The organism is Achromobacter sp. JUb104 (genome assembly GCF_024806975.1).
In the GTDB taxonomy this organism is placed as follows: domain Bacteria; phylum Pseudomonadota; class Gammaproteobacteria; order Burkholderiales; family Burkholderiaceae_B; genus Achromobacter; species Achromobacter spanius.
Map to the genome: position 1 here is coordinate 57672 of NZ_JANUEY010000006.1, position 57501 is coordinate 115172.

51 protein-coding genes (2 of these 51 running past the window's edge) are annotated in these 57501 nt (G+C 64.3%); 10 read left to right on the forward strand and 41 right to left on the reverse strand.

Annotation, left to right across the window (positions count from 1 at the left end; translation table 11 throughout):
- From M2361_RS28610 to rpsP, 8 genes are all read right to left on the reverse strand, one after another.
- Nucleotides 1-931, reverse strand: the 5' portion of a protein-coding gene (locus tag M2361_RS28610) for an FAD-binding oxidoreductase (RefSeq protein ID WP_259253154.1). Its footprint begins 359 nt before the window's first position; only the first 931 of its 1290 coding nucleotides appear in the window; it begins with the start codon at nt 929-931; its stop codon lies beyond the left edge, outside the window.
- Nucleotides 932-940: 9 nt separating this feature from the next.
- A complete protein-coding gene (locus M2361_RS28615) occupies nt 941-1672 on the reverse strand; it encodes an amino acid ABC transporter ATP-binding protein (RefSeq protein WP_100855077.1) in 732 nt (243 codons plus the stop codon).
- Nucleotides 1669-2322, reverse strand: coding sequence for an amino acid ABC transporter permease (locus M2361_RS28620; protein ID WP_100855076.1), 654 nt, complete (start codon nt 2320-2322; stop codon nt 1669-1671). The genes M2361_RS28615 and M2361_RS28620 overlap by 4 nt, the downstream gene beginning before the upstream one ends.
- A 122-nt stretch (nt 2323-2444) precedes the next feature.
- On the reverse strand, nt 2445-3200 hold the full coding sequence (locus M2361_RS28625; protein WP_100855075.1) for an ABC transporter substrate-binding protein: 756 nt from the start codon (nt 3198-3200) through the stop codon (nt 2445-2447).
- Between the two features lie 99 nt (nt 3201-3299).
- Nucleotides 3300-4004, reverse strand: coding sequence for a helix-turn-helix domain-containing protein (locus tag M2361_RS28630; protein WP_259253155.1), 705 nt, complete (start codon nt 4002-4004; stop codon nt 3300-3302).
- 106 nt (nt 4005-4110) lie between these two features.
- Nucleotides 4111-4974, reverse strand: coding sequence for a tRNA (guanosine(37)-N1)-methyltransferase TrmD (gene trmD / locus M2361_RS28635; RefSeq protein WP_259253156.1), 864 nt, complete (start codon nt 4972-4974; stop codon nt 4111-4113).
- Nucleotides 4974-5591: a ribosome maturation factor RimM gene (rimM, locus tag M2361_RS28640; protein ID WP_259253157.1), complete on the reverse strand. Its 618-nt coding sequence runs from the start codon at nt 5589-5591 to the stop codon at nt 4974-4976. Before rimM ends, trmD begins: the two co-directional genes overlap by 1 nt.
- Before the next feature lie 84 nt (nt 5592-5675).
- Complete coding sequence (rpsP, locus tag M2361_RS28645; RefSeq protein WP_006224007.1) at nt 5676-5936, reverse strand: 30S ribosomal protein S16; 261 nt, start codon at nt 5934-5936, stop codon at nt 5676-5678.
- 428 nt (nt 5937-6364) lie between these two features.
- Here rpsP and M2361_RS28650 point away from each other — a divergent pair, with 428 nt between their 5' ends.
- Nucleotides 6365-6946: a hypothetical protein gene (locus M2361_RS28650; RefSeq protein ID WP_259253158.1), complete on the forward strand. Its 582-nt coding sequence runs from the start codon at nt 6365-6367 to the stop codon at nt 6944-6946.
- Nucleotides 6947-7052: 106 nt separating this feature from the next.
- On the opposite strand, the gene M2361_RS28655 is transcribed toward M2361_RS28650, so the two are convergent.
- From M2361_RS28655 to panD, 14 genes are all read right to left on the reverse strand, one after another.
- The gene (locus M2361_RS28655) at nt 7053-7322 is read right to left on the reverse strand and encodes a sulfurtransferase TusA family protein (protein ID WP_259253159.1); all 270 of its coding nucleotides are present in this window, start codon (nt 7320-7322) and stop codon (nt 7053-7055) included.
- Entirely contained in the window at nt 7322-9946 is a 2625-nt protein-coding gene (gene alaS, locus M2361_RS28660) for an alanine--tRNA ligase (protein ID WP_259253160.1), read from the reverse strand. Before alaS ends, M2361_RS28655 begins: the two co-directional genes overlap by 1 nt.
- Nucleotides 9947-10023: 77 nt before the next feature.
- The gene (locus tag M2361_RS28665; protein WP_259253161.1) at nt 10024-11112 is read right to left on the reverse strand and encodes a prepilin; all 1089 of its coding nucleotides are present in this window, start codon (nt 11110-11112) and stop codon (nt 10024-10026) included.
- Entirely contained in the window at nt 11112-11729 is a 618-nt protein-coding gene (locus M2361_RS28670) for a type 4 pilus major pilin (protein WP_259253162.1), read from the reverse strand. Before M2361_RS28670 ends, M2361_RS28665 begins: the two co-directional genes overlap by 1 nt.
- 70 nt (nt 11730-11799) lie before the next feature.
- Nucleotides 11800-12936, reverse strand: coding sequence for a general secretion pathway protein (locus M2361_RS28675; protein ID WP_259253163.1), 1137 nt, complete (start codon nt 12934-12936; stop codon nt 11800-11802).
- Nucleotides 12933-14657, reverse strand: a complete 1725-nt coding sequence (locus M2361_RS28680; RefSeq protein ID WP_404976470.1) for an ATPase, T2SS/T4P/T4SS family — start codon at nt 14655-14657, stop codon at nt 12933-12935. The genes M2361_RS28675 and M2361_RS28680 overlap by 4 nt, the downstream gene beginning before the upstream one ends.
- A gap of 11 nt (nt 14658-14668) precedes the next feature.
- Nucleotides 14669-15154, reverse strand: coding sequence for a hypothetical protein (locus M2361_RS28685; RefSeq protein ID WP_259253165.1), 486 nt, complete (start codon nt 15152-15154; stop codon nt 14669-14671).
- A complete protein-coding gene (locus M2361_RS28690; RefSeq protein ID WP_259253166.1) occupies nt 15141-16493 on the reverse strand; it encodes a hypothetical protein in 1353 nt (450 codons plus the stop codon). The genes M2361_RS28685 and M2361_RS28690 overlap by 14 nt, the downstream gene beginning before the upstream one ends.
- A 6-nt stretch (nt 16494-16499) precedes the next feature.
- Nucleotides 16500-18089, reverse strand: coding sequence for a hypothetical protein (locus M2361_RS28695; RefSeq protein WP_259253167.1), 1590 nt, complete (start codon nt 18087-18089; stop codon nt 16500-16502).
- Nucleotides 18086-19054, reverse strand: a complete 969-nt coding sequence (locus M2361_RS28700) for a TcpQ domain-containing protein (RefSeq protein WP_259253168.1) — start codon at nt 19052-19054, stop codon at nt 18086-18088. The genes M2361_RS28695 and M2361_RS28700 overlap by 4 nt, the downstream gene beginning before the upstream one ends.
- Before the next feature lie 214 nt (nt 19055-19268).
- On the reverse strand, nt 19269-20609 hold the full coding sequence (locus M2361_RS28705) for an extracellular solute-binding protein (RefSeq protein ID WP_259253169.1): 1341 nt from the start codon (nt 20607-20609) through the stop codon (nt 19269-19271).
- 4 nt (nt 20610-20613) lie between these two features.
- A complete protein-coding gene (locus M2361_RS28710) occupies nt 20614-21870 on the reverse strand; it encodes a D-amino acid dehydrogenase (RefSeq protein ID WP_259253170.1) in 1257 nt (418 codons plus the stop codon).
- A 177-nt stretch (nt 21871-22047) separates the two neighbouring features.
- Nucleotides 22048-23094: a CDP-6-deoxy-delta-3,4-glucoseen reductase gene (locus M2361_RS28715; protein ID WP_259253171.1), complete on the reverse strand. Its 1047-nt coding sequence runs from the start codon at nt 23092-23094 to the stop codon at nt 22048-22050.
- Between the two features lie 70 nt (nt 23095-23164).
- Nucleotides 23165-23533, reverse strand: a complete 369-nt coding sequence (gene panD / locus M2361_RS28720) for an aspartate 1-decarboxylase (protein ID WP_050446262.1) — start codon at nt 23531-23533, stop codon at nt 23165-23167.
- A 212-nt stretch (nt 23534-23745) separates the two neighbouring features.
- On the opposite strand from panD, the gene sugE reads away from it, so the two are divergent.
- Nucleotides 23746-24063 (forward strand): quaternary ammonium compound efflux SMR transporter SugE, encoded by a 318-nt coding sequence (gene sugE / locus M2361_RS28725; RefSeq protein WP_046803706.1) that lies wholly within the window; start codon nt 23746-23748, stop codon nt 24061-24063.
- Between the two features lie 34 nt (nt 24064-24097).
- On the opposite strand, the gene M2361_RS28730 is transcribed toward sugE, so the two are convergent.
- From M2361_RS28730 to M2361_RS28755, 6 genes are all read right to left on the reverse strand, one after another.
- On the reverse strand, nt 24098-24970 hold the full coding sequence (locus tag M2361_RS28730) for an MOSC domain-containing protein (RefSeq protein WP_259253172.1): 873 nt from the start codon (nt 24968-24970) through the stop codon (nt 24098-24100).
- 175 nt (nt 24971-25145) lie between these two features.
- Nucleotides 25146-26072, reverse strand: a complete 927-nt coding sequence (gene thpD, locus M2361_RS28735) for an ectoine hydroxylase (protein WP_259253173.1) — start codon at nt 26070-26072, stop codon at nt 25146-25148.
- 15 nt (nt 26073-26087) lie between these two features.
- Nucleotides 26088-26492: an ectoine synthase gene (locus M2361_RS28740; protein ID WP_054427419.1), complete on the reverse strand. Its 405-nt coding sequence runs from the start codon at nt 26490-26492 to the stop codon at nt 26088-26090.
- Nucleotides 26489-27796 (reverse strand): diaminobutyrate--2-oxoglutarate transaminase, encoded by a 1308-nt coding sequence (ectB, locus tag M2361_RS28745; protein ID WP_050449091.1) that lies wholly within the window; start codon nt 27794-27796, stop codon nt 26489-26491. Before ectB ends, M2361_RS28740 begins: the two co-directional genes overlap by 4 nt.
- A 123-nt stretch (nt 27797-27919) precedes the next feature.
- Nucleotides 27920-28480, reverse strand: a complete 561-nt coding sequence (gene ectA / locus M2361_RS28750; protein WP_100855056.1) for a diaminobutyrate acetyltransferase — start codon at nt 28478-28480, stop codon at nt 27920-27922.
- The gene (locus M2361_RS28755) at nt 28477-29016 is read right to left on the reverse strand and encodes a MarR family winged helix-turn-helix transcriptional regulator (protein ID WP_404976465.1); all 540 of its coding nucleotides are present in this window, start codon (nt 29014-29016) and stop codon (nt 28477-28479) included. The genes ectA and M2361_RS28755 overlap by 4 nt, the downstream gene beginning before the upstream one ends.
- Nucleotides 29017-29287: 271 nt before the next feature.
- Between M2361_RS28755 and M2361_RS28760 the strand changes: the two genes are divergently transcribed.
- The 4 genes from M2361_RS28760 to M2361_RS28775 all read left to right on the forward strand — a co-directional run bounded on the left by M2361_RS28760 (nt 29288) and on the right by M2361_RS28775 (nt 35403).
- Nucleotides 29288-30223, forward strand: coding sequence for a MurR/RpiR family transcriptional regulator (locus tag M2361_RS28760; protein WP_259253174.1), 936 nt, complete (start codon nt 29288-29290; stop codon nt 30221-30223).
- A gap of 45 nt (nt 30224-30268) precedes the next feature.
- Nucleotides 30269-31615 (forward strand): aspartate aminotransferase family protein, encoded by a 1347-nt coding sequence (locus tag M2361_RS28765; RefSeq protein ID WP_259253175.1) that lies wholly within the window; start codon nt 30269-30271, stop codon nt 31613-31615.
- Between the two features lie 51 nt (nt 31616-31666).
- Nucleotides 31667-32671, forward strand: a complete 1005-nt coding sequence (locus M2361_RS28770) for a TAXI family TRAP transporter solute-binding subunit (RefSeq protein ID WP_100855053.1) — start codon at nt 31667-31669, stop codon at nt 32669-32671.
- Between the two features lie 101 nt (nt 32672-32772).
- Entirely contained in the window at nt 32773-35403 is a 2631-nt protein-coding gene (locus M2361_RS28775) for a TRAP transporter fused permease subunit (RefSeq protein ID WP_259253177.1), read from the forward strand.
- On the opposite strand, the gene M2361_RS28780 is transcribed toward M2361_RS28775, so the two are convergent.
- The 4 genes from M2361_RS28780 to parE are packed head-to-tail and all read right to left on the reverse strand — an operon-like array spanning nt 35292 to nt 41549.
- Entirely contained in the window at nt 35292-36545 is a 1254-nt protein-coding gene (locus M2361_RS28780; protein WP_259253178.1) for a DUF418 domain-containing protein, read from the reverse strand. The two genes, M2361_RS28775 and M2361_RS28780, sit on opposite strands and share 112 nt — an antisense overlap.
- A gap of 57 nt (nt 36546-36602) precedes the next feature.
- Nucleotides 36603-38933: a DNA topoisomerase IV subunit A gene (gene parC / locus M2361_RS28785; protein ID WP_259253179.1), complete on the reverse strand. Its 2331-nt coding sequence runs from the start codon at nt 38931-38933 to the stop codon at nt 36603-36605.
- 46 nt (nt 38934-38979) lie between these two features.
- A complete protein-coding gene (locus M2361_RS28790) occupies nt 38980-39588 on the reverse strand; it encodes a YcxB family protein (RefSeq protein WP_259253180.1) in 609 nt (202 codons plus the stop codon).
- Nucleotides 39588-41549, reverse strand: coding sequence for a DNA topoisomerase IV subunit B (gene parE, locus M2361_RS28795; RefSeq protein ID WP_259253181.1), 1962 nt, complete (start codon nt 41547-41549; stop codon nt 39588-39590). Before parE ends, M2361_RS28790 begins: the two co-directional genes overlap by 1 nt.
- A gap of 327 nt (nt 41550-41876) precedes the next feature.
- Between parE and trxA the strand changes: the two genes are divergently transcribed.
- A complete protein-coding gene (gene trxA, locus M2361_RS28800; protein WP_006218534.1) occupies nt 41877-42203 on the forward strand; it encodes a thioredoxin TrxA in 327 nt (108 codons plus the stop codon).
- 113 nt (nt 42204-42316) lie between these two features.
- Nucleotides 42317-43576, forward strand: a complete 1260-nt coding sequence (rho, locus tag M2361_RS28805; RefSeq protein ID WP_006218533.1) for a transcription termination factor Rho — start codon at nt 42317-42319, stop codon at nt 43574-43576.
- An 84-nt stretch (nt 43577-43660) separates the two neighbouring features.
- On the opposite strand, the gene M2361_RS28810 is transcribed toward rho, so the two are convergent.
- A complete protein-coding gene (locus M2361_RS28810) occupies nt 43661-47344 on the reverse strand; it encodes a YhdP family protein (RefSeq protein WP_259253182.1) in 3684 nt (1227 codons plus the stop codon).
- A gap of 126 nt (nt 47345-47470) precedes the next feature.
- Here M2361_RS28810 and glnE point away from each other — a divergent pair, with 126 nt between their 5' ends.
- Both glnE and M2361_RS28820 read left to right on the forward strand, forming a co-directional pair.
- Nucleotides 47471-50263, forward strand: coding sequence for a bifunctional [glutamate--ammonia ligase]-adenylyl-L-tyrosine phosphorylase/[glutamate--ammonia-ligase] adenylyltransferase (gene glnE / locus M2361_RS28815; RefSeq protein ID WP_259253183.1), 2793 nt, complete (start codon nt 47471-47473; stop codon nt 50261-50263).
- An 84-nt stretch (nt 50264-50347) separates the two neighbouring features.
- Nucleotides 50348-51022 (forward strand): epoxyqueuosine reductase QueH, encoded by a 675-nt coding sequence (locus M2361_RS28820; RefSeq protein ID WP_259253184.1) that lies wholly within the window; start codon nt 50348-50350, stop codon nt 51020-51022.
- A gap of 50 nt (nt 51023-51072) precedes the next feature.
- Here the strand turns inward: M2361_RS28820 and M2361_RS28825 are convergent, their stop codons facing one another.
- The 8 genes from M2361_RS28825 to styD form a co-directional block, all read right to left on the reverse strand.
- Nucleotides 51073-52026 carry a helix-turn-helix domain-containing protein gene (locus M2361_RS28825; RefSeq protein WP_259253185.1) on the reverse strand — a complete coding sequence of 318 codons (954 nt, stop codon included), beginning with the start codon at nt 52024-52026 and terminating at the stop codon, nt 51073-51075.
- Nucleotides 52027-52175: 149 nt separating this feature from the next.
- Complete coding sequence (locus M2361_RS28830) at nt 52176-52673, reverse strand: c-type cytochrome (RefSeq protein ID WP_404976466.1); 498 nt, start codon at nt 52671-52673, stop codon at nt 52176-52178.
- Nucleotides 52674-52693: 20 nt separating this feature from the next.
- Nucleotides 52694-53227 (reverse strand): methylamine dehydrogenase light chain, encoded by a 534-nt coding sequence (locus tag M2361_RS28835; RefSeq protein ID WP_259253186.1) that lies wholly within the window; start codon nt 53225-53227, stop codon nt 52694-52696.
- Nucleotides 53211-53849, reverse strand: a complete 639-nt coding sequence (gene mauD / locus M2361_RS28840; RefSeq protein WP_259253187.1) for a methylamine dehydrogenase accessory protein MauD — start codon at nt 53847-53849, stop codon at nt 53211-53213. Before mauD ends, M2361_RS28835 begins: the two co-directional genes overlap by 17 nt.
- Before the next feature lie 11 nt (nt 53850-53860).
- Nucleotides 53861-54412, reverse strand: a complete 552-nt coding sequence (locus M2361_RS28845) for a MauE/DoxX family redox-associated membrane protein (RefSeq protein WP_259253188.1) — start codon at nt 54410-54412, stop codon at nt 53861-53863.
- The gene (locus M2361_RS28850; RefSeq protein ID WP_404976467.1) at nt 54409-55602 is read right to left on the reverse strand and encodes an amine dehydrogenase large subunit; all 1194 of its coding nucleotides are present in this window, start codon (nt 55600-55602) and stop codon (nt 54409-54411) included. The genes M2361_RS28845 and M2361_RS28850 overlap by 4 nt, the downstream gene beginning before the upstream one ends.
- 31 nt (nt 55603-55633) lie before the next feature.
- Complete coding sequence (locus M2361_RS28855; protein ID WP_259253190.1) at nt 55634-56515, reverse strand: transporter; 882 nt, start codon at nt 56513-56515, stop codon at nt 55634-55636.
- A 71-nt stretch (nt 56516-56586) separates the two neighbouring features.
- Nucleotides 56587-57501 carry the 3' portion of a phenylacetaldehyde dehydrogenase StyD gene (gene styD / locus M2361_RS28860; protein ID WP_259253191.1) on the reverse strand. The gene runs 585 nt beyond the window's last position, so only the last 915 of its 1500 coding nucleotides appear in the window; its start codon lies off the right edge, out of view; its stop codon occupies nt 56587-56589.

Genomic DNA, 57501 nt, shown 5'->3' on the forward strand with positions numbered 1-57501 from the left:
CACGGAACGGACCCCGACCGCCCATCAACAGGCGGCCCTGGTGGTCAAGCCGGAAGTACAGCAACAGATTGCGGGTGTCTGACGTGACATGACCTTCGGGAAAGATGCCCGCGCGCACCGACTCCGGCAGCGGCGCCGTGGCCACCTGGAAGGTGTTGGCGTCAATGATGGACGTCTTGAGCCCGGGCAGCAGATCGCCACCATAGGCGTTCGTACACATCACGACGCGGTCCGCGGTAACGGTGGCGCCGCGCGCGGTGGACGCCGTCCACTTGCCGCCGTCACGCTTCAGGCCGGTGACCGGTGTTTCCGTGTGGATCAAGGCACCCGCATTCAAAGCGGCGCGTGCCAGGCCGCGCACGTAGCTCAAGGGCTGCACGGCCCCCGCGCGCTTGTCGACCCAACCGCCCAGATAGCGATCCGTGCCCAACAAGCGCGCGACCTGATCCCGATCCAACGGTTGCGCGTCCACACCATGGCGCGCCCATTGCGCCGCGCGTTTATGCGCAATGCGCAAGGCTTCGGCGGTATGCGCGCCCTGGATCCAGCCTTTGCGCACATGCGGCACATCCATGGCGTGGCGGTCGATCAGGTTGAACACCGAGTCGGCCGTGCTGCCCGCAAACCGCAATAACCGTTCGCCCTTTTCAGGCCCGAACATGGCGATCAAGTCGTCCGGGTCGTATTTCAAGCCTGGGATCACCTGGCCACCATTGCGGCCCGAGCCGCCAAAACCAATTTCGCGCGCCTCCAGCACGACGGTCTTCACGCCCCGCTCGGCCAGATGCAAGGCAGTGCTCAGACCGGCATAGCCGCCACCAATGACCAACACATCGGCGTGCGTGGAAGCGGCCAGCGGCTCGGTCGACGGCGGTGGCGCCGCGGTCGCTGCCCACAATGACGGGGAAAGGGGAAACGGCGCTTGCTGCATGACGGTTCCTTACATGGGATGCAGCACACGGTGCAGGAAATCCTGCGTCCGGGGATGCTGCGGATGATTCAGCACTTCGCGGGCGGCGCCCTGCTCTACCATGACCCCGCCGTCAAAGAACATGACGCGGTCGGCAACCTCGCGGGCAAAGCTCATTTCGTGCGTCACGACGACCATCGTCATGCCGGCTTCCGCCAGCTTGCGCATGACGCCCAGCACATCGCCGACCAGTTCAGGGTCCAGCGCGGACGTGGGCTCGTCGAACAAGATGGCCTTGGGCTGCATGGCCAGCGCTCGCGCAATGGCTACCCGCTGCTGCTGCCCGCCAGACAACTGGTTCGGATGCGCATCGGCCTTGTCCGCCAAGCCCACGCTGGCCAGCAGTTCGCGGCCGCGCTCAAGCACTTGCGCGCGCGGCTCTTTCTTCACGAAGATCGGCCCTTCAATGACGTTCTCCAGCGCGGTGCGATGCGGGAACAAATTGAAGCGCTGAAATACCATGGCCACCTGTGTCCGGATGGACACGATGGACGGCGCGTCGGCATCGACCAGCTCTCCGTCCACGGTGATGCGCCCTGCGTTGTAGCGCTCAAGCCCGTTGATGCAGCGCAGGATCGTGGATTTTCCCGAACCGGAAGGGCCGATCACGCAAACCACCTCGCCCTTGCTGACGTCGGCATCAATGCCTTTCAGCACCTCCAGCGAACCAAAGCTCTTGCGGACTCCGCGAAGTTCGATCATTTCGTGGTGCTCCTTTTTTCCAGATGGCGCACCAGCAGAATCAAGGGCACGCACATCACCAGGTACATCAACGCCACCAGAGAGAACACTGTGGCGTTCTTGAAGGTAGACACCGCGATCAGCTTGCCTTGCAGGGCCAGCTCGGCCACCGTGATGGTGGACGCCTGCGATGAGTCCTTGAGCATCATGATCATGATGTTGCCGTAAGGCGGCAGCACGATCTTGACCGCTTGCGGCAGGACCACGCGCCGCATCGTCATGCTCCAGCTCATGCCCATGGCCATGGCGGCTTCGATCTGGCCACGGTCAATCGCCTGGATGCCGGCGCGGAAGTTCTCGGCCTGATAGGCGGAATACGCGACGCCCAGCCCGATGATGGCGGCCTGCACCGCGGTCAGCGACACCCCCATGTCGGGCATGACGAAATAGATATAGAACAGCAGCACGATGATGGGAATGCCGCGCAGCAGATTGATCACGCCGGCGCTGAACTTGGACAGGAATTTGTTTCCCGAGACGCGCATCAGCGCCCACACCAGACCCAGCACCGTCGACAGCGCGAGCGAACCCAGCGTGACCAGGATCGTCAGCTTCGCGCCTTCCAGCAGTATCGGCATGTACTCTGCCGCGTCGTTGAAGAATTCCGTCATGAACTACCCCACCCCGACAAGACCGCCTGCGGGAACGCGGGATGCGCCCCGCCAGCCGGCGCGCGGATACGCGCCGGCAAGGCTGTTGCAAAAACACTTGCTTGCTTGGAACTAACGCCGCTTTACGAGCCGGACAGGCCCCACTTCTTCAGGATGGCGTCGATGGCGCCGTCCGCCTTGAGCTTGGCCAGCGCTTTATTGATACGGTCCAGCAGCGCCGTGTCTTCCTTGCGCGTGGCCAGCCCCAGGCTGCCCATCACGGTCGGCTGGTAAGACTGCGCCATCTTCAGGTTGGGATAGTTGCCTTGCGTCAGGATGTACGCGGCAATCGGGTAGTCCATGAAACCACCCTGGATGCGGCCCGCATTGGCGTCGCGCATCATGTCGGGCGGGTTGTCATACAGCTTCACTTCCTTGAACACGCCGCTCTTCTGCACGGGTTCGACAAAAGCCGTGCCCACCTGCACACCGACCGTCATGCCTTTCATGTCGGCGAACGACTTGTATTCCTTGTTGTCGCTCTTCAACACCATCAAGCCCTCTCCGTAGCGGTAGACGGGCTCGGAAAAGCTCACGATCTGCTGGCGCTGCGGAGTGATGAACATGGCGGCCGACACGATGTCGATACGCTTTGAGGTCAGCGATCCGATCAGTGCGGAAAACGCCATGGGCTCGATCTGCACTTCGAAACCCGCCTCTTTGCCAACGGCCTTGACGATGTCGACCATCACGCCTTCGATGCTATTGGCTTTAGTGTCCAGGAAAGTGAAGGGACTGCCGGTGGGTGTGGACCCCACTTTCAACACCGTCTGGGCTTGCGCGCCCGCGGCCATGGACAATGCTGCAAATACAGAGACAACCAGAGTCTTGATTTTCATGACATTTCCTCATCGTGGCAAAGAAGTCCGGGCAACGCCTTGCGTGTCCGGTGGCGCGACAATCCCCAGTGTCATCGCGCCGATGTGGATGCTGCGCGCTTATGGCGCTTGTTGCGTGTCGTCCCCCGCGGCTTGAGTGATGTTGGAAATGGCCCAGATGACCTCGGTCGTCTGCGAACCGGGATTTCGCCAGCGCCGCGGAGTGCTGCTGGCATAGCAAAAGCTGTCGCCCTCATTCAGCAGCATCACGCGGTCGCCCACCCATAATTCAAGCGAACCCTTGAGCACCACCCCGATCTGCTCGCCCTGCCCCGTCACGAAAAGCTCGTTGCCGGTGGAACCTCCGGGCTCAATGGTGGCGCGGCACAGGTCCATGCTGCTGCAGGCCGGCGGCGTGTACATCTCTTTGCTGATGCCTTTTTCGCTTAGATCGATGAAGCGGTGCGTGCCCGCGCGAGCAACGCGGCCGCCGTCTTCGCCCTGCGTGTGCTCGGCGTTGCGCAGCAGTGAATTGACCGAAACCTGGAATTCGCGCGCCAGCAGATGCAGCACCTTGACCGAGGCGGAACTCAGGCCGCGCTCGATCTGGCTCAGCAAGCCCAGGGACATCCCGCAGGCGCGCGCCACATCGGCAAGGGATCGGCCTTGCTGTTTGCGTAATTGCCGCAGTTGCTGACCCAACCACAAGTCCACGGCCGATTCCGGCCTGCCCGCAAACGAAGCCGCCCTTGCCGGCGAAGGCGAGGCGTGATGCTCAGGGACGGGACGGGCCACCCGCGAGGCGGCCGAGTCGGATCTGCTCATGTGAAAATTTCATTTATGTGTAATTTTCAATACTAAGGAGCACACGACAAGCTCACAACCTAGGAACATCCCTAGCGGTCATGAAAAGTTTGAAGAGGGGAAAAGCTCAGGACGCGTCGGGCGTCTTGGAGGATTGCGCGGGGGATTGCGCGGAGGTCTTTGACGCAGGCTTGCGACGGCGCTTGGGCGCATCGGAAGCAGGGTCATAGGTGCCGGCCAGTTCTGCCAGATAGCGTTCATCCGCCTTGTTCAACCACCCCTTGGCACGGGCCGATTCAATCAACTCGGGGCGGCGCGCCGCCGTCAGGGCCAGCGAACGTTCACGCCGCCAGCGGGCGATATTGGCATGATGGCCGCTCAGGAGCGGCGCGGGTACGGACTCGCCCTCATAGACTTCCGGGCGCGTGTAGTGCGGGCTGTCCAGCAGGCCGGACAAGGTGTCGTTAAACGAGTCCTGCAAGGCTGAGTCACCGTCGTTCAGCACGCCCGGCAATAGGCGCACGGCGGCATCGATCACCGCAAGCGCGGCGATTTCCCCGCCGGACAAGACAAAGTCGCCCAGCGAGATTTCATGCGTGACGCAACGTTCAATGAACCGTTGGTCCACGCCTTCGTAGCGGCCGCAGATCAGGATGATTCCATCGCCCGCGGCCAGAGTTTCTGCGCCCGCCTGGTCGTAACGTTGACCAACCGGCGCCAGCAAGGCCACGGGGGCAGGCCCCAGACCTTGCGCGGCACGCGCTTGCTGGGCGGCATTGACGGCGGCTTCCAGCGGCGCGGCCATCATCACCATTCCCGGACCACCACCGTAAGGGCGGTCGTCTACCGTGCGATGGACGTCCTGCGTGAAATCACGGGGATTCCACGCATGCAGGGACCACCGGCCCTGGGTATGCGCCCGGCCGGTAACACCCAGATCGCGCACTACCCCGAACATTTCGGGAAAGAGCGTAATGACGTCAAATCGCATCAAAGATCCGCCGGCCAGTCGCTGTCAATGCGGCGAGCGGCCAGATCGACGGCGTGAATATGCGCGCGTACGAACGGAACAAGCAGTTCGGCGGGTCGGCCCTTGGCGTTCAGAATGGGTTCGGGCCCTTCGGCCCCAACTTTCTGGCACAAGACCTTCAAGACGGCATGAGCGCCGTTATCAAGGACTTCGTCCACTACGCCAATAAGCGCGGGTTCACCGTTGGCGCTGGTATATAGCGCGCAACCGATGAGGTCGACCCAGTAGTATTCGTCTTCTTCCGGCGCGGGAAAAGAGCCGCGCGGTGCCTGCACGGAATATCCGCGCATGGCTTCGGCCTGGTCGCGGTCCACAATACCCGCCAGTTGGGCCACCACCGTGGCGCCCTGCGAGCGAGCTTGCAACACCTTGATTGCGACAGGCGCAGACGCGACAGCGCCCCGCGCCAATTCAGGCACAGGGCGAGTCAACCACCATTGAGATGCTGAGAGCAGCACTTCGGCATTGGCCGAATGAGGCTGCACCTTAACCCAGCCTTTCACACCGTAGGCTGCAGTGATGCGGCCCAGCTCGATCAAATCCGTAGGCGCCGCGTTAGAGGTTGCGGCATCAGACATGTATCGCGCTCTTGATAGTTATGAAACAGCTAAGAATGGTAGCTTTACAGCTGAACTAACGGCTTGGCTATACGACGCAGGCAATTAAGCCGCGGCGGAAACCTTGGCCGAGTAGTCCTTGACCAGACGTTCGACGGCGGGCGACAGTTGGGCGCCGGTGCCAGTCCAGTACTGCACGCGATCCAGCGCAATGCGCAGGTTTTCCGTGCCTTCGCTAGCGACGGGGTTGTAGAAACCCACGCGCTCGATAAAGCGGCCGTCGCGACGGTTACGCGAATCGGTGGCCACCAGGTTGTAAAACGGACGCTTCTTGGACCCACCGCGGGCCAGGCGAATCACCACCATAGGTAATCCCTTGAATTAGTTGTGAAAAACGGGAAATTCTAGCACTTAAACAAGCCGGCTGGCAAATGCAGGTGCTGAATCAGTCGGGGCGGCGCAATTTGTATCGTAAAACACCGCATCCGGGTATTCTACAAAACGGGCCGAAGCCCGCCGCAGACCGAAGTGTAGCCGCCTGGCCGCGCTTGCGCCTGCATTTCCTGCGATACCCCCTTAGTGCGTTTGAAGAAATAGCCCGGTTGGAGAGATCGGATATATGTCGTCCTACGCCAGACCCCTTGCTTGCCTGCCTTGCGCTGCGCCTTTTCGGCACGGCGCCTCCCCTGTTTTCCCGCCTTTACCCTGACGACGGATTCCATCCCTCCGGCCCCGCTACGCCTGTTCGTTCGTGTTTTTTCCCCAACACTTCCTCTCTTGGAGGGCGCCACACCATGAAGAACCCGACATCCGTCTTCAAACCCGTCGCACGCCTGGCCTTGACGGGCCTATTGCTGGGCACGCTGGCGATGCCCATCGCAGCCTCCGCCCGCATCATCGGCGCGGCAATGACCACTGCTACCGGCAAGGTCACCGCCGTGGACCCGGCCACGCGCGCCATCACCTTGCAAGGCGACAACGGCAACACGGTCGAAGTCGTGGCCGGCCCCGACGTCCGCAATTTTCAGCAGATCAAGCCGGGCGACATGCTGACCTTGGATTACTACGAATCCGTGGGGGTGGATGTGCGCCCCGCCGGTTCAGGCGCCCCGGAAGTCAAGACAGAAACGGCGGCGACGCGTAGCGCACCGGGGGCCAAGCCAGGCGGCGCGGTGGGCCGCCAAACCACGATTACCGCCGAGATCTGGCACATCAACAAGAGCGCCAACCTGGTCACACTGAAGGGCCCACAGGGCGGCAAGCGAACGATCCAGGTCAAGGACCCGGCCTTGCAGGCGCGCCTGCAGCAACTCAAGGAAGGTGATCTGGTGGATTTCACGATTACCCAGGCAGTGGCCGCGGCCATTCACAAGTAAGCACACCGCCAGGACAAAAAAAGGCCCGCTTGATATCAAGCGGGCCTTTTTGATAATGCGTACCGGATGACAGACCGACTGACGGCTTGCGACCCGGGAACTGATGCTAGCGCCTGCGCAGGTAGTGCACGCCGCGGCCTTCGGCCTCTTCCTGCGCCACCAACACATTCCCGGTTTGACGGGCAAAAGCCTGAAAGTCGCGGATCGCATTGCGGTCGGTGGTGACCACGCGCAAGACTTCGCCGCTTACCATCTGCGCTAACGCCTTCTTCGCGCGCAAGATCGGCAGCGGGCAGGTCAAGCCGCTGGCATCGATCTCATGCTCGAAAGCCGGCGCTTGCGCGCCGACATCGACACCGGTTTCCACGCTGCTCATCAGAGACGCTCGTCGACCCATTTCTGCACGCCGGCAATGGCCGCCGGCAAGGCAGCCAGGTCCGTGCCGCCGCCCATGGCCATGTCCGGACGGCCGCCGCCCTTGCCGCCCACCTGGCTAGCCACAAAGCCGACCAGGTCGCCCGCCTTGATGCGGTCGGTCAGGTCGGCGGTGACGCCGCCCACCACACTGATCTTGCCATCGGCCGAGCCGGTGGCCAGCAGCACGACGGCCGGCTTCAAACGGTCTTTCAGGTTGTCGACCATACCGCGCAGCGCCTTGGGATCCACGTCGCCGATGCTTGCGGCCAGGACCTTGATGCCCTTGACGTCGACAGCGGCACTGGTGGCCAGATCGTTGCCGGCGCTGGCGGCCAGCTTGTTGCGGGACTGTTCCAGCTCTTTCTCAAGCGCCTTGATCTGGTCCTGCGCCTGCGCGATACGCGCCGGCACATCGGCGGGCGTGCTGCGCAGCATGCCGGCAATCTGGGTCAGCAAGGCGTTCTGGTTCTGCACCCAGGCCAGCGCGTTGTCACCGGTGATGGCTTCAATACGACGCACGCCCGCGGCAACGCCGCCTTCGGACACGATCTTGAACAGGCCGATGTCACCCGTGCGGCTCACGTGCGTGCCGCCGCAGAGTTCGCGCGAAAAGCCGATGTCCAGCACCCGCACCGTGTCGCCGTACTTTTCGCCAAACAGCGCCATGGCGCCGCCCTTGACGGCGTCGTCGTAAGCCATGACCTGGGCCACGGTGGGCTGATTGGCCAGCACTTCGGCGTTGACGATCGCCTCGACGCGCGCGATCTGCTCGGCGGTCAGCGGTGAATCCTGAGCGAAGTCGAAGCGAGTCTTGTCGGCATCGACCAGCGAGCCGCGCTGCTGCACGTGCGCGCCCAACACTTGGCGCAAGGCCTTGTGCATCAGGTGGGTAGCCGAGTGGTTGCGCACCGTACGCGCGCGGCGCACCGCATCCACACGCGCCAGCAGCGTGGTGCCGACCGACAGCGAGCCCGATTCCAGCACGCCATGGTGGCCAAAAACGCCGCCCTGGATCTTGAGAGTGTCGGCGACGGCGAATCGCACGCCGTCCGCTTCCAACAGACCGGTGTCACCGACCTGACCGCCCGACTCTGCGTAGAACGGGGTGGCATCCAGCACGACGACGGCGCTTTGGCCGGCTTTCACTTCCTGAACCTGCGTGCCGTCCACGTACAGGGCCGTGACCTTGACGTTGTCGAGCTCCAGCTTTTCGTAGCCTTCAAAGCGCGTATCGGCGCCTTCGTAGCTCAAGCCTTCGGCCATCTTGAACTTGCCGGCGGCGCGGGCTTGATCACGCTGCCGCTCCATCGACACCTCGAAACCCGCCATATCGACTTCCACTTCGCGTTCGCGGCAGATGTCGGCGGTCAGGTCGACCGGGAAACCGTAGGTGTCATACAGGGTGAAGAGGGTCGTGCCGTCCAGCACGCCGCCCTTGGGCACATTGGCCAAGGCCGTGTCCAGGATGCGCATGCCGTGTTCAAGCGTTTCACCGAAACGCTCTTCTTCCTGCTTGAGCACCTGGCCAACGCGGTCGGCCATGGACGCCAATTCCGGATAGGCTTCGCCCATTTCGGCAACCAGGTCCGGCACCAGGCGGTGGAAGAACGGCTTGGTCTGGCCCAGCTTGTAGCCATGGCGCAGCGCGCGACGCACGATGCGACGCAGCACGTAGCCCCGGCCTTCGTTGCTGGGAATGACGCCGTCGACAATCAGGAAGGAGCAGGCGCGGATGTGGTCCGCGATGACCTTGAGCGAATTGTTTTCCAGGTCCTTGACGCCCGTTTCACGCGCGGCGGCATGGATCAGCTTCTGGAACAGATCGATTTCGTAGTTGGAATGCACGCCTTGCAGCACAGCGGCGATACGTTCCAGACCCATGCCGGTATCGACACAGGGGCGCGGCAGGCGCGGCATGTTGCCTTCGGCGTCGCGCTCGAACTGCATGAAGACCAGGTTCCAGATTTCGATGAAGCGGTCGCCGTCTTCTTCGGGCGATCCGGGCGGGCCGCCCCAGATCTCGGGACCGTGATCGAAGAAGATTTCCGAGCAGGGGCCGCAGGGGCCGGTGTCGGCCATCTGCCAGAAGTTGTCGGAAGCGTAGCTCGCGCCCTTGTTGTCGCCGATGCGGATGATGCGCTCGGTGGGCACGCCCACTTCCTTGGCCCAGATGTCGTAGGCTTCGTCGTCTTCCTGGTACACGGTGACCCAGAGCTTCTCGGCCGGCAGCTTGTAGACCTGCGTCAGCAGTTCCCAGGCGTACTGGATGGCGTCGCGCTTGAAGTAGTCGCCAAAGCTGAAGTTACCCAGCATTTCGAAGAACGTATGGTGGCGGGCGGTATAGCCCACGTTCTCCAGGTCGTTGTGCTTGCCACCCGCGCGCACGCTGCGCTGCGACGACGTGGCGCGCGTGTACGACCGCGATTCCTTGCCTGTGAACACGTCCTTGAACTGGACCATGCCCGAATTGGTGAAAAGCAGGGTCGGATCGTTGCCGGGAACGAGCGAGGACGACGGAACAATGGTGTGTCCCTTCGACTTGAAGAATTGCAGAAACTGGCGGCGAATCTCGGAGGATTTCATCGTGGATGACGCAGATTTAGGCGAATCTTTGATTATAGAGGGTTAGCGCGAAAGCGCGGAAAAGGTCCCGGAAGGCACTACCGGACGCAAACGTACCCTGTGGTCCACCCCTCGGTTTCGGACCATTTCCCGCCTGCGGAAACAATCACGCCCGCAAAGCCCGGGGGGCAGGAGCACTGTCCGGTAAGGGGGTTTGCGGTGGAAACGCCGGTGTAATGCCAGCACCCCCGCGGATGGTTGATGCTGTAGGCGCCGCCGAAGCTGCTGCTGGCGCGTTGCCAGACGCCAAATTGGCAGCTCAGCAGTTCGCCGTCGTGCGTAGACGCAATCGTGCCGGTGGCTACGTGGCAAGACTCGCGCGCCACGGCGCGCGCGCCCACGGAAAGGTACGCCCCCGCGTTGATGGAGGAAGCGACCGTCAGCGCTCCGCCCAGCATCGGGTCGCGCACGTCGCCGATTTTGACGTAGGCGCTCAGGTCCGGCATGGCCGGCGGGCGGTCTGCCTCGGCTTGCGCCCCCACCCCAGCCCAAAGCGCCACGGTGCCCGCCGACAGCGCGGGCGCGCCCGCCGCCCAGGGATTCGGAAAGCTGAAGGCGGCGCCTCGCACTTGGCCCGGCGCTTCTGGCCACACCGCTCCGCCATACCCCTGGGCGGCGTCAATGACGGCGGCAATGCTGACCAGGTCGGGAGCATGCGTCCCGGCTTTCAGCACCGGTTTGGCGCTGTAGACCAATGCATCTATCCGGCATCGCTCGCCCGGGCAGGCTTCGCTTTTGGCAATATTGATTCGTGCGGCAAATCCCATGGCCGCACGCTCCGGAAAATCAGCAGGCAGATGCGCGGAGGCGCGCAATTCGGCAACCGTGGGCGCATAGGGGTCTGCAAACAGCGGCACGCCCGCTTCGCCCTGCAAAGATTCGCCCTTGGCCAGCGCGGAAAAATGTTGCTTCAGCACGTCCGCCGCTGCCTGCCTGACCTGCGTCAGCCAAACCCCCGTTGAACGCGCAGCCGCGTCCTCAATGCGCTGGACAAGCTGGCTGGACGCCCAGATGGCAATCATGGAGGTCAGCGCCAGCGTCAACGCCAGGCCCAACAACGAAAAGCCTCGCTGACGCCGACACGCCGCCGCGCACCTTGCCGAATTTCCCGCAACGGTGGGCGACATCATCTTGCCGTGAACGCGAAAGTGTTGACCTCGCCCTGGCTGCATTGCACCTGCGCCGACGCGGCGCGGTAGGGGACAGCGGGCGTCGCCAGCGCGTCTTTCACGACTGTCGCTCCCGCGCCGCCGCCAATGGAAATGACATCCGAGACCCGCTGCAACACAGAGGCCAGCGCCGGACAAGCCGCATGGCTGACGTTCGTCAACGTAACGACGAACGCGGACCCAAGACCTCCGCCACCCGCTGCGGCCGCGGCCACTTCCACGACACCATTGCGCCCCGTGCCGCTGCCCCCCAGGCCGTGCACGACCCGCGCCGACGCGCCGCTGCCCTGAACAGCCAGCACGCTTGAATCGCGCAACGCATTCGCCAACGCGCCCGTGTCCAACCCCAGGTAGGGGGTGACGCCGCCCCCTTGGGCGTTGATCTTCATGCTGGCGACGAACCGCTGGATCTCTTCTCCGACCTTCGGCACCTTGTTTTCAATGACATACGAACCGATTGCCGGAATACCGACGATTGCGATCAACAAGACAATGGCGGTCACGATAGACACCTCCATCAAGGAAAAGCCCTGCTGGCGCCCGGCGCCCGGATGAATATTCTTTACCTGCTGCATCGCTGCCTCCGTGGGTTGATAAGGTATGAGCGCGCGTGCGAGCACAGCCCGCAAGCCCGCGCGTGAAGTGCTACTGACTTGCATAGAAATTGGTCAGCGCGTGACGCAACTCGTCGATGACGCCGTAATGCCAAAGGGTGATGCCCAAGACCGTCGCCAGCGACAGGATCAGAAGCGACCAGCGCAACGCGGCCGCCTGTCGGCGCACGCGCGCGAGCAGACGCAGTTCGACCCGCTCGCGCACCCGCGCCAGGCCGGACTCCAGGCCCAGCACGTCCATCATGTCGGCCATGTACCACCACGTTTCCTGATCCAGCAGGCCGGTGGCGAATATCTCCGGGCCGCGCTCCCCGGCGTCAACGTGCTCCAACATGGCCTGCAGATGGGCATGCATCCACGGCGGAGCCCCTCGGGCCTGCACAGACAGCGCGCGGCGTAGCCGGGTGTCAGCCGCGCCGCGTTGCCGCACCAGCACCGACAGCAGGCACAGAAAGCGTATCGCCTGGAAGTCGCGATACAAGCGCCACAGAAGCCAACGATCCAACACGGACCGCAAGCCCCCCGTGAGGTTCGGCAGCGACCACAGGCTCAAGACGGCTGCGCCCAGGCTAAGCACAAACCACAGCAATAACCATTGATCCAATGCCTGGGCCAGGCGAAAGAGATTGCGCGTCAGGCGCCCATAGTCTTCGGCCGGCACCATCTGAAAGACCGCCTGCAAGCGCGGCACACTGAAGTACGGAATCGCGCATAGCAAGGCGAACGCAACGGCTGCCGCCACCAGTCCCGCCGCGGCGGCGGACGCCACCGCCAGCCACGCCTGCCCCGCCAACCGGGCAGCGCCCGCCAGGTCTCGCAGCGCGGCGGCAAGGTCACCGCCTTCCTCTTGCACGCAACTGAGCAGTTGGCATTCGGCCGGCGGCAGCGTGCCCCACCACGCCACCCCCAAGTCGCCCCCCTCTTCCTGGTACGCCGCCGCCCAATGCCGCGACAGGCGGCCCCGCACCGTTCCCGGCCCGTAGCGTCGCGCGTCGTCCTCGAAGATGTCGCGCAGGCTCTTTCGCCCTTGCGTGCCTTCAATAAGGTCCGCCAGATACGTGAAATAGTCCGCACGCAGCGGGCGAAAGCGCAATGCGTCGAGCCGTGTCGACATGGCCTCGAACGCCATGCTTGGCCACAAGCGCGTCGGTAGCATCGGCCCGTTCATGAGCGCCTCCGGGCGATGTCACTGAGCGAGTCGCGTGCTTCGAGCACACCGGGCGTCAGTAGTAGATCGAAGCGGCGCAACAGCGCACGCGGGTCCACGTCCCCGATGCTGACCTTGTGCAATGCGCAGTCCAGCGCTCGCGTGCCGCGCAGCGCAGATTCGCGCCAGTCGCCGGCGGTTGCTGCCTTGCCAGCCAGTTGGCTCAAGCCCAGGTTGTCGCGCACGCGCACGCGCTCCAGAAAGCCTTCCGTGCGTTCCGGCTCGATCATTTCGGCGGCAACGCAACGGCCTGCCGTGCCATTCAATTCCGGTAGCTGCGCGCGCCGGCACTGCGGGCACCCCGCCGTGTTCCTGGCCCTGAGCGCTGCCCCATCCAGTTGATAGGCGTTCACGATGCCCGTTATCCACGCCCGCCAATCCGGCTCGGCCTCGGACAGGCCAGCCGCTTCACGCCCCCGCCACAGGCTGTCTATCGGCAACGCGCAGCCCGAACACAGGCGTGGCAACAGGGTTTGATAGATCAGCAGCTTAAGAATGCCCGGCGTTGCCAGTACGTCCCGCGAGACGCCGATGGCGTCGGACGCAAGACGTTCGGGAATCATGGCGGCCGTGCCCGCGTGCGTGGTGGCGTACAAGCTGACGCCCGAACTCGCAAGGTCCATGAATGCGCGGCCGGTGTTGACATCGCGGATCTCGCCGATCAGCAGGTCGTTCATTGCGGATCGCTTGATCGTCTTGAGCTTGGCGTCGAACGCGGGCCAGGCGGATTCCGACAGCGCACTGCCCAAGGTGTTCTGCAAGGCATTGGCGATGAGGTATTCCACCGGATCTTCCAGCGTGATGACCTTGCGCGTGGGCGCAATGCCGCGCATCAGGCTTGCGATGGTGGTGGATTTGCCCGACCCCACCACCCCAGCCAGCACGATGGCTCCCCCATCACGGTCTCGGGCGCGCAGCAGGGTTGAAATTTGCTGAGGTGGATATCCCAGCGCTTGCAGATCGCCGTCGGCAGTGGCATCCAGACGCAGGATGCGCAGGCAGACCGAAGGCCCGGCGTCAGTGGCCAAGGACGCCCACCGCAGCACGACGGGAATGCCGTCGACGTTAAAGGCGATACGCCCTTGCTGTTCAACCGTGGGATCAAACACGGCGCCGTTACCGCCGCGCACATCCATCCATGCCACCGCCAGCACCTCCAGCAAGGTGTCGTTGGACAGCCCGGCAAACCGCTGCGTGCCGACGTAGTCGCCGTTGATGGTGTAGCGGATGTCGCAGGCCTCTTGCCGCCGATTCACATTGATGTGCACGTCGCTGGCGCCTTGCGCGACACCCCAGCGGACGATATCCAGAAACAAGGCGGCCAAGCCCGAAGTGCGTTCGGCTTGCGGCCCCGTGCCGCGCCGCCCCATTCCCGCCGCCGTCAGTTGCCCACGGGCGATCATCAGCAGCAAGGGGGCGGGCAGCGTATAGCGCGCCGGCTCAGCCAAGCGGTATCCCGCCGCAATCACCATGCGTTGCAGTTCGTCGACGGCATCGCCCTGGACGTATTCCTTGACGGCGAAAATAGCTGCGTCGCCGTTGTCCAGCATCACCGGACAGAGCCTGCCGGCCAACGAGGCCAAATCGAATTCACGTGCCAGCGCACGCGCAAAGGGTGGGTTCAGACGGGCGATGTCATCAGCGGTTTGCAAGGCGAGCGGCACGCGGGCTTGCAGCGGCATGGTCGACGAATTCATGGGTAGCCCCTGCCAACATCAAGACAAGCGGTACGGTTGAGTTCATCGCGGCGCAGATGCACGCAAGCGCCTTCCACGGCAAGCAAGCGGTACCCGCCAGTCGACACGGCCCCCGCCACGGGTGCGCCATGGCCCGCCCGATAGCGCAGCAAGGCGCCATTGACAAGCACGTCGATGGTGAGCCGCCGGGTGGACCCGAAGATGGCCGCAACGCGAATGTCGTCCTGCTGCGCAGACACGTGCTCGCCAGGGTCCGCGCGTTCCGTCCCGGGCCGGCAGATCCCCGGCACATTGCAATCCGCGAGCGCGGCGGCCGCATCCGCCCGCAGCAAGGTGCGCACGGTTTCCACTTCCGGCCAGGCCTGCGCCTCTTCAACCGGTGATGAAGCCTGCACAGGCGCACCCGCGCACGCGCACAACGCCACGGCCACACGAACCACCATGCGCGGGCCACGGGCAATGGTGTGCCTAATCCTGTTCATACAAATCTCCTTGAAGCTCGGCGACCAGCGTGCTGGCGACCAAGGTGGGCCGGTGTTGAGGCTGCACATCGACCACCAGGCGCGACCAACGCGCGGGCGCGATGGCGGCGGGCAACAACGCAAGCGATCGCAAAGGCCCTTGCAGGCGCAATGCGCGCCGCCGCAATACGGGCAAGGGGTCCGTCAGCGCAACATTGGCGGTGTCCGCGCCAACCGCATCGGGCATGGGTGCGGACATTGGTGCAGGCAACGGCAACACGATGGCGGGCGCCAAGGTCATGGACGAAAAAGCGGGCCGCAAGCGCTGCAAGATGGCGACAAGCTCGGTGTCGACGTGCAATGCGCTGGGCAACATCAAGCGCGCCAAGGGAACAGGAGGTGACGCGATATGCCATGCCAAGGTGGCTTCATCCAAGGGCTTGAATGACACCCGCCATCCTGCCGGCAGCCGGGCGTGAAGCCGACGGTTCGTGGCCTGGGGGTGCGCGCGCACATAGACCGCCGCACAGTTCCAGCCGCTGGCTTGGGCATCGCACTGCGCGCGGCGCAGCGCCCAGCCTTGCACCTGAACCGGCAGCTCTCCCACACTGCGCAGTAGCCGCGACACCTCAAGAGGCCCATGCGCAGCCATTGCGCTGATCATCGACTGATAGGGGTTTTGCTGACCCGCCGACAGGGCCTCTTCGGCACGCGAGGCCCGTGGCTCGGAAAAAACATAGGACGTCACGGCGCGCCATAGCGGTGGCGCAAGCGCAGACACGGCCACGCACGCCAGGAACAGGCGCAGGGCGAACGGCACCCCTGCCCAGCGTGAAGGCAGGCGCGCCATGCGGGCGCCGGGGTTCACGGCTTGCAATAGCGCAGCCCAGACCGCATCGGCATCGTGTTCGACCAGGCCGGGGCGCTGTTCCCGCAAGCGCGCCTGGGCCTGCGCCGCATCGTCGCGCGAATTGAACAGCCGGTCCGCCTGCGACAGCACCACGCCATCTTGCGCGGCGGCCAGCCAATAGCGGCCGCCAGGAAGGTCGATCAGGCAATGCCCGCCCAGCGGATACAACAACGCGTAAAGCTGCGCGGCGGCCTGGACCCGAGGGCTGCCGTCATGCCGCGCGCGCTCGCCCTGCCCCCTGATGCGCCACGACGAGCGCAAGCGGCCAAAGCCGGCCATGGTGGCGGGTGATCCGCCCACGATGAAATGCGTGGCCCGAAGCCTGCGCCCGCGAGCGCGCGCCAACGCTGGAACATCGGAACCAATCAGCGCCAGCCATCGCAGGCCGAACGCCAATTGGTGGCTGGCGCCGGGGCAATCAAGCAGGATGGGAACCGGGGCTCGTTTCATGACGCCTTAATACCCTTCTTCAACCTGCGCCGTGACCAGCATCAGCGTGGTCTCGCGCTCTTGCGCCGCGCTGTCCTGCCCGCCCGCAATCAGGGGCATGCCGGGCGCCAGGCGCTGGCGGTTGTGTTGATCCGTGCTGCGGTCAAAGCCGGACAGGATGACGGGCTGGCCCGGGCGCAATTCAATCTGCTGCACCGTGCCATTGCCGTCGATCGTGATCTGCTGCACCTGGACCTGGTTGCCGCGCTCACCGAAGGTGATGGTCTTCAAGGGTTGCGCGACCGCGTTGTCGTAGGCAACAGACAGCAAGATCTGGCCGTCTTGCTGGATGTCGGGCACGAGCGTCAGGAACGAGCCCACGGTTTCTTCTTTCTGGGTGATGGACACGGCGGGCAGCGATCCGTTGGCGCCGCCCGACGTGGTACCTGGGACGGCGGTGCTTTGCACACGATCGATGTACGAGAACGTGGTGCGGACCGCGTGCGTGACCGGCCGCCGGTTCAGCGTCAGCACAGGGACCTTGCTGTGCCGCACGATCGCGCCCATGGTGCTGAGCGCGGAAACAATGGCTTGCGACCCTTGCAGCGGCCCCCTGCCCACCGAGCCTTCCAGCGTGCTGGCCCCCAAAGCCGCCGCCGCGGGCACGACATAGCGTGCCGATGAACCCGCCGCGGCGTATAGCGCATTCCAGTCCAGCCCGCCCGATGCCGACTGCTTGACGATGACGGTTATTTCTTCGAAGACCAGACGCACGCGGCGGGTCATGGCCTTGTTCTCGCGCTCAAGGTAGTGCGCCACGCGCTCCAGCGCTTCGGGCGTATCGGTGACAACGATGGAAGATGCGCCGTCCACGGCGTCGGCAACCAGGCCCGAGCGGGTCAGGAAGGGCACGATGCTTGCGCGCAGGACCGCCAGGGCGTGGTGTTCCTTGGCCGACAAGGTGGTGCTGGACGTACTTTCAAAGCCCTCGCCGTCGTCGCTGCCCGACCGCCCCAACCGCACATCGACCGCGCTGGCAAGCGATAGCGCGCGCACGTCAAAAACCCGAGTGTCGGTTCGATAGAACTCCAGCGCGTTGCGCACGTACCGCCAATGCACCGAGAAACGCGCGGCCAGCGCATCCAGCAAGTCGGCAAGCGGCAAGGGGCCATCGCGGACTTCCATACGAACAGGCGCGGGCAGGGACACGCCTCCGGTGACGGCCAGGCGCGGCAAGAACTGTTCGATGGGAAGCAAGGCTTCCGGTTGCACGCGAACCGGAATGCCGGTGGCGGCGCCCAAGCGCTGCGCAAGCGCAAACAGGTCGGTCTCGTCGGCGAGCATCAGCGTGGTGGGCACGTTCTCTTGCAAGGCCAGAGGCAACGTGACCTCGCGCGCCAAAGGTTGCGGCGTCCCGGCGACCCAGGGCGCGGCCACGTCCTGCGCGGCGATACGGGCTTGCCGGTCGGACAGCCCCTGGGCAAATGCTTGATGACGGCCCGAGACGGCCGCCAGCCGATCCTTCGCCGCGCGGTTCAGATCCGCAGCGTGTTGAGACGCCGCGCAGCCCGCCAGCGCCCCGGTGGCGACGACGCAGATCATTCGAAAAATGCTCATACCCCAGCTCCTTGCGTGACGGCCGCGCGCGAACACGATTGGGCCAAGGGCACCACGCGCAGCACCTGGTTGCTGTAGAAGCACGGCTGCAAGGGCTTATCGGCCAGTTCAGTGGCGCTGAGCAACTCACGGACAGCGGATTTGAAGTCCCCGGAAAATTCGGCCGAGGCGGACAAGGGAATATCAACGTCCACCGCCCAATGCCGCGGATGAAAGGTCCAGCCGGAATCGCCCGCCCAGCGCGCCAACACGGCACGCAGGGTGGTGTCGGGAGGCGCGGCCCGATAGAACTGGGCCGGTGCGCTGGCATCACCGGATATGGACGGCACGGAAGCGGCCATGGCGGGCGGCGATTCCGTCGGGGCCACGTCAACAGCCGCATCAAGCGCCGTGGTTGCCGCCTTTGCTGGCGCGTCACCAGCGCTGCCCATTGGCCCACGTGCAGCCAATTCACCGACACCCGACGGCGGGATCGCTACCGAAGGCGTGGCATCGGGCAGCGGAGAAGCGGAGGCTGATGTCGATGCGGATGCTGGTGCGGATGCATGTGCGGATGTAGAGGCAGAGGCAGACACAGGTGCCGGCGGCACGGCCGACGCGTCAACATCACGCTCAGCCCGAGCCGACAGCCTGCCCCCGCGAAACCGCAACGCGCTCCACGAACCCGCAACCACTGCGTAGGGCTCGCGCCGCGTATACGGCAACGGATGTTCAAGCGCATCGCGCATGCCGAAGATCGCCGGCAAGGCCTGCCCGGGGGCGAAGTGCAGCCAAACCTCTTTGCCATCGTCAAAGACCTGCATGGGCGCCACCGCCGGGTCGCCCGACAAGCGCCAGTCAAAACGGAAACCGCGCGCGGCGGATCCGGTGGTTTGCCAAGCCGACGCGGCGCCGCCATTGGCGGGCCAGCTAGTGCAAGCCCCCAGGCAGGACAGGCCTGCCGCCAGGAAGAAGATTCGAACCATGCCTCACCGCAAGCGAAAGGCGCACCGGAAGCGGTACGCATGAACGGCATGGTGGACGACGGCTGGGGGTGCCGCCAGACTGGCATGTACGCATGGATGAATTGATCCTCCCCTCGACAAGCCGGGGCACGGACGAAAAAAAACCCGATCCTTCCGGACCGGGTTTCGAGGGGCGCGGCCGGCAGCGTATCCGCTTGCCCGGCACTGCGGTAGATCAGCGCTGCGCGGCGATGCTGCGTGCTTGCGAGGCGGCGTTGTTCAAGGCGGCCACAGGCGGAACCTTGCCTTCGAAAGCGTCGTTCAGTTGTTGATTCAACACCGGCTCAATGCGCGTGTAGTTGGCCATGCGGAAGCCGCGGCTGTTGCTGGCCGGACGGTTGCTCATCGAGGCGATCACGGACTGTGCGCCCGGGATGCTCTTGTAGAACGACACGTCGGACGCGCGGAACGCGGCTTCGGTCAGCGGCAGGAAGCCCGTACGCTGATGCCATTCGGCGGCGACGACCGGCTTGGACAACCACGCGAGGAACTGGGCGGTGGCCTTTTCCTCGGCTTGCGGGCGGCCTTCAAGCGCCCACAGCGCCGAGCCGCTGACAAACGGTTGGCCGGCCGACTTGGTGGCCTGGTCGTAGTAAGGCAGCGGCGCCACGCCGAACGACAGCGACTTGGTGTTGACGAAGGTGCCGAACGCACCGGAATTCGCGGTCAGCACGGCGCACTCGCCCTTGGCGAAGAGCTTGTCGGCCGAGGCGTCGCCGGTGTGCGCCATGAACAGCAGCGAACGCTTCCAGCTGACCATCAACGAAATGTGGCGCATGTAGAGCGTGTCGAACTGCATGGCGGGCGCGGCGCTTTTCTTGCTGACGGCGTCCAGGCCATTGTTGTTGGTGGTGAACTGCTGGCCGTTGATGGGGGCCAGGTTCTCCAGGTGCACGGTGACCTGGTCGCTCGATGCGTAGGGGCAGTCGATGTCTGCCACGTCGCGCAGCTTGAGCAGTTCGGCTTGCAGCTCGTTCCAGGTGCGGGCGGGCTTGTTCGGGTCCAGCCCGGCCTTTTTGTATGAGGCGGTGTTGTAGAACATCACCGGCACTTCGGCCATCCAGGGGAATGCCAAGAGGCGGCCCTTGCCGTCGCGCGTGAAGCTGCTGGTGCCCGGCACGAACCAGTTCAAGTCCTTGATGGGGTACTTGGCCAGCAGCTCGTACATCGGCAGGATGGCCTTGTGCTGCGCCACGACTTCCGGTGAATGGTTGTCGGTCAGTTGCACCAGGTTCGGCGCCTTCTTGGCCTTGACGGCCGAGACGGCTTCTTGTTCCAACGCGTCTTGCGAACTGAAACCACGCAGCTTGACGCTGACTTGGTCCTGCTCTTTGTTGTACTTCTTGGCCAGTTTTTCGAACTCGGCCTTGTTTGCGTCCGACAGCGCGTGCCAGACCTGGATTTCCACCGGAGCGGCATTCGCCACGCCCGCCAGCGCCATGGCGGCGCCGAATACCCATGCACGCCGGCTGGCGAACATCGCGCGGGCAACACCCGCCAATTGCAGATTCTTCATAGGTTCACAGACCAAGAAAAGGGAATTCCGGTTCTGGCTGCCGTCCGCTGAGCAGATCAGCCAAAGCCCGGCCTGAGCCAACACCCATCGTCCAGCCGAGCGTACCGTGCCCCGTATTGACATACAAATTCGGGATACGGCTGCGGCCGATGATGGGCACATTCGAGGGGGTGGACGGGCGCAGGCCCGACCAATAACTGACGCGCTCGAAATCGAGCGCGTCGGGAAAGAGTTCTTGCGCCAGATGGGTCAAGGCTTCACAGCGACCGGTGTTCAGGCTGCGGGAATATCCCGACAACTCTGCGGTACCCGCCATGCGCAGGCGGTCGCCCAAGCGTGAGAACACGATTTTATGGCTGCTGTCCGTCAAGCTGACCGTGGGCGCGGCGTCCGGCCGTACAACCGGGAACGTCGCCGAATAGCCCTTGGCCGGATAAACGTTGCAGGGGATGCCCAAGGGGCGCAGCAGATTGGGGCTGAAGCTGCCCATCGCCACGACATAGGCGTCGGCCGAAACCGTGCCGAAACGCCCATCGGGTTCAATGATTTCAATGCCTTGCACGGCGCCGCCCTGAGTCAGCAAGCGGGTGGCCCGCGTGCTGTAGCGGAACTCAACGCCCGCTTGCGCGCAACGCTCGGCCAGCGCGACCGTGAACAAATGCACGTCTCCGCTTTCGTCCTCGGGCGTGTAGTCGCCACCGACGATGGTCTGCCTGTGCGGCGCCAGCGCCGGTTCAATGGCAATGACTTCGTCCGCGGTGACGACGCGGCGTTCAACGCCGAAATCGCGCATCAGGCCAGCGGCCCGTTGCGAGTTCTCGAATTCATGGGGATCGCGATAGAAGTTCAGGATGCCGCGTTCAAGGTGATCGTATTCGATGCCCATTTCGGCGCGCATGCTGCGCAAGGTAGCGCGGCTGTACTCGGCCATGCGGACCATGGCGCGGATGTTCGGCGCCAGGCGGCCGGGCAGGCATTCGCGCAGGAAGGCAAGGCCCCACATCCATTGGCGCCAATCAAGCTGCGGTCGGAACAAGAGCGGCGCGTTGTCCTGGAACATCCATTTGAGCAGCTTGAGCGGAGCCTGGGGATTGGCCCAGGGTTCGGCATAAGACACCGAGATTTGCGCGCCGTTGGCCAGGCTGGTTTCCTGGGCGGGACCGGTGCAGCGATCAATGACCACGACGTCGTGGCCGGCCTGGTTCAGCCACCAGGCGCTGGAGATTCCGATAATGCCGCTACCCAATACCGCTACTTTCATGCCCGCATTGCTCCTTGCGTACCAAATCGGCCACGGACCCGATGTCCGCCCCCCTTGGCAAGCCGCTGCCAAGGCAGTTTACCCCGCCGATTTGCCTACGCCTACGTATAAAAAAGGGGCGGAAGTCACCAAGCTTTTCAGCCTGTGAATTCCCCCCCAGTGGCTCGTGCCGTCTGGTTACGACGCGGCTTTCGCCAGGTCGGCCTCGGACGTGAACGCATCCGCGTAGAACTCTTCCGGCGGCAGGCCATTCTGGACGCTGAATTCGCGGCGGGCGGCATCCACCATCAACGGCGTGCCGCAGGCATAGACCTGATGGCCGGACAGGTCGGCGATGTCGTGCATGACGGCTTCGTGGACGAATCCGGTGCGACCGGTCCAGCCGTCTTCCGGCACGGCGTTGGACACGACCGGCACATAGCTGAAGTTCGGCAGCAGACCTGACCAGGATTGCGCCAGCGCATCCATGTACAGGTCTTGCGGGCGGCGGCCGCCCCAATACAGCGTGACCGGACGGCTGATGTTCTTGTGGATCATGTGCTCGACGATGGCCTTCACCGGTGCAAAACCCGTGCCGCTGGCCAGCAGGACGATCGGCTTGTCGCTGTCTTCGCGCAGGAAGAAGGACCCGAACGGCCCTTCCAGCCGCAGGATCTCGCGTTCTTTCATCTGCGTGTCGCCCGCGCCGAAGACGTGGTCGGTGAACAGGCCACCCGGCATGTGCCGGATGTGCAGTTCCAACGGGCTACCGGTGTGCGGCGCGCCGGCCATCGAGTAGCTGCGGCGGCGGCCATCCTTGAGGATGACTTCGATGTACTGACCCGCGTAGTAGCGAAACTGTTCGGAGGCCGGCAGTTGCAGCTTGATCACCGTCACGTCCGGCGCCACGCGCTCCAGCGTCTGCACGCGCGAAGGCAGCTTGCGGATCTGGATATCGCTGGCCAAGCGGACTTCGGTGGATTCCACCACCATGTCCGATTCCGGACGTGCCTGGCAGAACAGCGTGTAGCCGTCGGCCAGTTCTTCCGGCGACAGGATCTGGGCCGGATACTGCCCGGCGTCGAACTCCCCGGAGACCACTTTGCCCTTGCAGGTGGAGCACGCGCCGTTGCGACAGCTATAGGGCAGCACGATGCCTGCGGCCAAGGCGCCGTCGAGCACGGTCTGGCCGGGCTCGACCGGGAATTGATGCTTGCTGGGTTGGATGATGACCTGGAAGCTCATGATGAAACGGTTCAGGGTTGACGGGAGTGCCAGCCGGCTGGGCCAGGATGGCGCTGCGCTCGGGCCGGCGTCAGGCCGGGAACTTGCGGATTTCCTTGACGCGGTTTGCGTCGTCCACCAACACCACTTGCGGCTTGTGGGTGGCGGAGTCTTCTTCGGACATCGGGCCGTAGGTGCAGATGATCAACAGATCGCCAACCTGCGCCCGGCGCGCCGCCGCGCCGTTCAACGAGATGGCGCCGCTGCCGCGGGCCGCCTTGATGATGTAGGTGTCGAAACGTTCACCATTGGTGACGTTGTAGAGCTCGATGCGTTCGAACTCGCGCATGCCGGCAGCGTCCAGCAGGTCTTCGTCGATGCCGCAAGAGCCTTCGTAGTGAAGGTCGGCTTCGGTGACCGTGACGCGGTGTAGCTTTGCCCGCAGCATGATGCGTTGCATGATGAAAATGTCCTGGTTCGCGGTCCGGTCCGCGACGTGTAGCTAAGGTGATACCCGGCATCCGGTTTTGCCGTTGGAAGCCGGTATTCTATAATTTTTGCCGCAGCGGGACGGCCCGTTGCTGCGCACGGTCAAACGACCGGTGTTTTTTTATCCGGGGACGACCCCTTATTGCCGGTGCAACGCCGGCAACGCAACAAGAGGAGTCGTCAATGACCTGGATCATCCTGGTGCTCGCGGGCCTGTTTGAAATCGTCTGGGCCGTGGGCCTGAAATACACCCATGGCTTTACTCGCCTGTGGCCGTCCCTGATTACGGCGGGCGGCATGGCCATCAGCGTGTGGCTGCTGGCCGTGGCCATGAAAACCCTGCCGCTGGGCACCGCCTACGCCGTCTGGGTAGGCATCGGCACCGTGGGCGCCTTTGTGGCCGGCATCGTGCTGTTCGGCGAATCCACAAGCTGGATGCGCATCGTCAGCGTGGCGTTGATCGTGCTGGGCTTGATCGGCCTGAAACTGTCTTCGGCGTAACCGGCTTCAGACCCACCCCCAGCCCGGCGACCGGTCAGAAATCCAGTTCGATCTCGACCGCGTCGCCCACTTTCAGGCGCGCGCCGGCCGGCGCATCCAGAATGGCGTTCTGGCCGAACACCACCCCGATATCAAGATTGCGATAGCCCGCCAACGTACGGCCGGGCTCGTCGTGCTGCTGCGCGGTGCTTTGGTCGATGTCGGGAATCGAGCAACGGGTGCACGGCTTGACGAAGGCCATCCTGACGCCTGCCGCCGTGATCATGGCGGTATGGTCTTCCTCGAAGGGCTCCCATTCGCCTTCGACGACGATGTTGGGGCGGAAACGGTCCATGGGCACCGGCTCCACGCCCTTGGCTTGCAGGCGCGCGTTCAAGTCATCCAGCGACGCCTGATTGGCAATCAGCAAGGGAAAGCCGTCGGCAAAGCCAAAATGGTGTTCGCCCACAAAGGCATCGGCCAGGTCCGGATGCGCGTCAACCCAGCGCGACACCCAGTCGGGCTTGGCGTTGCGTGCGGCGGCGCTATCCACCTTCAGCAGCCGGCACGGCGTTTTCAGGAATTCGGAGAACCAATTCCCGACCGCCACACTTTCCTGCTGGGCTGAAATGGTGTCGCTCCAGACCGCTACGGTTTGGGCGCCGGGTTCCAAGCCCGATCCATCCAAGGCTACGTCCAGGTCGGGCATGCCGGGCGCGCTGAGGCGAAGCGCGTTGGCGGTCAGCGCCGTGCGGATCAGGGCCATCGCCGGCCACTGGCGCTGCGTCATGAACTGGCCATCGGCGCCGATCAACATCCAGCGGCGATCGTGGGCCAGGCCGGCCCGGTCGATGGAAGACTCCGCCAGGTCGATGCCGGCGCAGGATTTGATCGGGTAGATATGCAGGCTCAGGATACGGGCGGACATGGCGGCATCGGTTAGGCGTGGGAGGAATCCGCGAAAGAATAGCAGAGAGCCTGGCCTTCATAGGCTGATTTTTCACCTGCCGGACGGCCATGAAAAAACCCGGGCAAGGCCCGGGTTTCGGTGTGGCGAGTCCCGCCCGCTGATGTGCTGCGGCGGGCTCGTCGCGAGCGGCGAATTAACCGCCCACCAGCTTCAGCGTATCCAGCGGCGTCACCGCCTTGAAACCCTTGCGCGTCGCAATATGCTCAGGGCGCGGCGTCAAGCCGTACTTGGGCGGGTTCAGGGTGTTCTCCATGCTGTTGTAGACCATGAAGACATTGGCGCGCGGCCACGGCGAGATATTGCTGTTCGAGCCGTGCATGGTGTTGCAATCGAAAAACACCACGGAACCCGCCTTGGCCGTCATCGAGCGGATGCCGCCCTGCTCTACCAGCAATTGCAGGCTGACCGGGTCGGGAACCCCGTATTCCTGCTTCTTCAGCGATTGCTTGTAGTGCTCGTTCGGGGTTTCGCCCACGCACGAGATGAACTGCCGATGCGAGCCCGGCACCAGCATCAAGGGGCCGTTGCACTCGTTGTTGTCGGTCAGCAGCACCGAGCAACTGAGCGCGCGCATGGACGGCATGCCGTCTTCCACGTGCCACGTCTCGAAGTCCGAGTGCCAGTAGAACTCCTTGCCCTTGAAGCCAGGCTTCATGTTGGCGCGCGACTGGTGGATGTAGACTTCGGACCCGAGAATCTGGCGCGCCACATTGACCAGCCGGGGGTCGCGCACCAGGCGCGACAGCACGGGGTTCAACACGTGGACCATGAAAATGGAACGCACGGCATTGCTGCCCGGCTCGGTAATGGACTCTTCGCGCCGGATGATCGACGGGTCGCGCGTCATGCGCTCGACCTCGGCGGACAACGCGCGGATCTCCTCTTCCGAGAAGAGGTTTTCCATCAAGATAAAGCCGTCGCGCTCGTATTGCCCGACCTGCTCGCCGGACAAGGCGTTAGCGTATTTGCCGTCTTCGTAAACCACCGGATCCTGGCGGGCGATGATGGCGGAACCTCGGTCCGTACGGGAGGCGTACGGATCCTGTGCAGGTGAGATCATGCGAACCTCCTTGTATCAAGCCGCTTTGGCTTCGGCTTCAGGCAAGGCGTAGACGCCTTCTTTATCGTGCACTTCCTGGCCGGTCAGCGGCGGGTTGAAGACGCAGATGACGCGCAGCGGCTCCTTGCCGCCGCACAGCCAGTGCTCGTCGTTCTCGTTCAGGGCGTAGACCACGCCGGGGCCCAGGTCGTACTTCTTGCCGTCGGCAATGGTTTCGATGGAGCCGTCGCCTTCAATGCACCACACCGCTTCAAGATGGTTCTTGTAGTGGATGTGCGTGCGGCCGCCCGGAAAAATGGTGGTCTCGTGGAAGGAAAAGCCCATGCCGTCCTTCTTCAGCAGCACGCGGCGGCTGACCCAGGTATCGGTGCGGACTTCGTCGGCGGTGCCGATGACATCTTTGACATTGCGTACGATCATTGACGTTTTCCTCCAAATTTCAGAATGCGGGCAGACTGCCCTTCTTCGCTCAGCGCTTCAGCCACGCTGGCCTCGATGACGTCCAGGCCCTTGCTCAACAGTTCTTCCTCGATCGTCAGCGCCGGCAGCAGCTTGAGCACTTCGTCATGCGCGCCCGAGGTCTCGATGACGACGCCCTTCTTGAAAGCCTGCTGCGCAATGCGGTTGGCCAGCGCGGGCGTGGTGTTGCACACCAGGCCCTGGATCAGGCCGCGACCACGCACCGACAGGCCGGCGTTGGGATAGCTGTGGACCAGGTTTTCCAGCCAGTCGCGCACCAGGCGCTCTTTGCGCTGGATGTCGGCGGTGAAGGCGGTGTTGGCCCAATAGGTTTCCAGCGCCTGCGTCGCCGTGACGAACGCCAGGTTGTTGCCCCGGAACGTACCGCTGTGGGCGCCCGGCTTCCAGATATCCAGCTCGGGCTTCATCAGCACCAGCGACATCGGCAGGCCAAAGCCGGACAGCGACTTCGACAGCGTGATGATGTCCGGACGGATGCCGGCGGCCTCGAAGCTGAAGAACGTGCCGGTGCGGCCGCAGCCGACCTGGATGTCGTCCACGATCAGCAGCATGTCATGACGCTTGCACAGCTTTTCCAGCTCTTTCAACCAGCGCAGGGTCGCGACGTTGACGCCACCTTCGCCCTGCACCGTTTCCACGATGACGGCGGCCGGCTTGTCCATGCCGCTGCTGGGATCTTCCAGCATGCGCTCCAGGTAGGCCATCGTGTCCACATCCGGACCGAAGTAGCCGTCATAGGGCATGAACGTGGTGTTGCCCAGCGCATAGCCCGAGGCTTCGCGGAACTTCATGTTGGCGGTCACGGCCAGCGAACCGCCGCTGACGCCATGAAAGCCGTGCGTGAACGAAATCACATTGGAACGGCCCTTGACCTGGCGCGCGATCTTCAGCGCGGCTTCCACGGCGTTGGTGCCGGTGGGGCCGGTGAATTGCAGCGTGTATTGCCAGTTGCGCGGCTTGAGCAGCACGCGATCCACCGTCTCAAGGAAACGCTTCTTCGCGCTGGTCGCCATGTCCAGGCCGTGGACGACGCCGTCCGCCTGCACATATTCCAGCAGCTTTTCCTTGAGAACAGGATTGTTGTGGCCATAGTTCAGCGTGCCGGCGCCGCTGAAAAAGTCGATGTACTCGGTGCCTTCCTCATCGATCAGCGTCGAGCCTCTGGCCTGGCTGAATATCACGGGGAACGACCGAATGTAGCCCCGCACCTCTGATTCCATCCGGTCAAAGATCTTCAAGTCCATGAGTAATCCTCCCTTTTCATCTAATAAGTTGAATAGACGGCACGATCCCTCCGGATGCGTTGAACGCATTCGGATAGGCACTGCCATCCCGGTATTTCGATAAGTCCGCTGGGGTTGCTCGCCCTACGGGGCGGGCAATGCGAACGGGCCTATCCTCAACAACATCTCGTCGTCATGGTCCGCGCCACCAAACAATTGCCGGTCGAAGAACGGCTGTTCGGAAACGTGGGCGCCAAGCTCGCCGGCCAGGCCGGTAAAGCTGCGGCGCGATGCCTGGTTGTCAGGCCCCACCGTGGTTTCAAGATATCGAACATGCTCGAGCCCCTTGCGTTGCAGGAGTTCGCGAAGCATGGCGCGGCCCAAGCGATGGCCGCGTGCGCGGGCGTGCACCGCAACCTGCCAGACGAACAACACGTCGGGTCGGGTCGGGATCACGTAAGCGGAGATAAAACCGTCGATACGTCCGCCGGCACTTTCGGCAAGGACGCAGGTGTCGCTGAAATGCTCACCAAGGAGCAAGTAGGCGTAGAGGGAATTCAGGTCGAGCGGCGGGCACTCGGAAATGAGGTGGTGAATGGCGGCGCCGTCTTTGCGGTTGGGCAGACGCATCGTATGGGTCTGCGCGCGAACCGCCGGCGCCACGGCACTTGAGAGATGGGGGGTATCCAGTTCGTTTTTCTTCATGCAACGATTCCCGATTCTGGGGGTGCCCCGCCCGTGGGCACTTCAAGGATGGGCGACGATACATCGCCGTGCGGTTCCGCTGCGACTGCCTGGCCTTCCTGCTCCATCAGCGCCACGATGCGTTCCAGCGATAGCGTGATGGTGGCCTGTTCAAGCTCGGGCAACGCATTGAGCGCGTCGGCCAGGTGCTTTTGCAGCGGCGACGGCGCGCCTTGGGCCAGCTCGCGCCCGGCGTCCGTGGCAGTAACGAAAACGATGCGGCGATCTTCGCGGCCGCGTTCACGGCGGATCAAACCCTTGTCTTCCAGGCGGTCCAGGATGCCGACCACCGTGCTGGGGCTGACATGCATTTCGCGGCTGATGGCCGTGGCCGTCATCGGGCCATTGGCCATCACCGTACGCAAGCACATCAACTGCGGCGCAGTGATATGGCTGACCGCGGACAACTGACGCGAGTGCAGTGCGATCGATCGCGTAATACGGCGCAGGGCTCGCAAAATGCGCAGATCGTACTGCTGGGTGGAATCAGTGTTCACGGGGTGGGTCATGGAAGAAAAGGGTTCGGTCAAATTCATTTCTACACGAATGATATGCGCCCGATCTATTCGCGTCAAACAAAACCCCCCCGCACGATGTAAATAAATGAACACGAAATTGCAGAAGATGGCAGCAGAATTACTGGACTTAATGCCGTCGCATCAAGGGCTTGGCGCTGCCTCACGACCCTAGTGGAAAGCCCCAATAAAAAACATATGTTTTATAGAAATATTCAGATATATCATTTGTTTTTTGTTTGGCGATGCCCCCATGCCCCTGCCTTCCCACCTGATACCGACCCTGCAAGAAAAGCTGGAGGACCTGCCCCCGGAGCTGCAACGCGCGGCACATTGGGTGGTGGCGCATCCCGCGGAGGTTGGACTGTGGTCCATGCGCCGGCAGGCGCAAGCGCTGGGCGTGGCGCCCGCCACCATGTTGCGGCTGGCGCGGGCGCTGGGCTATGCCAGCTATGAAGCATTTCGTCAGCCTTTTCAACAGGCTCTTGCCGGTCATCAAGGCGAGCCCGGGCTGCGCGACCGCGCTGCCGCCTTGCAGGCCGCCGCCGGCGACCCCGCCGCCCCCGGCCACGACGTGCTGACCGACTACCAGATCCAAGCCATGCGCTCGGTGTGCGCGCTGAACCCAGCAGCGGAATTTGATGCAGCAGTACAGACCTTGCTGAACGCACGCCAGGTCGGCTTTCTGGGGACCCGCTCGGCGTTTGGCATTGCGTTCCAGATGCGCTACGCCTACCAACTGGTGCGCCGCAACAGTGTGCTGATAGACGGCATGGGCGGAGCCCCCGCCGAGCAGGCTGACAACCTGGATGCCGGCGACGCGCTGATTGTCATTTCCCAAGCCCCCTACCCGACCGCCACCGTGCACTTGGCCCGCCAGGCGGCGCAGCGCGGCGTCGCGCTGATTGCATTGACCGACGACCCGCTGTCGCCGTTGGCGGTGGAAGCCCGCCACACACTGCGATTCGCGCCTCCCGATCGCGACGGCGTCCGAGCCCAGCCCGCGCGCCAGGGTCCCGGCTCGTTCTTCCATACCACCGCCGGCCTGTTGGGCCTGGCCGAACATCTGATTGCCCGCCTGACCGCCCGTGGCGGCGCCGACGTGCTGAACCGCCTGACCGAAGTCGAAGAGCGCCTGCGCGCCGACAACGTTTACTGGACCCCGCCCCCTTCGCGGCGGCCGGGCTGACCCTGCTGTTTTCCCCTAACGCCCTCAACGCATCACGGAATTCCCATGAGCCAGACACACGTCATGCATCGTTCCCTACGTCAGACCCCGCCCGTGGCCGTACGCGGCCAGGGCGTGTGGGTCCACGACAGCGCTGGCCGCGCCTATCTTGACGGCTCGGGCGGCGCGGCCGTGTCCTGCCTGGGGCATAACCACCCGGACGTCCAGGCCGCCATGCACGCCCAGATCGACGCGCTGGCCTATGCCCACACCAGCTTCTTCACGACCGAGGTCGCCGAACGCCTGGCCGAGCGCCTGGTGGCCGATGCGCCGGAAGGCATCTCGCATGCGTACTTTGTGTCGGGCGGATCCGAAGCCGTCGAGGCCGCCTTGAAGATGGCCCGCCAGTACTTTGTGGAAATCGGCCAACCGCAGCGCCGTCATATCGTGGCGCGCCGCCAGAGCTACCACGGCAACACGCTGGGCGCGCTGGCGGTGGGCGGCAACGCCTGGCGTCGCGCGCAATTCGCGCCGCTGCTGATCGACGTCGAACACGTTTCGCCCTGCTATGCCTATCGCGATCAGCAAGCCGGTGAAAGCGCTGAACAATATGGCGAGCGCCTGGCGCTTGAACTGGAGCAGACCTTTGAACGGCTGGGGCCGGACACCGTGATGGCCTTCGTGGCCGAGCCGGTGGTGGGTGCGACGTCCGGCGCCGTCACGGCGGTTCCGGGTTACTTCCGGCGTATCCGCGAAGTCTGCGACCGCCATGGGGTGCTGCTGATCGCCGACGAAGTGATGTGCGGCATGGGGCGCACCGGCACGCTCTACGCGGTAGAGCAGGAAGGCATCGTGCCCGACCTGATCACCATCGCCAAAGGCTTGGGCGGCGGCTATCAGCCCATCGGCGCCGTGATGGCGCAGCGGCGCATCGTGGACGCCATGCAGCAAGGCAGCGGCTTCTTTCAGCACGGCCACACCTACCTGGGCCACGCCATTGCCTGCGCCGCCTCGCTTGCCGTGCAGGACGTGATCCGCCGCGACAAGCTGCTGGAGCGCGTGCGCGAGCACGGCGCGGGCTTGCGGCAGCGGTTGGAGCAGACATTTGGCGCGCACCCGCATGTGGGCGATATCCGCGGACGCGGGCTGTTCATGGGCATCGAGCTGGTGCAGGACCGGGCCACCAAGCAGACGTTCGACCCGGCCTTGACGCTGCATGCGCGCATCAAGCGCGAAGCCATGGCGCAGGGGCTGATGGTCTACCCGATGGGCGGCACCATTGATGGCCGCCACGGCGATCATGTGCTGCTTGCGCCGCCCTTCATTATTTCCGACGACGAACTGGACCAATTGACGCAACGCCTGGCTGGCGCCATCGACGCCGCCATTGGACAAGCACGCGGGGCACATTAACCGCCGGCCAAGACCGGTAATTCACGGGGAAAAACCCCATAAGGAGTTTGCATGACCACGTCCGTCAAACACCCATTGGGCCATCGCAACGCCTGGACGCTCGCCGCGGCGGGCCTGGCCACGGCTTTGCTGTCCACGGCGCCGGCACCCGCCGCCGCCCAACAGAAGTTCGTCAGTATCGGCACGGGAGGCGTCACGGGCGTCTACTACGCCGCGGGCGGCGCCATCTGCCGCCTGGTGAACAAGGACCGGGCGACGCATGGCATCCGTTGTTCGGTTGAATCCACCGGGGGATCGGTTTTCAACGCCAACACCATCAAGGCCGGCGAACTTGACCTGGGCGTTGTGCAGTCCGACGTCGGCTTCAACGCCTACAACGGCGAAGGGCAATTCAAGCAAGCGGGCCCGTTCACCAAGCTGCGCTCGGTATTTTCGATCCACCCCGAACCGTTCACGGTCGTGACGCGCAAGGACGCGAATATCAAGACCTTTGAAGACCTGAAGGGCAAGCGCTTCAACGTCGGCAACCCGGGTTCGGGCACGCGCTCGTCGATGGAAGAACTGCTGGCCACGATGGGCTGGACAATGAAGGACTTTGCGCTGGCGTCGGAATTGCGCCCGGACGAGCACGGCTCAGCGGTCTGCGACGGCAAGATCGACGGCTTCTTCTACGGCGTGGGCCACCCGTCGGCCAACATCCAGGACCCCACCACCAGTTGCGGCGCCAAGCTGGTGTCGCTGACCGGCCCGGCCGTGGACGCGCTGGTCAAAAAGTACCCCTACTACGCCTACGCCACCATTCCGGCCGGCCTGTATCCGAACAACCCCAACGAGACCAAGACGTACGGCGTGACCGCCACGTTCGTCACGTCGGCCGACGTGCCGGATGCCACCGTATACACCGTGGTCAAGGCGGTGTTCGACAACTTCGACGACTTCAAGAAACTGCATCCGGCATTCGCCAACCTGAAGCCCGCCGACATGGTGAAGAACGGCTTGTCGGCGCCCTTGCATCCGGGCGCTGAAAAGTACTTCAAGGAAAAAGGCCTGCTTTAAAAAGCGCCTGCTTCAAAGCCTTGCCGGCGCGCGGTTGCCGCACGCCAGGAATCAGCGCGCGCCGCCCAGACGGCGCGCGCCATGACACGTAGGGGAAATTCATGACAAAAGCGCCGCATACGTCGGCCCCGGACCTGGAACAGCTTGTCGCTGATGTCGATCGAGGCGGCCGCAACGCGGGCGGCATCGCCGGCGCCACGCTGGCCGCGGGCGCGCTGGCCTGGTCGTTCTTCCAGCTCTGGTACGCATCGCCGCTGCCTTTCTCGTTCAACTGGGGCATCTTCAACGACACCGAGGCGCGCGCCCTGCACCTGGGCGTCGCCATGTTCCTGGGGTATCTGGCCTACCCGGCCAGCAAGCGCTCGCCGCGCGACCGCATGCCCTGGTTTGACTGGGCGCTGGCATTGGCGGCCGGTTTTTGCGGCAGCTATCTCTATGTTTTCTATAACGAACTGGCGGGCCGCCCCGGTCAACCCACGCCCATGGACGTGGGCACCGCCGTCGTGGGCCTGGCGCTGCTGCTGGAAGTAACGCGCCGCGCACTCGGCCTGCCCATGACCGTGCTGGGCCTGGTATTCGTGGCCTACGCGCTGGCCGGCCCCTGGCTGCCCGACGTGCTGGCGCACCGAGGCGCCTCGCTGGAACGCCTGATGTCGCACATGTGGCTCACCACTGAAGGCGTGTATGGCGTGGCGTTGGGCGTATCCGTGTCCTACATCTTCATCTTCGTGCTGTTGGGCTCGTTGCTGGACAAGTGCGGCGCGGGCAACTACATGATGCAGGTTTCGTTCGCGCTGCTGGGCCACCTGCGCGGCGGGCCGGCCAAAGTGGCCGTGGTGTCCTCGGCCGTCAACGGGCTGGTGTCCGCGTCGTCGGTGGCCAATGTGGTCACGGGTGGCATCTTCACCATTCCCCTCATGAAGAAGGCGGGCTACGGCGGCGTGCGGGCGGGCGCGATTGAGACGGCGTCTTCGGTCAACGGCCAGATCATGCCGCCCGTGATGGGCGCGGCGGCGTTCCTGATGATCGAATACGTGGGCATTCCCTACACCGACATCATCCGCCACGCCCTTCTGCCGGCGTCGATTTCGTACATTGCGCTGTTCTACATCGTCCATCTGGAAGCGCTGAAGCTGGGCATCCAACCCATGATGGCGGCAGGCCCATCGCGCACTCCGCTGCAAAAGCTGGCGGGATGGGGCATGGGCATCAGCGGCACGCTGCTGGTGATGGGCGCGGCCTATTGGATCGGCACCGGCGTACAGGCCGTGGCGGGCGCGGCCGCCATCTGGGTGCTGCTGACCTTGCTGGCGGCCCTGTACGTGTGGCTGCTGCGCATCGCCGCCGCCCACCCCGACCTGCCGCAAGACATTGACGTCAACCACCCTGTGCGCCCGCAGCCCTGGCCGACGGTGCGCGCCGGGCTGTATTTCCTGATCCCTATCGGCATTCTTGTGTGGTGCCTGAGCGTGGAAGAACTATCCGCCGGGCTATCGGCCTTTTGGGCAGCCATGGCCATGCTGTTCCAGATGGTCACGCAACGGCCGCTGATTGCCTGGTTCCGCAAACAGGATGCCGCCCCGGCTTGGCGGCAAGGTTGGCACGACGCCATCGGCGGCCTGCAAGACGGCGCGCGCAACATGATCGGCATCGCCATCGCCTGCGGCACGGCCGGCCTGATTGTCGGCGCCATCACCTTGACCGGCCTGGGCCTGCGCATGACCGCCTTCGTGGAACTGGTGTCGATGGGCAACGTGCTGTTGATGCTGATCTTCACCGCGCTGGTCTGCCTGGTGCTGGGGTTGGGCATGCCCACCACGGCCAACTACATCCTGATGGCGACGCTGATGGCGCCCGTCGTGGTGGAATTGGGCGCGCAAAGCGGCCTGGTGATCCCGCTGATTGCCGTGCATATGTTCGTGTTCTATTACGGCATCATGGCCGACATCACCCCGCCCGTGGGCTTGGCGACCTTCGCCGCCGCGGCGATCTCCGGCGAAGACCCCATCAAGACCGGCATCCAGGGCGTGACCTATGCCGCGCGCACCGCCATCCTGCCGTTCATGTTCGTGTTCAATCCCGCCCTACTGCTGATCGACGTCAACTACGGGTGGGAACTGGCGCTGGTGGTGGCGGGCGCCACCTTGGCGTCGCTGACGTTCGCGGCGGCCACCATGCGGTGGTTCCGCACGCGCTGCACCTGGGCCGAGGTGGGCGTGCTGTTGCTGGCCACCTTCATGCTGTTTCGCCCCGACTGGTTCATGGACCACTTCGCGCCGCAGTACGAAAGCCGCCCAGCCGCCGACATGCAGACGATTGCCGCCGCCATGCCCGACAACGGCCGCCTGACCGTGGTACTGCGCGGCATCAATCTGGAAGGCGATGAACTGACCAAAACCGTTGCCGTGGCCTTGCCCTCCCTGCAGACAGGCGCTGGCGCCCCCGACGCCGGCCGCCGCCGTCTGGCGGAAGCCGGAGTAACGCTGATGAGCCTGGGTGACCAAACCCAAATTGGCGGGGTGCGGTTTGGCAGCCGCGCGCAACGTTCCGGCTGGGAGCAAGGCTGGGACGTCGTCGAAGTGAAAGCGCCGAACCCACGGCGCTGGTCGGATTACTGGGTCTACCTGCCGGCCGTGCTGCTGCTGGCGGGCCTGTGGATGCGGCAGCGTCGGCGCCAGGGCGGCAAGGCCCCGATGGTCAGCGCGCGCAGCAACCATTCCACCGGGCCGTAGGCATGGTGCCGCAACCACCATGCGGACCATGGCAACTGCGCCGCGAAAATCGCCACCGCGATGCCGACGGTCGCCAGGGGCGAGACCGATGCGAAGAGACGCAGGCCCCATCCGGTAAACAGAAAGGCGCAGACGACGGATTGCATCAGGTAGTTGCTTAGCGCCATCCGCCCGGCGGGCGCCAGCCATCGCAACGCGCGCCCAAGCACTCGCGTGCGCCACGCCAGCAGGAAGAGAGCCGCATACGACATGCTGAGCAACGGCGCCGTCAAGAGGTCGGCGGCCAGCCCGGGCAATTCCCAGGCCGCGCCGGCAAATGGCAGAGACGACGTGGCGTACGCCGCCGATCCGGCCAGGCCGGGTAGCAAGCCCAGCGCACACAGCAGCCACAACACGCCCGGCCGCGCCCAGGGGTCCGCCAACGCATTGCGCCGACCCAGCGCGTAGCCGGCCAGGAACATCGCAAAGACAAACGGGCCTTGCACGAACAAAACCATGAACCAGACGCTGGTGCTCAGTTCATGGATGTGCTGCGCGATGGTGGAGCCGATGTCGCCGCGATAGGCCTCGATGGCCGCCAGCGCCTGCGCCTTGTATTGCGCCAGATAGCCCGGCTGCACAGGGTCCAGGAAGCTGAGCCAACCCAGCAGCGCCCACACCGACGCCGCCAGTACGATCAGCCACAACGCCACGCACAATGCGCGCTGCGGCGCCATGGACCGGCATCCCAGCAAGCCCAGCCCCAGCAGCGCATAGGTCACCAGAATGTCACCCTGGTAGAACAACACGGCGTGTGCGGCCCCCAACACAGCCAGCCCGGCCAGGCGACGCAGGAATCGCGGCGCAAAGGCGGCTTGGCCGCGCTCGGCCGCCGTCATCTGCAAGGTGAAGCTGTAGCCGAACAGAAACGAGAACAGCAGGTAGAACTTGGTCTCGAAGAGCCACGCGATAAGCCAGCGCACGCCCAGATCCACCGGACGCGAATAGACGGGATCGGCAACGCCCGCGCCATAGAACGGCGACGAGAAAACGCCGATGTTCACGATCAGGATGCCAAAGAGCGCAAAGCCGCGCAGCGCGTCCACATGCGCCAGGCGCCCGGATGACGTTTGCGCGAGCCCTGGGTGCGTGAATGTGTGCATGACGTGGAAGCCCGTTGGCTAGAGGGGCGAGGCATCGCCTCGCCCCCCGCGCCTGCCCTACCCCAGTACCGGCGACAACACCGGCTGCTTGGGACGCACATCCAGTTGGCGGCCCTTGCGCGCGCGCTTGCCCACATAGGGCGCCAAGGCGTCGCCCGCCAGGATGTCCTCGGTGAGCTTGTTGCGGTAAATGCCCGTGGCGCGCAGGCCGCGTGCGCCGATCGGCACCGTTTGATCCAGCTTGTCGGACGCATCCAGGCCCATCAGGATGGTGCCGCGGCCGCCACCAGACAAGGACTTGCATTCATCCAGGCCGAACACCAGGAACTTGCCCTTGGCCGACAGCAAGGCCAGTTGCGTGGCGCCCACGAACAGCGGCACCGGGCGCAGCATTTCATCGCCGGCTTCAAGCGTGATGAACTGCTTGCCCGCCCGTTGGCGGCTGACCATGTCGGACAGCTTGGCCGCAAAGCCGTAGCCGCCCCGCGTGGCCAGCAGCCAGCGAGAATCCGGCGATGCAGCGATGGTATGCACAATGCGCGTGCCCGATTCCAGATCGATCATGGTCGTGACCGGCTGGCCGTCGCCCCGCGCGGACGGCAGCCCGCCGACCGGCACCGAATACACCCGGCCGTTGTCGCCCATGGCGATCAGCGTGTCGGTGGTGCGGCATTCGAAGGCGCCGTACAGGTCATCGCCCTGCTTGAAGGTGAATTGCGCGGCGTCGTGGCCATGGCCCTGGCGGGCGCGCAGCCAGCCCTTTTGCGAGACGATCACGGTGACCGGTTCGTCCAGCACCTTGGTTTCCAGCACGGCGCGTTCGGCCGTTTCGATCAGGGTGCGGCGGTCGTCGCCGTATTGCTTGGCGTCGGCCTCGATTTCCTTGATCAACAGGCGCTTGAGCGTCGTGGGATTGTCCAGCAGTTCTTGCAGCGAAATCTGGTCCTTGCGCTTGTCGGCAAGTTCCTGCTCGATCTTGAAGCCTTCAAGACGGGCCAACTGGCGCAAGCGCATTTCCAGGATGTCTTCCGCCTGGCGCTCGGACAGCTTGAAGCGTTCCATCAGCGCGGCGCGCGGCTCGTCGGATTCGCGGATGGTCTGGATGACTTCGTCCACGTTCAGGTAGACCAGCATGCGGCCTTCCAGCACGTGGATACGGTCGGTGACCTTGTCCAGGCGGAAGCGCGTGCGGCGCACGACCGTGTTGATGCGGAACGCCACCCATTCAACCAGGATGTCGCGCAGGCCCTTCTGACGCGGGCGGCCATCCGTGCCGATGCACACCAGGTTGATCGACGCGCTGCTTTCCATGCTGGTCTGGGCCAGCAGCGTGTTGACGAATTCGTCACGGTCCACGCGCGAGGTCTTCGGTTCAAACACCAGGCGCACGGCCGCATCCTTGCCGGATTCGTCGCGCACGGCGTCCAGCAGGTTCAGCATCACCGCCTTGGCCTGGGTTTGCTCGGGCGTCAGGCTCTTCTTGCCCGACTTGATCTTCGGATTGGTGATTTCCTCGATCTCTTCCAGCACCTTCTGGCCCGACGTGCCCGGCGGCAGTTCAGTGATCACCAGTTGCCATTGGCCGCGCGCCATTTCTTCGAACGTCCAGCGCGCGCGCACCTTCAGCGAGCCACGGCCACCGCCATAGATCTGTGCAATGTCGGCCGCGGGCGTGATGATCTGACCACCGCCGGCAAAGTCCGGCCCGGGGATCATGGCGTGCAGCTCGGCGTCCGGCAGTTGCGGCTGCTTGATCAGCGCCACGCAGGCCTGCGCCACTTCACGCAGGTTGTGCGACGGAATCTCGGTGGCCATGCCGACCGCGATGCCGGACGCGCCGTTCAGCAGCATCACCGGCAAGCGCGCGGGCAGCATCTGCGGCTCTTCCTGGCTGCCGTCATAGTTGGGCACGAAATCGACCGTGCCTTCGTCCAGCTCATCCAGCAGCAGCTTGGCGATGGGCGTCAGGCGCGCTTCGGTGTATCGCATGGCGGCGGCGTTGTCGCCGTCGCGCGAACCGAAGTTGCCCTGGCCATCGATCAGCGGATAGCGCAGCGAAAAGTCCTGCGCCATGCGGACCATGGCGTCATAGGCGGCCTGGTCGCCGTGCGGGTGGTACTTGCCCAGCACGTCGCCCACGACGCGCGCGGACTTCACCGGCTTGGCGCCGGCGGCCAGCCCCATCGCCTGCATGGCGAACAGGATGCGGCGTTGCACGGGCTTTTGCCCGTCGCCCACGTCGGGCAAGGCGCGGCCGCGCACGACGGAGACCGCGTAGTCCAGATAGGCCTGTTCCGCGTAGCGCGCCAGCGTGATGGCGGCATTGGCATCGCCATCGCCATCGGGCGGGGTGGGGTCGAACAGGCCGGGTTGATTGCTGTCGGTCATGTTGTATTCAGGTAGACAATTTCATCGAAACGGCGTCAATGCGCCTTCACGCGGACGGGGCAAGCTGGGTGTCGGCGACATGCGTGCGCAATTGCGCGCGCACCGCGGCCAGCGTGGCGGCGTCCTGGCCGCGCTTGGGAATGATCACGCCCTGCAAGGTGCCCAGAATGACGTACAGGTGCTGCGGGGTTTCCTCGACGCGCCGGATATCCGACCACTCCATGCGCCCGGAGGCGCGGGCGGTGGTATCCAGAATGCCCTCGGGCCCGAAGTCGAGCTGATGCCGGCCCAGGAACAAGTCGTCGGGCTGCTTGTTCAGCATGCGGCGCGTGTTCATCCGGACCAGCGGCGGCAGCGCGAACTCATAGGCCAGCGCCAACAGCACCAGAATGCCCAGGCCCACCGCCAGCCCCTCGAAATACACGGGCAGCATCTGTGACCAGTTGGGCCCCTTGCCGTCCCAGGTTTGCCAGACCAGGTAGGCGAAGAGCGCCACGATCATCAGGACACCAAAGCGCAGGTGCGACCGGTACCGACGGCTCCGCAGTTCGGGGCGCCGGTACACATAGGCGGCGAATTCGGCGTAGTCGTCGGCCGTCATGTCGACGGTCATGCGGGCGGAGTCGGAGGCGGGGTCGGGCACAGTGGACGTCATCAGATATCCAGCTCGGCCAGGTTGCCTTTTTCCTCGATCCAGGCGCGGCGCTGTGAAGACTCACCCTTGCCCATCAGCATGTCGAACATGCGGGTGGTGTCTTCCGGGGTCTGATCCCCGTAGCCCACGGGCAGCAGGCGGCGCGTGTCCGGATTCATGGTGGTTTCCCAGAGCTGTTCCGGATTCATTTCGCCCAGGCCCTTGAAGCGGCTGACCGCCCAGGCGCCTTCGCGCACGCCTTCCTTGCGCAGCTTGTCCTGCGCGGCTTCAAGTTCGCCGTCATCCAGGCAATAGATCTTCCTGGCCGGGCGCTTGCCCTGGGCGGGCACATCCAGACGGAACAGCGGCGGCTTGGCCACGTACACGTTGCCGGCTTCGACCAACTTGGGAAAGTGCTTGTAGAACAGGGTCAGCAGCAAGACCTGGATGTGCGAGCCGTCGACGTCAGCGTCAGAAAGGATGCAGATGCGGCCGTAGCGCAGGCCGGACAGGTCGGGTGTGTCGTTCGGGCCGTGGGGGTCCACGCCGATGGCCACCGAGATGTCGTGGATTTCGTTGTTGGCAAAGAGCCGGTCACGATCCACTTCCCAGGAATTCAGCACCTTGCCGCGCAGCGGCAGGATGGCCTGGAATTCCTTGTCGCGCCCCATCTTGGCGGAGCCGCCGGCAGAGTCGCCCTCGACCAGGAACACTTCGGTGCGGCTGGCATCGCTGGATTCGCAGTCAGTCAGCTTGCCCGGCAAGACCGCCACGCCGGAACTCTTGCGCTTTTCAACCTTCTGGGCCGAGCGCTGGCGCGCCTGCGCCTGGCGGATGGCCAGCTCAGCCAGCTTCTTGCCGTATTCAACGTTGCTGTGCAGCCAGAGATCCAGCGCGCTCTTGGAAAAACCGCCCACCAGGCGCACGGCGTCGCGGCTGTTCAAGCGTTCCTTGATCTGGCCCTGGAACTGCGGGTCCAGCACTTTGGCGGACAAGACGAAACTGGCGCGGGCGAACACGTCTTCGGGCAGCAGCTTCACGCCCTTGGGCAACAGGCTGTGCAATTCGGCAAAGCCCTTCACGGCGCCGAACAGGCCTTCGCGCAGGCCAGATTCATGCGTGCCGCCGGCCGGCGTGGGGATCAGGTTTACGTAGGACTCGCGCACGGCGTTGCCGTCCTCGGTCCAGGCCACCACCCACTGAGCCCCCTCGCCCTCGGCGAAGTTCTCGTGGTCGGACCCGGCGTACTGCTGGCCTTCGAAGAACGGCACCATGAGTTCAGCGCCGGTCAGCGCCTCGGCCAGGTAACCGCGCAGGCCGTCCTCGTATTGCCAGGTCTTGGTATCGCCGCTTTTTTCATTGACCAGCGTGACCTTCACGCCAGGCAGCAGCACGGCCTTGCTGCGCAAGAGGTGCGTCAGTTCGCCCAACGGAATGTTGGGGCTGTCGAAGTATTTGGCGTCGGGCCAGACGCGCACGCGGGTGCCGGACTTCTTGCGGCCGCCCTGGTCGTACGGGGCCAAGGGTTCGGCAACGTCGCCGCCCTTGAACACCAGGCGATTGACCGCGCCGTCGCGCCAGACCACGACTTCAAGCCGGGTCGCCAGCGCATTGGTGACCGAAACGCCCACCCCGTGCAGGCCGCCCGAGAATGCATAGGCGCCGCCGCCCGCCTTGTCGAACTTGCCGCCCGCGTGCAGGCGGGTGAAGACCAGTTCGACGACGGGCGCGCCTTCTTCCGGATGCAGGCCAACGGGAATGCCCCGGCCGTCATCCTCGACGGACACGCTGCCATCAATGTGCAGCGTGACCTGGATCTGTTTGCCGTAGCCGGCCAAGGCCTCGTCTGCGGCGTTATCAATGACCTCCTGCACAACGTGCAGGGGGTTTTCGGTGCGGGTGTACATGCCCGGGCGTTGCCGCACGGGCTCCAGCCCCTTCAGGACGCGAATGGACGCCTCGGTGTAACGTGGAGTGGCCAAGTTATCCCCAACATCTGTGGAAAAAAACCGACATTTTACGGATAAGCCTAGATTCCGCGCGGCTCCCGGTGGGTTGCGCACGACCTGACCAGCTCCGGATTCGGTAGGATGATGACAGTCACAGCCAGCGCGTCAGGGCTTCACGGCCCGGATCACAACGACTGCGCCGCAACATCCTACACAAAACCAGCAAACCCTGTTGTTATTAACAGTGGTGTGCCTGTTGTTATCGACAGTGGTATGCTTTAATCCATTCCACATACAAGAACAACGGCAAGGCGCGTCCCTTTTTACGCGCCTTTTGCTGCCGAACCGAGAATCACCATCATGAGCGACCAAATCAAGAACGTCAGTGACGCAAGCTTCGATGCCGATGTGTTGAAATCCGGCCAGCCGGTGCTGGTGGACTACTGGGCTGCCTGGTGTGGCCCCTGCAAGATGATTGCCCCGATCCTGGAAGAAGTCGCCACCGAGTACGCAGGTCGCCTGACGATCGCGAAGCTGAACGTGGACGAAAACCAGGGTACCGCCACCAAGTACGGCATCCGCGGCATTCCCACCCTTATGCTCTTTAAAGACGGCCAAGCCGCCGCCACCAAAGTTGGCGCGCTGTCGAAGTCGCAACTCACCGCATTCCTGGACGGCGCGTTGTAAACTGCGTGCTGTGAAAGGCGCCGCCCCGGAGGCGGCGCTCATTCAATACCGCGCGAGCCCGTCCGTGGCGCGCCGCCAGAACCCTCCTTTACTTTTCCCCCACATTCACCGCGATGCACCTCAATGAACTGAAGGCGCTGCATGTCTCGCAGCTGCTCGAAATGGCCGCTGGCCTGGAAATCGAGAACGCCAACCGCCTGCGCAAGCAGGAGCTGATGTTCGCCATCATGAAACGGCGCGCCAAGCAAGGCGAGCAGATCTTTGGCGACGGCGTCCTGGAAGTCCTGCCGGACGGCTTCGGTTTCCTGCGCTCGCCCGAGACCTCGTATCTGGCCAGCACGGACGACATCTATATCTCGCCCTCGCAGATCCGCCGTTTCAACCTGCACACCGGCGATTCCATCGAAGGTGAAGTACGCACGCCGAAAGATGGCGAACGCTACTTTGCGCTGGTCAAGGTGGACAAGGTCAACGGCGTGGCGCCCGAAGCGATCAAGCATCGCATCATGTTCGAAAACCTGACGCCGCTGCACCCGAACCGGACGATGCGTCTGGAACGCGACATCAAGAGCGAAGAGAACCTGACGGGCCGCATCCTGGATGTGTTCGCCCCCATCGGCATGGGCCAGCGCGGCTTGATCGTCGCCAGCCCCAAGTCCGGCAAGACGGTGATGATGCAGCACATTGCGCATGCCATCACCACTAACTACCCCGACGCCGTCATGATTGTCCTGCTGGTGGACGAGCGCCCGGAAGAAGTGACCGAAATGCAGCGCACGGTGCGCGGTGAAGTGGTGGCGTCGACCTTCGACGAACCCGCCACCCGCCACGTGCAAGTGGCTGAAATGGTCATCGAAAAGGCCAAGCGCCTGGTCGAAATGAAGAAAGACGTCGTGATCCTGCTGGACTCGATCACCCGTCTGGCCCGCGCCTACAACACCGTGGTGCCGGCTTCCGGCAAGGTGCTGACCGGCGGTGTGGACGCCAACGCCCTGCAACGCCCCAAGCGCTTCTTCGGCGCGGCCCGTAACCTGGAAGAAGGTGGTTCGCTGACCATCCTGGGTACGGCGCTGATCGAAACCGGCAGCCGCATGGATGAAGTCATCTACGAAGAATTCAAGGGCACGGGCAACTCCGAAGTCCACCTTGAACGTCGCCTGGCTGAAAAGCGCGTCTACCCGTCCATCAACCTGAACAAGTCGGGCACCCGTCGCGAAGAACTGCTGATTGCGCCGGACCTGCTGCAAAAGGTCTGGGTGCTGCGCAAGTTCATCCACGACATGGACGAAGTGCAATCCATGGAATTCATCCTGGACAAGATGCGCGCCACCAAGACCAATGCCGAATTCTTCGACATGATGAAGAAGAAGTAAGCTGGCTACGCGTCAAAAAGAAACCGCCCTCGGGCGGTTTTTTCTTGGGGTTGAGGCCGATAGTTGGCGGCCCAGAACAGGGCATCAGTGCTCGATGAATTCCGGTATGCGGCTGCGAGCCGGCGCGTTGGCGGGGCGCGGCGTATGTTTGGGTGGCGCTTTGCCTGCGTCGGTGCCCGGGCCAGCGCCCACTTCCTTGCCCGAAGCCTCGATCGGCTCGATCTGCGGATCGTCCCAGTTGCCCGTCACCGAATATTCCATGGTCATGGCACGCGCCAACGGCTGCTTCAACAACCATTGCGTGACGAATGCGCCCAGGCCAATCAGCGGATTCACCGCCAGCGCCGTCACCATGGCCGCGCCGCTGGCGTCCAGGTTCGGGATCACCACAGCCTTCAAATCCCAGCGTTCGCGGATCAGGTTGACCCCGCCCGCCAGGACGATAGTCGCCACCGGCCCGTTGATCTTGTAGCCCTCGGTGGACACATTTCCATCCGCCATCTTCACGTGGCCGCGAATGGTGTCGAACGGAAAGCCGTCGCGCAGCAGGTTGGTCGGGTTGACGTCCAGCCGCGCCAGCCGTTGCAGTGATTGCAAGGACAGCAGCTCCAGCAGGCGCGCCGTACGGGAATTCACGTGCATGAAGCGGCCCTTGTCGAGACTGACGGTGACCTCACCACCGACGTCCGCAATATTGTGGGTCCATGGCAGGTTGCGCCACGTGGCCTTGCCCTGGGCCGTACCCGAGCCCCCGGACACCACCCCTTCGAAGCCGATTCGCGTCATGAACTTGCCAATGTCGACGAAGTTGGCGTTCGCGTCCACGCTCAGGCCGCGATCCGGCCCTTCCAGGCGCCAGTTGCCCGTGGCGTTCAGGGTGGCCGCGTCGTTGGTGATGGTCAGCTTATCCAGCCGCCATTGCCGGCCGCGCTCCTGGTTCGTTCCCACCACCTGAAGCTCGCCCACATTCTTGCCGTACAGAAGAAATTCCTTGGCCTGCAGGTCGATGGCGGGAATGTCCGATAGATCATTGCCAGAGGCCAGGGCCTTGTCCGCCTCGTTGGTGTCGCCCTCGCCCCCAAAAGACAGGTGCTTCATCCGGGCAGTAATCTGGCCCGCGATCGCGCCCGACGCCTCCTGCCATTCCAGTGACCCCGTAGCCTGACGCGATTGGATGTCCACACGCCATTGCGACGGACCCGGCCGCATCGCATACAGCGTCAGGTCGTTCAGGGTGTAGCCGCTTGCACGCAAGGAGCCGGTGGCCAGGCTGATGCGCTCGGGCTGCGGGAAAACCGGCTTGGTCGCGGCCTTCCTGGCCCCGCCCTTGCCCGGTGGCGCATCGAAGCCGTCCACCACCGTTTCCCAGGCGTCCATGTCCAGCTCAGGCAGGCTGGCGTTCAGGCTAAGCCCCCGATCCGGCAGGCTGGCCGGACGGCCGATGCCCAACGCCCCACGAGCAAAGTAGGTTGCGCCACCACTGGCGTCCCGCTCGAACAGGGCGTTTACGTCTTCGCCCAGACTGGCCGTCAGCCAGCGCCGGCCTTTCGCGCCGCGATCCTCGGCTGCGCCCCATTGCAGCTTCAACAGCCGCGAGGATGAGGCGGGCTTGCCCACCGGTGCCGGCATGTCGATCGCCATGCCCGCCAAGTTGGATTCCATCGCAATATCGACCGACCCGCCCTTTTGGTAACCCAACCGGCCCTTGTAGTCCGTCTTGCCGGAAAACCGCGACAGGGACGGCGCATTGCTCAGTTGCGACAGGCCCGCGCCCGTCAGCGCGCCTTCGAACTGCAGGACATCCGAATTTTGCGCCAAGGTGCCGAAGATCTTGACCGGCCCGCCCAGGAACTGCCCACGGATCTCCTTGGTGCGCACGCCTTTTTCCGAGAACTCAAGGTCGCCATGCAGGCCCTTGAGCACCGGCATTTCAGGCATGAACGTGAAGCTGTTGTCCGTAAACAGGATGTGACCCTGTACTTCGGTATCGTCAGTGTTCAACAGCGGCACTTTCAGCTTTAGCGGCACGCGCCAATCGCCCGTGCCATGCGCCTCATCCAGGGCGCCGTCCAACAGCCCGCCCAACGGCGAATTGGCCGCCAAGGCAAGATAGGCCGAAACGGGGCCGGACGTTTCGCCGTCCAGCAGCAATTCAGCGCCATCATCCATGTTCGGAATCGTGGCCTTCACCGCGCCTAGATTGACCGTCTGCCCCGGCCCGGTACGCACGGTCGCCCCACCGGCGCTGTCCAGCGTCAGGCTGACCTTGTCGATGCGGAAATTGCCCGACAGGTTCTCCAGTACGGGCCACCCTTTGTGATTCGGCCCTGCCGGGGCGTAGTCGACCTTGGCGCCCGCATAGTCGCCGGCAATGACGAATTCACCGGCCGCATCCGGCGCGGCATAAGGGAAATCATCCAGGTCGCCCTTGAGCGTGACAGCGGCCGAACGCATTTCGCCCGCCGGCAACCCCACCGCCAGCCATTCGCGCGCATCCGCATTCACCTCAAGCGGCAGATAACGATGGATGGCCGACATCGCGCCGCGCACCATCGTGCCGCGCATGTCGACGCTACCCGCCGAGGTCTTGCCCTCCGGCTTCCATTGGCCCTGCACCCGCACGTCCAGGTCATCGTTCACGACATGCGCTTGCGCAACGTCTACAAACCAATGATCCGCGTCCGGCCCCTTGACCTGCGCATCCAGGGACAGTTCGCGCGCGGCCAGGGTTGGTTCCTGGAACACGCCAGGCAGCGATACACGCAGGTGCTGCACCGCCCCCTTGATCGACAAGTCGGCAGCGCCAGGGCTGCGCGCCAGCGGCACCCCAGCTATCTGAACAAAGTCACCCGGCAAACCCTGCACGCGAAATTGCGCCGACGCACCTTGCACCGCCGGGCCGTCCTTGGACGCCGCCCAGTCCACGCCTCGCACGGCAACATCAGCCGTCAGCACGGTGAACTTGCCGCGATCCAGTTGCAGCCACGCCCGGCCGGCCATCCGTCCCGCAATCACAGGCGCCTGGACCCAAGGCGCCCAGGACTGGGGCTCGACATCGTCCAGTTCCGTATAGAGCTGGCCGCTCCAGTTTGCGGGGTTGGCGGCATTGGCGGCGAACAGGCTGCGGTTGAATTCCCCGCGCAATTCCACGTTGCGAGCCAGCGCCTCGCCGGCCGAGGCCCGCAACACAAACCGGTGCGACAAGCTGCCGTTGCGCATCAGAAAATCAACGCCGGTCAGCGGCAGCGGGGGGGCACGGCGCAGGTCGTCTTGCCAGATGATCGTTGCGTCTTTAATCAGCAGTTCGCGCTGCCGCACCAACCATCGCAAGGCCGGGTGATCAAGATCGGATTGATGGTCGCTGGCGTTCAGGTCAATATTCTGCCCCGCGACCCACAGGTGGTTCGCGGCATCGCGACGCAGGGTCAGCTCAGGCTTTTCGACCTGCAAGCGCACCAGCCTTGGCGATAGCGTCAGCACGCTGCGCCAGGCCAGCACGGCGGAAACGGAAGGCAGGGAAAGCACTGGCGTTGCATCGTCGTGGCCGACGACCTGGACAGCGGTGAGATCCAGGCGGGGGTTCAGGCCTTGCCAGTTTGCCTGGACGCCACCGATGGTGACGCGGGCGCCCATGGCCTCGCTGGCGTACGCTTCAATTTGAGGACGCCATTCGCCCACACGAGGCAGCACCCAGTAGCGCACGCCCAAAAACCCCGCGGCCGCCACGCAATAAACGATCAACACGGCCCAGAATAGGCAGCGGAACACGCGTCGCGCGCGCGGCGTGGGGGCTTTTTTTGAAACAGACACGGATCGGTGGGCAGGAGAATATGTCTTGCGGTATCGTCCCCACTTATACCTGAAACGCGCCCATCCGTCTGCCGCCCCAACGCCATGTCAACGCCCTCTTTGCTTGCCCCCGCTCTTGCCTGGTCCGGCCACTTGCGCCGCCGCCTGGACGCCCATCCCGATCTGGCCGCATGGCTGGCGGATGCCGTGCAGCAGCCCGTCACCGCCGCCAGGATGGCCCAATGGCAATCTGAACTGGCCGGGCCCGACGCGCCGTCCACCCTGCCGCTGGACACCTGCCGGATGGTGCTGCGCAAATTGCGCGAACGCGTGTTCAGCGTATTGATCGTGCGCGACCTGTCCGGCCAGGCCGACCTTGAAGAAGTGGTCGGCGCAATGACCACGTTGGCCGACATCGCGGTGGCGCAAGCCTACCGCAGCGTGGCCACCGAACTGGCCGCGGTACACGGCGTGCCGCGCGACCCCGCCACCGGCAAGCCGCAGGAAATGCTGATCGTCGGCATGGGCAAGCTGGGCGGCTGCGAGCTGAACGTGTCTTCCGACATCGACCTCATCATGCTGTATGGCGAAGAAGGCGAAACGGATGGCCCGCGCCGCATCAGCCATCACGAGTTCTACGGCCGGCTGACGCGGCGCATGATGCCGGTGATTTCGGAAGTGGACGCCAATGGCCAGGTCTTCCGCACCGACCTGCGGCTGCGCCCCGACGGTGACGCCGGCCCGCTCGCCTGGAGCCTGGACGCGCTTGAACACTACCTGATCGGCCAGGGCCGCGAATGGGAACGCTATGCCTGGCTGAAGGCCCGCCTGATGCCCGCGCAAGCGTTTGAAGGCAGCGACAGCAGCGCGCAAGCCCGCCAACTGGAAAGCCTGCGCGTGCCGTTCGTCTATCGAAAATACTTCGACTTTGATGCGCTGGCAGCCTTGCGCGCGCTGCGCGAACGCATCCGTCAGGACTGGCAGCGCCGCGCCATGGCGCGCAACGGCATCGACAGCGCAAACAACATCAAGCTGGGCGACGGCGGCATCCGCGAAATCGAATTCGTGGTGCAGCTTGCCCAACTGATCCGAGGCGGCCGCATGCCCGCCCTGCAAAAGCGTGGCCTGCTGGAAGCCTTGCATGCCGAGCGCCTGGCGGGGCTGGTGCCCGAGGAAGACGCGCGCCGTCTCGAAGAGGCCTACCGCTACCTGCGCCGCACCGAACATGCCTTGCAGTATCGCGAAGACGAGCAAACCCACCTGCTGCCGGGCGACCCCGCGCAGCGCGCCGCACTGGCCGCCGCGCTGGGCATGAGCCCGGACGACTTTGAAAGTACGCTGGCCGCGCACCGCAAGTTCGTGTCGCAGACCTTCCGCAACGTCTTCCGCATGGTCGGCATGGGCGACGCGGAAGACACCGGCTCTTCCGCCGAAGCGGCCAACGACACCGACGAGTCGGGCAGCGAGTGCGAGCTTGCCGAGCAGATCCGGCAGGCCTTTGGCGACGAGGCCCAGGACCTGCTGCGACGTACCGAAACGCTGCTGGGCAGCCATCGGGTACGCAGCCTGCCCGAGAGCAGCCGCCGCCGCATGGAAGCCCTGCTGCCGGCCGCCTTGCGCGCGGCTCGGCAGACATCGGCACCGCTGAATGCCGCCGTGCGCCTGTTTGATCTGATCGAAAAAATTGTCCAGCGCAGCGCCTATCTGGCGCTGCTGGCCGAATACCCGGACACGCTGGCGCGCGTGGCGCGGATGGTGGCGGCCAGCCCCTGGGCCGCCCAGTACCTGACGCAGCATCCGCTGCTGCTGGACAGCCTGATCGACTGGCGCACGCTGTTCGAACCGCTGGACTTCGCCCAGATCGCGCGCCAACTCAGCGCCGACCTGGACGCTTGCCGCCTGCCTGATGGCGCCCCCGACGTCGAGCGGCAGATGAACCTGATGCGCGACGTGCAGCGGCAGGCCAGCTTCCAACTGCTGGCGCAGGATCTGGAAGGCGAGCTCACGGTGGAAAAGCTGGCGGACCAGTTGTCGGCGCTTGCAGACCTGCTGCTGACCGAGACCATTCACCGCGCCTGGCCGCTGGTGAACAAGGTGGAGGGCGCCCCGCCGCGCTTCGCCGTCATCGCCTACGGCAAGCTGGGCGGCAAGGAACTGGGCTATGCGTCCGATCTGGACCTGGTGTTCCTGTTCGACGATCCGCGTGAAGATGCCGCCGAGGTCTACGCCAAGCTCGGCCGCCGCATGACGTCCTGGCTGTCCACGATGACTTCGTCGGGCCGGCTGTACGAGGTGGATCTGCGCCTGCGGCCGGACGGCGACGCCGGCCTGCTGGCCGTTTCCGTCGAAGCCTTCGAGCAATATCAGCACAAGCACGCCTGGGCCTGGGAACATCAGGCGCTGACACGCGCCCGCCACGCCGCGGGCGATGCCCAGGTGGGCGCCCGCTTCGAGCAGATCCGCGAAGCGATTCTGGTGCAGCCCCGCGACCCCGCCGCGTTGCGGGACGAGGTGCTGGCGATGCGCGAAAAAATCAACGCCGGCCATCCCAACACCAGCCAGCAGTTTGACCTGAAGCATGACCGTGGCGGCATGGTCGACGTGGAATTCGTGACGCAGTACCTGGTGCTGTGCTACGCGGCCACGCACCCCGTGTTCGTGAAAAACCTGGGCAACATCACCTTGCTGCGCCTAGCGGGCGAAGCCGGCCTGATCGCCCCCGAACTGGCGGCGCGCGCCGCCGACGCCTACCGCACCTTGCGCCGCGTGCAGCACGAGATGCGCATGCAGGGCGTGGAAAAAGCACGGGTGGGACCGGAACAACTGGTGACCGAACGCGCGGCGGTGCGTGAACTCTGGGAAGCGGTGCTGGGAAGCGGCGCTACGGAGCAGAGCTAGGGGCAGCGCTTGGGCCCCCGGCCCGGCGGCCCCCAACTCGCGGTAAAATAAGGAGTTTTCCGCCTTTTTGCCCGCACGCTAGCCATGTCCGAACTCGTCCGCCCCAAGCTTGATCTTCCCGCCGGCCGCGGCAAAGTGCTGATGCACTCGTGCTGCGCGCCCTGTTCCGGCGAGGTCATGGAAGCCATGACGGCTTCCGGCATCGACTACGCGATCTACTTCTACAATCCGAACATCCATCCGGTCAAAGAGTACGAGATCCGCAAGCAGGAAAACATCCGCTTCGCCGAACAGCACGGCATCGAGTTCATCGACGCCGACTACGACATGGACAACTGGTTCGACCGCGTCAAGGGCATGGAAGACGCCCCCGAACGCGGCGAGCGCTGCACCGCCTGCTTTGACATGCGCTTTGAGCGCACCGCGCTGTACGCGCACGAACACGGTTTTGACACCATCACCAGCTCGCTAGGCATCTCGCGCTGGAAAGACATGAACCAGATCAACGGCTGCGGCGAACGCGCGGCGGCCCGCTACGATGACCTGATCTACTGGACCTACAACTGGCGCAAAGGCGGCGGTTCGGCCCGCATGATCGAGATCAGCAAGCGCGAGAACTTCTACCAGCAGGAATATTGCGGCTGCGTGTATTCGCTGCGCGACACCAACCGCCACCGCCGCGCGCAAGGGCGCGACCGCATCCATATCGGCGTGAAGTTCTACGGCAAGGAAGACCTGATCAACGAAGAGCAGCTCTGATCACAGCGCTGCGTTTGCGTTCTTTTCAGGCGGGACCGGCGCCAGGAGCCCTAGCGCTCCTGGCGCCGGTATTCGGATGGCGATGCCCCGAAGCGCTTGCGAAATGCATGGCTGAATCGCGCCGCGTCTGAAAACCCATAGCGGTAGGCAATATCGCCAATTTGCCGCGCCGCCTGCGTCGTATCGCGCAACACGTCGCGACAGCGCTCAAGCCGGGCGCCAAGAATGAAGTCAGCGGGCGTGGTGGATGCCAGCGCGAACAGGTTGTACAGGTAGCGGCGCGACATCCGGAATGCCGCCGCGGCGGACGCCGGCGACAAGGCCGGATCGTGCAGGTTTTCAAGAATATGCTGCTGCACGCGGCGCAACTGCGCATGCTTCAAACCGGCCTGATCCTGCTCGGCCAGCCCTCCCGCCCGTTCGCTGATATCCAGCCCCATCATCTGCAGCACGGCATTGGCCGCGTCGCGCGCGGCGCTTTCCGACAAATGGGCATGCTCGCCCAAGGCCACGCGCAACAGGTCCATGGCCATGCGGCCACAACCCTGCCGCGCACTGAAGCTGCGCGCCACGGCGTTTTGCATATGCGGTTGCCATGTTTCGGCATGCTTGCCCGGCACCTGCATCACCAGAAAGTGCGCCCCCTCGTCAACATCAACCTCGTAGGGACGCGTGGTGTCGTAGATGCTCCATTCCCCCGGCATCAGCAAGGCCGTGCGATTGGATTGGCGGATTTCGCTGCGGCCCGCCAGTTGCAGCGTGACCTTGTAGCCGGCCTCTTCGGACCGCCCTGCCAGCAGCTTGCTGCGGCGCACGCGCTGCGCGCTGCTACGCAGTTCGCTGACGTGCATCCAGCCCAGTGAATCCACCGCCACGCTATTACGAAAACGCGCTGGGGACACCGCCGACACTTCCAAGGGCACGAAGGTGCTGCTGATGCTTTCCTGCCAACTGGCGCAGTCCAGGAAATGCCTGGGCGGACTGTGCAAAAGCGATGATGACATGGCGACTCCGGCGTCTCGAAACGGCGTGCCTTTTGTGCCTTGAACGGCAAGCCCTGCGGCACAACTACAGCGTTGAATGGAATGCTGCCTCTTTCTAGCACCGCGCTTGGGCAGGGAATATCCGTGACAACCCCTAAGTTCTTGCCGGGCTAGGGTTTTCTGTCGCTGCCGTAAGAATATGCAGACAAGCTGAAGCCCATGGACGACAGTTTGTTGGCCAGATCATGGCGCACCGGCACCACGTCGTCGTACCGACGCGGGCGCGCCACCGCCACTTCGGCTTCGGTATAGGGCGCAAAATCGGCCGGCAATTGCGCGGCGCTGAACTCCGTCAGCACCCAGTTCAGCACGGCCGCCAGCTCGGCATTGCTGAGCTGCGAATGGGCGGCGCCCGGCACGCGGATCAGGTATTCGCGGCCCGCGGGCAAATGCACGAACGCGCCCACCGACTGGCGAAAATCTGGAATGCCATGCGGGTTGCTGCCCCGACCGTCCACGCGATGGCATCCCGCGCATTGCAGGACGTAGTCGGCGCGCACGGCCTGCCGCAGGCGGGCGGTCGTGGACGCATCGTCCGCCGCCGCCTGCCCCGCAACCAGCAGCAGGACTGCAACCCCGGCAACCCAGGGCCGCCGACGTCCCGGCACTTGCCGTTTGCCACCTGGCCTCATGGCTTGGCCGGCGCCTTGAGCTGGGGTTTGGCCAAGCCCACGATCACCGACGTGGTGCAGTGGAAGATCGAGGATTCGTTGGACATGCACCAGTTCACGTCGTTGTGCAGGAACATCTGATAGCCCGGACGTTCACGTTCAGCCGCCGCGCACATGCACTTGCCGCACGCCGTCTTGCCGCAGCAGTCGTTGTAGCTGATGAGGTAGTCCTTGCCGTCCAGGGGGTTGTGGCACGTGCCCACCCACGATACGGCCGATGGCGAGGTGCCGGGCGGGCACGACGTCATGCTGCCGCCGCAGCACGAACACAAAAAGCCGTCCACCGCGCAGTAGCGCCAGTAATCGCAAGCCGTGTCGTCCATTTGCGGCTTCTTGCCGGCCGCGGGCGCCGACCGTGCCACCGGCAGCACCGGCATCAGGAAGGCCGTGCCGACCAACAGTTTGCCGATGCGGTTCAGCACACTGCGACGCGACGTAGCGTGCGCAACCGAGCGCGTGGCGCGCTCTCCAAGTTTATCCAGCCAGTGCATTGCCGCTCTCCTTGCGGGAAATCCGGGTCTCGTCCAGCGTGCTTGCGGCCAGGAAATCCTGCACCGACGCCACGCCCAGTTCCTTGGCCGTGAACAGGCTTTCCAACTGCTCGCGGGAATTGATCAGGCCCTTGGCGCGCAAGGTGCCCGTCTCGTCCAGCAGCACCGCATAGGGCAGCTTGCTGATCTGAAACTTCATGCCCAGCTCGGTGGACAGCAAGTACGGAAAGCGCTCCAGCCCGGCCTGCTTATAGAACGCCAAATGCTCGGGCATGTCGCCGTCGCTGGCCAACACGATGCGCAACCACGCACTTTCAGTATTGGCGACCGACTTCAGGATAGGCAGCAGTTTTTTGCACACCGGGCAGGTTGGCGACAGGAAAAACAGCAACTGGCTGTGCTGCCCGCGTTCACCGATCGTGATGCGGCGCCCAAGCAGATCAGGCAAGGCAAAGCGCGGCGCGGCCTCGCCCACGGCAGGGCCTTTGTCCATGGTCAGCGCGCCCATCGGCGCCACCCGCTCGTACAACACGCCGATCTGCCGGGACAGCGCCAGGATGACCAGCACCAGGCACAGCACCACGCCCCACAGCAGAAAATTGGAAATGATCAAGGCATCCATATGAAACTCCTTCAAAGATTCCGCAGCTTGAGATGCGAGGCCAACAAGTGATTGGCGGTGAAGTACAGGCCCACGGCGGTCATCGCCAGGCCGAACACGGCGGCGGCATCCGCCCCTTGCAGGCTGCGCGCTTGCCCCGCCAGGGAAGCAAGGGCTGGCATTGCCCAAAGCGCCAGGACGCCGTTGCGCAGCACCAGCCACCAGGACAAGCCCGTTTGCGCGCCGCCCGCTGCGCGCGAAGCCGGCCCGCCGCAACCGCAATCAATGTCGCGATGCCCGCGCGCCAGGTTGTACGCAAGCGCCAAGGTCGCCACGGCCAGCACCCCCAACGCCAACAGAGCGCCCGCGGCTTGCTGCCCGGGTATCAGCAGCAACACACCCGCCGCCAGCTCAGCCAGCACGTAGCCGCGCGCAAACACGCCGCTGAAGCTTGACGGCAGGATGTCGTAGGCCGACACCGCTGCCGAGAACGCCGCCACATCCTTCATTTTTTCCAGCGCGCCCAACAGCAGCACGCAGGCCAGCGCGGCGCTCGCGCCATAGAACAGGACGGGATCGTTCATGGCGCCCCCTTGAACGGCTGCGGCTCGACCTGCAACGCGGTTTCGCCCGCTGCCTGGATGGTGGTCTTGAATACTGGTGCGGCCGGCGCGGCGTCAAAGACGCTGACGTTGCCGCCGTCGATGGTGAACAGGCGCGGCTTGTCGTCCTGCGACACCGACATCGACAGCGCGCCTTTGCCTGGTACGCGCGCCACGCGCTTGCGCGATTCCAGGTCATAGACCCAGATTTCGGCGGCGGGCGTTTTGTGCGTGCCTTCCGCGCCATTCGGATGCATGCCCACGTACAGCCGCTTCAACGCACGGTTGACGGCCAGCAGGTTGTAGCCGCCCGGCCGCCAGCCCTGGTCCTTACCGGAGGCGTCCAGCAGCGACCATGGCTTGCCGAAACTGACTTCCTTGCCGCTGAAGTCGGCGGTGTAGACGTTGCCGTTGTAGGACACAAAGTAGAAGGTGTCGCCCAGGTTCTCGGTGTGCGTGAAGATGGGATCTTTTTCCAGGTCGAACATTGGCTGGCTGCGATGCTGGGCGGCGGGCTTGCCGGCCGCGTCCAGGTCGATGGTCAGCAGCGCGCCGTCGCCGCATATCGTGGTGAAACTGCGCGGGCGCGAAGGCAGCGGAATGACGCTCCAGCACCCGGCCGCGGCGGTGATCTCGTCGGCGAACTGGCGCGTCTTCACGTCCACCACGGTGACGGACGTGGCGGGCGTGGCATTCTGCACGAAGAGCAGTTCGCCATCGGTGCTTTGGCGCAGATAGTTGCGGTAGTTCAGTGCTTGCGCGCGCTTTTGCGGAATGGGCACCTCGTACTTGGGCGTCAAGGTTTCGGCGTCCCAGGCTTCGATGACGTCGGTGCGCTTGCCGCGATTGAGTCGCTCGTAATAGGTCGTCATGACATAGATGTCGCGGCCGTCGGACGACACCGTCATGTGGCCGTTGAACGAAGTCGGCACCAGCCCCAGGAATTTGCCGGTATCGCCGTCATAGATGTTGACCCGGCTGTCGACCAGGTGGTTGAAGGCCGCGTCCATGACGTACAGCCGGTGCGCCGTGGCGGGGGGCAAGCGGGTGCCGCCCTTGAGTTCCTCTATGGGCAAGTCTGCCCAGGCTAGGCCCGAAGCGTTTGCCAACGCAGCGCACAGCGCCCACCGGCCTGCCCGCAACGCTCGTGATCTGGCTCGAAGCGCAATCATCGATATTCTCCTGGTCTCATGATCCGATTCCCTAGAATGCGTAGACATAGCGCAGTTGCACGCCACGCATTCGCGGCCCGTTCTCGACCTTCAGGTCGTGGATGTACTGCATTTGAATCTGGTTGGCGTCGTTGAGCTGGTGCGTCAGTTCAAGCGCCACCTGGTGATTGCGGGCCCGGGTGGCCACCGTTTCCCCCGATGCGGTTTCGCGCCCGCCCGTCTCGTAGCGGTAGCGGATGCCTGTGTAGGTGTCCGGGGTAAGGTTGGTCGAGGCCAGCGCAAAGAAGCGAAACGACGGGTCTTTCTTCAAGGTCTGGCCGTACCAGTCGGTGTTGCGGCCGTAGATTTCCACTTCGGCGATCGCTTCAAGAAAGGTGGATTCGCCCACCCCTTTGACGAAGGAAAAGTCCTGAATGGTTGACCATCGATTCTTGCCGGGCGACACGTCGGGCCGCGAACCGTCGTAGCGGCCCACCGGCGCCACGATGAAGGGCTCCCAGGCGAACCAGGTCTTGGTCTGCTCGTTGTTGTAGAGCCAGATTGCCGAGCCCAGCGTCACATCGCCGATGCCGGTTTGATGATCGCCGGGCATGCCCGGCAAATCCAGCGACGTGCGGTACATGGGCACGATGAATTCCAGTTGCACCGTCTTGCCGTAGAAATCACGGTAGTGCATCTGGCGATAAACCAGCGCGTTCACGTCTACCGACGCATCGTCGACCCGCTTGCCCTCCGAGTACAACCCGGACGAGCGCAGGCCCGCCAGATAGCCCGCCACGATATTGGTGCCCACCGGCGCGGGGATCCAGTCGCGCGCGCTGGGGTCACCCGCCCACGCCGGCTGTAATGCGCCCGCCCCTGCCAGCGCCAGCGCGGCGCCCACCCGGGCGCGGCCGTATGTCTTGCCTGCCATCCATTTCCCCTTGGTTGTCGCGAACGCGCCGCCGCCGGTATGCCCCGGCTTGGTCAGCGCTGCCCGCCGTACTAATACGCGATGCAAACAGACTTCTTCTCTAGATACATCTCAAGCACGGCCCGGCCATGTTCGCGGCCGACGCCGGATTGCTTGAAGCCGCCAAACGGCATGTTCGGATCCAGCATGTTGTGGGTGTTGACCCAGACCGTGCCCGCATCGATGCGCGGGATCAGGCGTTGGACGCGGGTCAGGTCGTTGCTCCAGATGCTGGCGCCCAGGCCGAAGGCGCTGTCGTTGGCCAGGCGCACGGCATCGTCCAGGCTGTCGAAGGGCTGCGCGACGACGACGGGTCCGAAAATCTCTTCCTGTGCGATGCGGGCTTGTTGCGGCACGTCCGCGAACACCGTGGGCCGCACGAAATAGCCTTCCCCGTCGCCGGCCACGCCGCCCGCCAGCACGCGGCCCCCTTCGGCCCGGCCGATGCCGATGTAGTCCATGACGCGCTGCTGGTGCCGCGCCGAGATCAGCGGACCAATCTGCGTGGCCGGGTCGAAACCCGACCCCAAGCTCATGCCGGCGGCCACGTCGGCCAGCCCCTGCACGACTTTGTCGTAGAGCCCCCGTTGCACATACAGGCGCGAGCCGGCCGTGCACACTTGGCCCTGGTTGAAGAAGATGGCCGCGGCGGTGCCCTGCACGGCGCGGTCGACGTCGCAGTCGTCCAGCACGATCACGGGAGACTTGCCACCCAGTTCCAGCGACACCCGTTTCATGTCGTCCATGGCGGCGCGCCCGATCAGCTTGCCCACTTCGGTAGAGCCGGTGAAGGCGATCTTGTCGATGCCCGGATGCGCCACCAACGCGGCGCCGGCCGTTTCGCCACGACCGGTGATGACATTGACGACGCCGGGCGGAAAGCCCGCCTCAAGCACGAGCTCCGCCAGCCGCAAGGCGGTCAAGGGGGTTTCCTCGGCGGGTTTGAG

Bases quoted from the DNA above. Each gene is read 5' to 3' on its own strand.
- M2361_RS28695 (WP_259253167.1), bottom strand. From the start codon at position 18,089: ATGAGCATTTTTCGAATGATCTGCGTCGTCGCCACCGGGGCGCTGGCG.
- M2361_RS28655 (WP_259253159.1), bottom strand. From the start codon at position 7,322: ATGAGCAGCGTGGAAACCGGTGTCGATGTCGGCGCGCAAGCGCCGGCT.
- parC (WP_259253179.1), bottom strand. From the start codon at position 38,933: ATGACCGACAGCAATCAACCCGGCCTGTTCGACCCCACCCCGCCCGAT.
- M2361_RS28700 (WP_259253168.1), bottom strand. From the start codon at position 19,054: ATGGTTCGAATCTTCTTCCTGGCGGCAGGCCTGTCCTGCCTGGGGGCT.
- M2361_RS28680 (WP_404976470.1), bottom strand. From the start codon at position 14,657: ATGCCGCTGCAAGCCCGCGTGCCGCTCGCCTTGCAAACCGCTGATGAC.
- M2361_RS28650 (WP_259253158.1), top strand. From the start codon at position 6,365: ATGAAGAACCCGACATCCGTCTTCAAACCCGTCGCACGCCTGGCCTTG.
- rpsP (WP_006224007.1), bottom strand. From the start codon at position 5,936: ATGGTGGTGATTCGCCTGGCCCGCGGTGGGTCCAAGAAGCGTCCGTTT.
- M2361_RS28670 (WP_259253162.1), bottom strand. From the start codon at position 11,729: ATGCAGCAGGTAAAGAATATTCATCCGGGCGCCGGGCGCCAGCAGGGC.
- M2361_RS28675 (WP_259253163.1), bottom strand. From the start codon at position 12,936: ATGAACGGGCCGATGCTACCGACGCGCTTGTGGCCAAGCATGGCGTTC.
- M2361_RS28850 (WP_404976467.1), bottom strand. From the start codon at position 55,602: ATGATTGCGCTTCGAGCCAGATCACGAGCGTTGCGGGCAGGCCGGTGG.
- M2361_RS28790 (WP_259253180.1), bottom strand. From the start codon at position 39,588: ATGACGTCCACTGTGCCCGACCCCGCCTCCGACTCCGCCCGCATGACC.
- M2361_RS28715 (WP_259253171.1), bottom strand. From the start codon at position 23,094: ATGAGCTTCCAGGTCATCATCCAACCCAGCAAGCATCAATTCCCGGTC.
- M2361_RS28730 (WP_259253172.1), bottom strand. From the start codon at position 24,970: ATGTCCGCCCGTATCCTGAGCCTGCATATCTACCCGATCAAATCCTGC.
- alaS (WP_259253160.1), bottom strand. From the start codon at position 9,946: ATGAAATCCTCCGAGATTCGCCGCCAGTTTCTGCAATTCTTCAAGTCG.
- M2361_RS28825 (WP_259253185.1), bottom strand. From the start codon at position 52,026: ATGTCATCATCGCTTTTGCACAGTCCGCCCAGGCATTTCCTGGACTGC.
- M2361_RS28690 (WP_259253166.1), bottom strand. From the start codon at position 16,493: ATGAAACGAGCCCCGGTTCCCATCCTGCTTGATTGCCCCGGCGCCAGC.
- mauD (WP_259253187.1), bottom strand. From the start codon at position 53,849: ATGGATGCCTTGATCATTTCCAATTTTCTGCTGTGGGGCGTGGTGCTG.
- M2361_RS28620 (WP_100855076.1), bottom strand. From the start codon at position 2,322: ATGACGGAATTCTTCAACGACGCGGCAGAGTACATGCCGATACTGCTG.
- thpD (WP_259253173.1), bottom strand. From the start codon at position 26,072: ATGATCTCACCTGCACAGGATCCGTACGCCTCCCGTACGGACCGAGGT.
- rho (WP_006218533.1), top strand. From the start codon at position 42,317: ATGCACCTCAATGAACTGAAGGCGCTGCATGTCTCGCAGCTGCTCGAA.
- M2361_RS28685 (WP_259253165.1), bottom strand. From the start codon at position 15,154: ATGAACAGGATTAGGCACACCATTGCCCGTGGCCCGCGCATGGTGGTT.
- trxA (WP_006218534.1), top strand. From the start codon at position 41,877: ATGAGCGACCAAATCAAGAACGTCAGTGACGCAAGCTTCGATGCCGAT.
- M2361_RS28705 (WP_259253169.1), bottom strand. From the start codon at position 20,609: ATGAAGAATCTGCAATTGGCGGGTGTTGCCCGCGCGATGTTCGCCAGC.
- ectA (WP_100855056.1), bottom strand. From the start codon at position 28,480: ATGAAGAAAAACGAACTGGATACCCCCCATCTCTCAAGTGCCGTGGCG.
- M2361_RS28855 (WP_259253190.1), bottom strand. From the start codon at position 56,515: ATGGCAGGCAAGACATACGGCCGCGCCCGGGTGGGCGCCGCGCTGGCG.
- M2361_RS28710 (WP_259253170.1), bottom strand. From the start codon at position 21,870: ATGAAAGTAGCGGTATTGGGTAGCGGCATTATCGGAATCTCCAGCGCC.
- M2361_RS28835 (WP_259253186.1), bottom strand. From the start codon at position 53,227: ATGCACTGGCTGGATAAACTTGGAGAGCGCGCCACGCGCTCGGTTGCG.
- M2361_RS28740 (WP_054427419.1), bottom strand. From the start codon at position 26,492: ATGATCGTACGCAATGTCAAAGATGTCATCGGCACCGCCGACGAAGTC.
- M2361_RS28665 (WP_259253161.1), bottom strand. From the start codon at position 11,112: ATGTCGCCCACCGTTGCGGGAAATTCGGCAAGGTGCGCGGCGGCGTGT.
- ectB (WP_050449091.1), bottom strand. From the start codon at position 27,796: ATGGACTTGAAGATCTTTGACCGGATGGAATCAGAGGTGCGGGGCTAC.
- M2361_RS28820 (WP_259253184.1), top strand. From the start codon at position 50,348: ATGTCCGAACTCGTCCGCCCCAAGCTTGATCTTCCCGCCGGCCGCGGC.
- M2361_RS28760 (WP_259253174.1), top strand. From the start codon at position 29,288: ATGCCCCTGCCTTCCCACCTGATACCGACCCTGCAAGAAAAGCTGGAG.
- M2361_RS28630 (WP_259253155.1), bottom strand. From the start codon at position 4,004: ATGAGCAGATCCGACTCGGCCGCCTCGCGGGTGGCCCGTCCCGTCCCT.
- M2361_RS28615 (WP_100855077.1), bottom strand. From the start codon at position 1,672: ATGATCGAACTTCGCGGAGTCCGCAAGAGCTTTGGTTCGCTGGAGGTG.
- panD (WP_050446262.1), bottom strand. From the start codon at position 23,533: ATGCAACGCATCATGCTGCGGGCAAAGCTACACCGCGTCACGGTCACC.
- M2361_RS28780 (WP_259253178.1), bottom strand. From the start codon at position 36,545: ATGCACACATTCACGCACCCAGGGCTCGCGCAAACGTCATCCGGGCGC.
- sugE (WP_046803706.1), top strand. From the start codon at position 23,746: ATGACCTGGATCATCCTGGTGCTCGCGGGCCTGTTTGAAATCGTCTGG.
- M2361_RS28625 (WP_100855075.1), bottom strand. From the start codon at position 3,200: ATGAAAATCAAGACTCTGGTTGTCTCTGTATTTGCAGCATTGTCCATG.
- glnE (WP_259253183.1), top strand. From the start codon at position 47,471: ATGTCAACGCCCTCTTTGCTTGCCCCCGCTCTTGCCTGGTCCGGCCAC.
- rimM (WP_259253157.1), bottom strand. From the start codon at position 5,591: ATGTCTGATGCCGCAACCTCTAACGCGGCGCCTACGGATTTGATCGAG.
- M2361_RS28770 (WP_100855053.1), top strand. From the start codon at position 31,667: ATGACCACGTCCGTCAAACACCCATTGGGCCATCGCAACGCCTGGACG.
- M2361_RS28765 (WP_259253175.1), top strand. From the start codon at position 30,269: ATGAGCCAGACACACGTCATGCATCGTTCCCTACGTCAGACCCCGCCC.
- trmD (WP_259253156.1), bottom strand. From the start codon at position 4,974: ATGCGATTTGACGTCATTACGCTCTTTCCCGAAATGTTCGGGGTAGTG.
- M2361_RS28845 (WP_259253188.1), bottom strand. From the start codon at position 54,412: ATGAACGATCCCGTCCTGTTCTATGGCGCGAGCGCCGCGCTGGCCTGC.
- M2361_RS28775 (WP_259253177.1), top strand. From the start codon at position 32,773: ATGACAAAAGCGCCGCATACGTCGGCCCCGGACCTGGAACAGCTTGTC.